General features: G+C 70.8%; 56 protein-coding genes and 1 pseudogene (1 of these 57 only partly in view). 37 read left to right on the top strand and 20 right to left on the bottom strand.

Annotated features, from left to right (window positions below):
• Window positions 1-46: 46 nt before the first annotated feature.
• On the bottom strand, window positions 47-961 hold the full coding sequence (locus ACZ561_RS23530) for an NAD-dependent epimerase/dehydratase family protein (RefSeq protein ID WP_470998319.1): 915 nt from the start codon (window positions 959-961) through the stop codon (window positions 47-49).
• Window positions 962-1,254: 293 nt separating this feature from the next.
• Between ACZ561_RS23530 and ACZ561_RS23535 the strand changes: the two genes are divergently transcribed.
• Window positions 1,255-1,467, top strand: a complete 213-nt coding sequence (locus ACZ561_RS23535) for a DUF397 domain-containing protein (protein WP_329125573.1) — start codon at window positions 1,255-1,257, stop codon at window positions 1,465-1,467.
• A 79-nt stretch (window positions 1,468-1,546) separates the two neighbouring features.
• Here ACZ561_RS23535 and ACZ561_RS23540 read toward each other — a convergent pair whose 3' ends face one another.
• Window positions 1,547-2,050, bottom strand: a complete 504-nt coding sequence (locus ACZ561_RS23540) for an ATP-binding protein (RefSeq protein ID WP_470998322.1) — start codon at window positions 2,048-2,050, stop codon at window positions 1,547-1,549.
• A gap of 290 nt (window positions 2,051-2,340) precedes the next feature.
• On the opposite strand from ACZ561_RS23540, the gene ACZ561_RS23545 reads away from it, so the two are divergent.
• The 7 genes and pseudogenes from ACZ561_RS23545 (at window position 2,341) to ACZ561_RS23575 (ending at window position 8,992) form a co-directional block, all read left to right on the top strand.
• Entirely contained in the window at window positions 2,341-3,213 is an 873-nt protein-coding gene (locus ACZ561_RS23545; protein WP_376431106.1) for a helix-turn-helix domain-containing protein, read from the top strand.
• Between the two features lie 71 nt (window positions 3,214-3,284).
• A complete protein-coding gene (locus ACZ561_RS23550) occupies window positions 3,285-4,742 on the top strand; it encodes an aldehyde dehydrogenase family protein (protein WP_470998325.1) in 1,458 nt (485 codons plus the stop codon).
• A 97-nt stretch (window positions 4,743-4,839) separates the two neighbouring features.
• Window positions 4,840-5,157, top strand: a pseudogene (locus ACZ561_RS23555) (mycothiol transferase).
• Between the two features lie 44 nt (window positions 5,158-5,201).
• Window positions 5,202-5,843 (top strand): PadR family transcriptional regulator, encoded by a 642-nt coding sequence (locus ACZ561_RS23560; RefSeq protein WP_470998328.1) that lies wholly within the window; start codon window positions 5,202-5,204, stop codon window positions 5,841-5,843.
• An 89-nt stretch (window positions 5,844-5,932) separates the two neighbouring features.
• A complete protein-coding gene (locus ACZ561_RS23565) occupies window positions 5,933-6,892 on the top strand; it encodes an ATP-binding cassette domain-containing protein (RefSeq protein WP_470998331.1) in 960 nt (319 codons plus the stop codon).
• A complete protein-coding gene (locus ACZ561_RS23570; protein ID WP_470998334.1) occupies window positions 6,889-7,653 on the top strand; it encodes an ABC transporter permease in 765 nt (254 codons plus the stop codon). Before ACZ561_RS23565 ends, ACZ561_RS23570 begins: the two co-directional genes overlap by 4 nt.
• A gap of 361 nt (window positions 7,654-8,014) precedes the next feature.
• Window positions 8,015-8,992, top strand: coding sequence for a beta propeller repeat protein (locus ACZ561_RS23575; protein ID WP_470998337.1), 978 nt, complete (start codon window positions 8,015-8,017; stop codon window positions 8,990-8,992).
• A 16-nt stretch (window positions 8,993-9,008) separates the two neighbouring features.
• On the opposite strand, the gene ACZ561_RS23580 is transcribed toward ACZ561_RS23575, so the two are convergent.
• The 3 genes from ACZ561_RS23580 to ACZ561_RS23590 form a co-directional block, all read right to left on the bottom strand.
• Window positions 9,009-10,421 (bottom strand): glutamate decarboxylase, encoded by a 1,413-nt coding sequence (locus ACZ561_RS23580; RefSeq protein ID WP_470998339.1) that lies wholly within the window; start codon window positions 10,419-10,421, stop codon window positions 9,009-9,011.
• 41 nt (window positions 10,422-10,462) lie between these two features.
• Complete coding sequence (locus tag ACZ561_RS23585) at window positions 10,463-11,755, bottom strand: ion channel protein (protein WP_470998342.1); 1,293 nt, start codon at window positions 11,753-11,755, stop codon at window positions 10,463-10,465.
• Between the two features lie 99 nt (window positions 11,756-11,854).
• On the bottom strand, window positions 11,855-12,223 hold the full coding sequence (locus ACZ561_RS23590; protein ID WP_376431090.1) for a YbjQ family protein: 369 nt from the start codon (window positions 12,221-12,223) through the stop codon (window positions 11,855-11,857).
• Between the two features lie 158 nt (window positions 12,224-12,381).
• On the opposite strand from ACZ561_RS23590, the gene ACZ561_RS23595 reads away from it, so the two are divergent.
• Window positions 12,382-13,074, top strand: coding sequence for a DedA family protein (locus ACZ561_RS23595; RefSeq protein ID WP_470998345.1), 693 nt, complete (start codon window positions 12,382-12,384; stop codon window positions 13,072-13,074).
• 60 nt (window positions 13,075-13,134) lie between these two features.
• Here the strand turns inward: ACZ561_RS23595 and ACZ561_RS23600 are convergent, their stop codons facing one another.
• The gene (locus tag ACZ561_RS23600; RefSeq protein WP_470998590.1) at window positions 13,135-14,787 is read right to left on the bottom strand and encodes a threonine/serine exporter family protein; all 1,653 of its coding nucleotides are present in this window, start codon (window positions 14,785-14,787) and stop codon (window positions 13,135-13,137) included.
• Between the two features lie 123 nt (window positions 14,788-14,910).
• Window positions 14,911-15,405 (bottom strand): inorganic diphosphatase, encoded by a 495-nt coding sequence (locus ACZ561_RS23605; RefSeq protein ID WP_003968257.1) that lies wholly within the window; start codon window positions 15,403-15,405, stop codon window positions 14,911-14,913.
• Between the two features lie 102 nt (window positions 15,406-15,507).
• Here ACZ561_RS23605 and dacB point away from each other — a divergent pair, with 102 nt between their 5' ends.
• From dacB to ACZ561_RS23640, 7 genes are all read left to right on the top strand, one after another.
• Window positions 15,508-16,929 carry a D-alanyl-D-alanine carboxypeptidase/D-alanyl-D-alanine endopeptidase gene (gene dacB / locus ACZ561_RS23610; RefSeq protein ID WP_470998348.1) on the top strand — a complete coding sequence of 474 codons (1,422 nt, stop codon included), beginning with the start codon at window positions 15,508-15,510 and terminating at the stop codon, window positions 16,927-16,929.
• 49 nt (window positions 16,930-16,978) lie between these two features.
• Window positions 16,979-18,109 (top strand): zinc-dependent metalloprotease, encoded by a 1,131-nt coding sequence (locus ACZ561_RS23615; protein WP_470998351.1) that lies wholly within the window; start codon window positions 16,979-16,981, stop codon window positions 18,107-18,109.
• A 196-nt stretch (window positions 18,110-18,305) separates the two neighbouring features.
• Entirely contained in the window at window positions 18,306-19,322 is a 1,017-nt protein-coding gene (tilS, locus tag ACZ561_RS23620; protein WP_470998353.1) for a tRNA lysidine(34) synthetase TilS, read from the top strand.
• A 41-nt stretch (window positions 19,323-19,363) separates the two neighbouring features.
• A complete protein-coding gene (hpt, locus tag ACZ561_RS23625) occupies window positions 19,364-19,903 on the top strand; it encodes a hypoxanthine phosphoribosyltransferase (protein WP_132917781.1) in 540 nt (179 codons plus the stop codon).
• A gap of 162 nt (window positions 19,904-20,065) precedes the next feature.
• A complete protein-coding gene (ftsH, locus tag ACZ561_RS23630; RefSeq protein ID WP_470998356.1) occupies window positions 20,066-22,087 on the top strand; it encodes an ATP-dependent zinc metalloprotease FtsH in 2,022 nt (673 codons plus the stop codon).
• Window positions 22,088-22,185: 98 nt separating this feature from the next.
• On the top strand, window positions 22,186-22,794 hold the full coding sequence (gene folE, locus ACZ561_RS23635) for a GTP cyclohydrolase I FolE (RefSeq protein ID WP_470998359.1): 609 nt from the start codon (window positions 22,186-22,188) through the stop codon (window positions 22,792-22,794).
• Window positions 22,795-22,861: 67 nt separating this feature from the next.
• A complete protein-coding gene (locus tag ACZ561_RS23640) occupies window positions 22,862-23,851 on the top strand; it encodes a hypothetical protein (protein ID WP_470998362.1) in 990 nt (329 codons plus the stop codon).
• Between the two features lie 110 nt (window positions 23,852-23,961).
• On the opposite strand, the gene ACZ561_RS23645 is transcribed toward ACZ561_RS23640, so the two are convergent.
• The 6 genes from ACZ561_RS23645 to ACZ561_RS23670 all read right to left on the bottom strand — a co-directional run bounded on the left by ACZ561_RS23645 (window position 23,962) and on the right by ACZ561_RS23670 (window position 28,885).
• On the bottom strand, window positions 23,962-24,450 hold the full coding sequence (locus tag ACZ561_RS23645) for a DUF3180 domain-containing protein (protein ID WP_470998364.1): 489 nt from the start codon (window positions 24,448-24,450) through the stop codon (window positions 23,962-23,964).
• A gap of 49 nt (window positions 24,451-24,499) precedes the next feature.
• Window positions 24,500-25,099, bottom strand: a complete 600-nt coding sequence (folK, locus tag ACZ561_RS23650; protein ID WP_470998367.1) for a 2-amino-4-hydroxy-6-hydroxymethyldihydropteridine diphosphokinase — start codon at window positions 25,097-25,099, stop codon at window positions 24,500-24,502.
• Window positions 25,096-25,455, bottom strand: a complete 360-nt coding sequence (gene folB, locus ACZ561_RS23655) for a dihydroneopterin aldolase (protein ID WP_158988273.1) — start codon at window positions 25,453-25,455, stop codon at window positions 25,096-25,098. The genes folK and folB overlap by 4 nt, the downstream gene beginning before the upstream one ends.
• 203 nt (window positions 25,456-25,658) lie before the next feature.
• Window positions 25,659-26,117, bottom strand: a complete 459-nt coding sequence (locus tag ACZ561_RS23660; RefSeq protein ID WP_470998371.1) for a nuclear transport factor 2 family protein — start codon at window positions 26,115-26,117, stop codon at window positions 25,659-25,661.
• Complete coding sequence (gene folP, locus ACZ561_RS23665; protein ID WP_470998374.1) at window positions 26,114-26,974, bottom strand: dihydropteroate synthase; 861 nt, start codon at window positions 26,972-26,974, stop codon at window positions 26,114-26,116. The genes ACZ561_RS23660 and folP overlap by 4 nt, the downstream gene beginning before the upstream one ends.
• Window positions 26,975-27,052: 78 nt before the next feature.
• A complete protein-coding gene (locus ACZ561_RS23670) occupies window positions 27,053-28,885 on the bottom strand; it encodes a phosphatidylglycerol lysyltransferase domain-containing protein (protein WP_470998377.1) in 1,833 nt (610 codons plus the stop codon).
• A gap of 175 nt (window positions 28,886-29,060) precedes the next feature.
• Here ACZ561_RS23670 and ACZ561_RS23675 point away from each other — a divergent pair, with 175 nt between their 5' ends.
• Window positions 29,061-30,173 (top strand): alpha/beta hydrolase, encoded by a 1,113-nt coding sequence (locus ACZ561_RS23675; RefSeq protein ID WP_470998594.1) that lies wholly within the window; start codon window positions 29,061-29,063, stop codon window positions 30,171-30,173.
• Here ACZ561_RS23675 and ACZ561_RS23680 read toward each other — a convergent pair.
• Window positions 30,160-31,257, bottom strand: coding sequence for an ABC transporter ATP-binding protein (locus ACZ561_RS23680; RefSeq protein WP_470998380.1), 1,098 nt, complete (start codon window positions 31,255-31,257; stop codon window positions 30,160-30,162). The two genes, ACZ561_RS23675 and ACZ561_RS23680, sit on opposite strands and share 14 nt — an antisense overlap.
• A 141-nt stretch (window positions 31,258-31,398) precedes the next feature.
• On the opposite strand from ACZ561_RS23680, the gene ACZ561_RS23685 reads away from it, so the two are divergent.
• From ACZ561_RS23685 to ACZ561_RS23705, 5 genes are all read left to right on the top strand, one after another.
• Complete coding sequence (locus tag ACZ561_RS23685) at window positions 31,399-32,085, top strand: ABC transporter permease (RefSeq protein ID WP_470998383.1); 687 nt, start codon at window positions 31,399-31,401, stop codon at window positions 32,083-32,085.
• 1 nt (window position 32,086) lies between these two features.
• Window positions 32,087-32,749, top strand: coding sequence for an ABC transporter permease (locus ACZ561_RS23690; protein WP_470998386.1), 663 nt, complete (start codon window positions 32,087-32,089; stop codon window positions 32,747-32,749).
• 26 nt (window positions 32,750-32,775) lie between these two features.
• Complete coding sequence (locus ACZ561_RS23695) at window positions 32,776-33,759, top strand: ABC transporter substrate-binding protein (RefSeq protein WP_470998389.1); 984 nt, start codon at window positions 32,776-32,778, stop codon at window positions 33,757-33,759.
• Window positions 33,760-33,890: 131 nt separating this feature from the next.
• Window positions 33,891-34,892, top strand: a complete 1,002-nt coding sequence (locus tag ACZ561_RS23700) for a hypothetical protein (RefSeq protein WP_470998392.1) — start codon at window positions 33,891-33,893, stop codon at window positions 34,890-34,892.
• Window positions 34,889-35,371, top strand: coding sequence for a GNAT family N-acetyltransferase (locus tag ACZ561_RS23705; protein ID WP_470998395.1), 483 nt, complete (start codon window positions 34,889-34,891; stop codon window positions 35,369-35,371). The genes ACZ561_RS23700 and ACZ561_RS23705 overlap by 4 nt, the downstream gene beginning before the upstream one ends.
• Before the next feature lie 32 nt (window positions 35,372-35,403).
• On the opposite strand, the gene ACZ561_RS23710 is transcribed toward ACZ561_RS23705, so the two are convergent.
• The gene (locus ACZ561_RS23710; protein WP_470998398.1) at window positions 35,404-36,546 is read right to left on the bottom strand and encodes an NADH-quinone oxidoreductase subunit D; all 1,143 of its coding nucleotides are present in this window, start codon (window positions 36,544-36,546) and stop codon (window positions 35,404-35,406) included.
• 150 nt (window positions 36,547-36,696) lie between these two features.
• On the bottom strand, window positions 36,697-37,677 hold the full coding sequence (locus ACZ561_RS23715) for an SAM-dependent methyltransferase (protein ID WP_470998401.1): 981 nt from the start codon (window positions 37,675-37,677) through the stop codon (window positions 36,697-36,699).
• A gap of 97 nt (window positions 37,678-37,774) precedes the next feature.
• Here ACZ561_RS23715 and ACZ561_RS23720 point away from each other — a divergent pair, with 97 nt between their 5' ends.
• The 3 genes from ACZ561_RS23720 to ACZ561_RS23730 are packed head-to-tail and all read left to right on the top strand — an operon-like array spanning window position 37,775 to window position 40,293.
• Window positions 37,775-38,980: a sensor histidine kinase gene (locus ACZ561_RS23720; RefSeq protein ID WP_470998404.1), complete on the top strand. Its 1,206-nt coding sequence runs from the start codon at window positions 37,775-37,777 to the stop codon at window positions 38,978-38,980.
• Between the two features lie 20 nt (window positions 38,981-39,000).
• Entirely contained in the window at window positions 39,001-39,675 is a 675-nt protein-coding gene (locus tag ACZ561_RS23725) for a response regulator (RefSeq protein WP_376431042.1), read from the top strand.
• A gap of 3 nt (window positions 39,676-39,678) precedes the next feature.
• Window positions 39,679-40,293, top strand: coding sequence for an AAA family ATPase (locus ACZ561_RS23730; RefSeq protein ID WP_470998407.1), 615 nt, complete (start codon window positions 39,679-39,681; stop codon window positions 40,291-40,293).
• A 21-nt stretch (window positions 40,294-40,314) separates the two neighbouring features.
• Here the strand turns inward: ACZ561_RS23730 and ACZ561_RS23735 are convergent, their stop codons facing one another.
• On the bottom strand, window positions 40,315-41,403 hold the full coding sequence (locus ACZ561_RS23735) for a DUF5937 family protein (protein WP_470998410.1): 1,089 nt from the start codon (window positions 41,401-41,403) through the stop codon (window positions 40,315-40,317).
• Window positions 41,404-41,502: 99 nt separating this feature from the next.
• Here ACZ561_RS23735 and ACZ561_RS23740 point away from each other — a divergent pair, with 99 nt between their 5' ends.
• Window positions 41,503-41,709 carry a hypothetical protein gene (locus ACZ561_RS23740; protein ID WP_470998413.1) on the top strand — a complete coding sequence of 69 codons (207 nt, stop codon included), beginning with the start codon at window positions 41,503-41,505 and terminating at the stop codon, window positions 41,707-41,709.
• Between the two features lie 194 nt (window positions 41,710-41,903).
• On the opposite strand, the gene ACZ561_RS23745 is transcribed toward ACZ561_RS23740, so the two are convergent.
• A complete protein-coding gene (locus ACZ561_RS23745) occupies window positions 41,904-43,043 on the bottom strand; it encodes a threonine aldolase family protein (RefSeq protein ID WP_470998416.1) in 1,140 nt (379 codons plus the stop codon).
• 124 nt (window positions 43,044-43,167) lie between these two features.
• Here ACZ561_RS23745 and ACZ561_RS23750 point away from each other — a divergent pair, with 124 nt between their 5' ends.
• From ACZ561_RS23750 to ACZ561_RS23795, 10 genes are all read left to right on the top strand, one after another.
• Window positions 43,168-44,079, top strand: a complete 912-nt coding sequence (locus ACZ561_RS23750; protein ID WP_376431032.1) for a Rossmann-like and DUF2520 domain-containing protein — start codon at window positions 43,168-43,170, stop codon at window positions 44,077-44,079.
• Complete coding sequence (gene panC, locus ACZ561_RS23755) at window positions 44,076-45,173, top strand: pantoate--beta-alanine ligase (RefSeq protein ID WP_470998419.1); 1,098 nt, start codon at window positions 44,076-44,078, stop codon at window positions 45,171-45,173. Before ACZ561_RS23750 ends, panC begins: the two co-directional genes overlap by 4 nt.
• Window positions 45,170-46,864 (top strand): L-aspartate oxidase, encoded by a 1,695-nt coding sequence (locus ACZ561_RS23760; protein ID WP_470998422.1) that lies wholly within the window; start codon window positions 45,170-45,172, stop codon window positions 46,862-46,864. Before panC ends, ACZ561_RS23760 begins: the two co-directional genes overlap by 4 nt.
• A complete protein-coding gene (gene nadC, locus ACZ561_RS23765; RefSeq protein ID WP_470998425.1) occupies window positions 46,861-47,889 on the top strand; it encodes a carboxylating nicotinate-nucleotide diphosphorylase in 1,029 nt (342 codons plus the stop codon). Before ACZ561_RS23760 ends, nadC begins: the two co-directional genes overlap by 4 nt.
• Entirely contained in the window at window positions 47,889-48,695 is an 807-nt protein-coding gene (locus ACZ561_RS23770) for a type III pantothenate kinase (protein ID WP_260228101.1), read from the top strand. The genes nadC and ACZ561_RS23770 overlap by 1 nt, the downstream gene beginning before the upstream one ends.
• Window positions 48,696-49,515: 820 nt before the next feature.
• Window positions 49,516-50,082 (top strand): hypothetical protein, encoded by a 567-nt coding sequence (locus ACZ561_RS23775; RefSeq protein WP_470998597.1) that lies wholly within the window; start codon window positions 49,516-49,518, stop codon window positions 50,080-50,082.
• A gap of 14 nt (window positions 50,083-50,096) precedes the next feature.
• Window positions 50,097-50,276 (top strand): hypothetical protein, encoded by a 180-nt coding sequence (locus tag ACZ561_RS23780; RefSeq protein ID WP_470998428.1) that lies wholly within the window; start codon window positions 50,097-50,099, stop codon window positions 50,274-50,276.
• A gap of 110 nt (window positions 50,277-50,386) precedes the next feature.
• Window positions 50,387-50,836, top strand: coding sequence for a BlaI/MecI/CopY family transcriptional regulator (locus ACZ561_RS23785; RefSeq protein WP_376431021.1), 450 nt, complete (start codon window positions 50,387-50,389; stop codon window positions 50,834-50,836).
• A 9-nt stretch (window positions 50,837-50,845) separates the two neighbouring features.
• Complete coding sequence (locus tag ACZ561_RS23790; protein ID WP_376431020.1) at window positions 50,846-51,373, top strand: amino-acid N-acetyltransferase; 528 nt, start codon at window positions 50,846-50,848, stop codon at window positions 51,371-51,373.
• 145 nt (window positions 51,374-51,518) lie between these two features.
• Window positions 51,519-51,854, top strand: a complete 336-nt coding sequence (locus ACZ561_RS23795; protein ID WP_376431019.1) for a histone-like nucleoid-structuring protein Lsr2 — start codon at window positions 51,519-51,521, stop codon at window positions 51,852-51,854.
• Here ACZ561_RS23795 and ACZ561_RS23800 read toward each other — a convergent pair.
• A complete protein-coding gene (locus ACZ561_RS23800; RefSeq protein ID WP_470998433.1) occupies window positions 51,833-52,426 on the bottom strand; it encodes an SCO3374 family protein in 594 nt (197 codons plus the stop codon). The genes ACZ561_RS23795 and ACZ561_RS23800 overlap by 22 nt on opposite strands.
• A 462-nt stretch (window positions 52,427-52,888) precedes the next feature.
• Here ACZ561_RS23800 and ACZ561_RS23805 point away from each other — a divergent pair, with 462 nt between their 5' ends.
• On the top strand, window positions 52,889-55,414 hold the full coding sequence (locus tag ACZ561_RS23805) for an ATP-dependent Clp protease ATP-binding subunit (RefSeq protein WP_376431017.1): 2,526 nt from the start codon (window positions 52,889-52,891) through the stop codon (window positions 55,412-55,414).
• A 110-nt stretch (window positions 55,415-55,524) separates the two neighbouring features.
• On the opposite strand, the gene ACZ561_RS23810 is transcribed toward ACZ561_RS23805, so the two are convergent.
• A protein-coding gene (locus tag ACZ561_RS23810; RefSeq protein ID WP_470998437.1) for an NACHT domain-containing protein crosses the window boundary here: on the bottom strand, window positions 55,525-56,061 show its final stretch. Its footprint extends 2,388 nt past the window's final position; the window shows 537 of its 2,925 coding nt (coding positions 2,389-2,925); its start codon lies beyond the right edge, outside the window — the gene reads right to left on this strand; it ends in the stop codon at window positions 55,525-55,527.

Raw genomic sequence — 56,061 nt, forward strand, 5'->3', positions numbered from 1 at the left:
TTCGCCCGCCTCCGACCGGTCCGGCCCGGCACCTCGGGCCGGCCGCTCACCACTCGGTCAGTGCGGCGAGACCCGCCGCGCAGTCCCGGTACCGTGGTGTCCAGCCGAGCTCGGCCTCCGCCCTGGCGTTGGAGACCCGCAGGTTCGTCGTCGAGATCGTGTGCGCGTACGACATCGGGCGGGTCAGCCAGGCCGGCACCGTCATCGGCCTCGGGGTGCCGAACACCGCGGCGACCGCGCGCACATGCGCGCCGAAGCCCATCGGGGCGTCGTCCACGATGTTGTACGCCTCCCCCGGCCGTCCGCCCCCGACCGCCAGCGCCACCGCGCGCGCCGCGTCCTGCAGGTGGACCCAGGGCAGCACCCTTCCCCGGTCGGCGACCGCCGGCAGCTTCCGCTTCCGCAGCAGGTCCACGATGGTCTCGGTGCCCCCGGGGCCGTAGAACACGCCGAACCGCAGCGCGACGCCCTCGATCCCCTCGGTCCCGAGCATCAGCTCCTCCTTGGTCCGCATGGCGTCCACATGCCGCTGGGACGGCGCGTCCAGGCCGGTCGGTCCGAAGACGTCGTCCTCCGTGATCACCCGCTCCCCGAAGTCCCGGTACCCGTACCCGAAGACCATCGACTCGGCGATCATCCGCCGCGCCCCCACCGCGCGCGCCGCCTCGACCAGATGGGTGGTCCCGGCGACCCGCAGCGCGTCGGTCGTGGCCATGTCCCGGTGCCTCAGCGGAGGCTCGCGCAGCGCGGTCGCCGCGTGCACGACGGTGTCCACCTCCAACCCGTCCACCGCCCGGAGCAGCGCGTCCCGGTCCATGAGGTCGGCGACGACGTCGTTCTCCGCCCCGCGCCCCAGCCCCAGCACGGTGTGTCCGGCCGCGGTGAGTTCCTCGGCGACGTGGCGGCCGAAGACCCCGCTCGCCCCTGCCAGCAGCACATTCCTGGTGTCAGTCATGCTCATGGGACGAGCATGGGCTCCCGGACGTGACATCCCCGGAAGCGACCCGGGGGCAGAGGGCGGGTGGAGGAAATGGGGCGAGTTGTCGCAGGCCCTGCCGGAGGAGGGCGGGGACCGGCCATGACTCATACTCGTCGGTAGCACGCTGAGTGGCGTAGTCGATACGCCACCCCTCGTGCACGTGCATCTGCTCATGCATTGGCATATGAACACAGCTATGATCCGAGGAAGTTGACACCTGCATCAAGCATCTCGGGGAGCTACCAGTGCATCATGCGCATCACGCGTACAACGGCATGGCGGCCACGGAACTTGACGGTGTCGTATGGCAGAAGAGCCGGCACAGCAACTCCCAGGGATCCTGTGTGGAGTTCGCCAAGCTGCCCGGTGGCAACGTTGCCGTTCGCAACTCGCGCCACCCCGACGGGCCCGCTCTCGTCTACACGCCCGCCGAGATAGAGGCGCTGCTGCTCGGGGTCAAGGACGGGGAGTTCGACCACCTGGTGTGAGCGGCCGCGGCGGGCGGTCGCGACGAGAAGGGCCCCGGCAGCCGCCGGGGCCCTTCTCGTGTGCGTCATGTACGGCCCGTCACTCCGGGCCGAGCCGGAACAGCGCCCAGACGACCTTGCCCTGGAGCGTCCCGGCCAGCGGGTGCCATCCCCAGCCGTCGCTGAAGGAGTCCACCAGGAACAGCCCCCGGCCGGATTCCGCCGCGAAGTCCTCGTCGGCCTCACGCGTCTCCGGGCTGCGGTGGCTCGGATCGCGTACGGCACACACCAGACGGCTCGTCCAGCGCATCAGGTGCAGGCGGACCGGGGGAGTGTGCCGGCCGCCCTCGTCCTGGGGCGCGTCCGACGGCAGCGCGTGCCGCAGGGCGTTGGTGACGAGTTCGGAGACGACCAGAGCGACATCGTCGAAACGCTCGGTCAACTCCCACTGCGCGAGCGTCGCCTGTGTGAACTTCCGTGCACCGCGCACCGCTTCGTAGCGGGGTGGCAGCGCGCAGGAGGCGGAGGTGGAGACGGCCGCGGGATCGATCGGCGGAAGCCCCTGCCGTAACGGCTCGAGCATGGTCGATCCATTCGTCCCCATGCGAGGCACTCCCGGGAATCGCGACTGTGGTGCGACAACACGAACGAGTACGCAGCTGCGCGGGGTCCATGGTTCCGAATGCGACCAAGGGATGCAAGGGCAGATGCACGTGCACGCGCCGGACCTGTCCATCCCCGTGCCGATTTTGTGCATATCTTCTGCCGACTGATTTCCTCCTGATCAGGAAGTCGCCCTGAACCTGCCGCCTTTCCGTAATCGAATGTGTACGCGCTGAAGCGTTTAGTGGCACAATCCGGGGGCCCGAGACCCGCGAAGGAGAGGCTGGAGCCGTGACCGCAGTCGAATCGAGCGGAGCGAGCGGGAGCGTGGTGCGGCGCATCCTGCTGGGTTCGCAACTGAGGCGGTTGCGCGAGTCGCGCGGCATCACCCGCGAGGCGGCCGGCTACTCGATCCGCGCGTCCGAATCCAAGATCAGCCGTATGGAGTTGGGTAGGGTGAGCTTCAAGGCCAGGGATGTCGAGGACCTGCTCACGCTCTACGGCGTCAGCGACGAGTCCGAGCGCGGCTCACTCCTCGGGCTGGCCCGCGAGGCCAACGTCGCCGGCTGGTGGCACAGCTTCGGTGACGTCCTGCCGGGTTGGTTCCAGACGTACATCGGCCTGGAAGGCGCCGCCTCCCTCATCCGCATCTACGAAGTCCAGTTCGTGCACGGCCTGTTGCAGACCGAGGCGTACGCACACGCCGTCGTCGCCCGCGGCATCCCCGATGCCCCGCGCGCAGAGATCGAGCGCCGCGTCGCGCTCCGCCTGGAGCGCCAGAAGGTCCTCGTCTCCGAGAGTGCCCCGCAGTTCCACGCCGTCCTGGACGAAGCGGCGCTGCGCCGCCCCTACGGCGACCGGGCCGTGATGCAGGGCCAGTTGAGGCATCTCATCGAGATCTCCGAGCACCCCAACGTCACGCTCCAGGTCATGCCCTTCAGTTACGGCGGGCACGCCGGTGAGAGCGGCGCGTTCACCATGCTGAGCTTCCCGGAGTCCGACCTCTCCGACGTCGTCTATCTGGAGCAGCTGACCAGCGCCCTCTACCTCGACAAGCGCGAGGAAGTCGCCCAGTACGCACGCGTGATGGAGCGGCTGCGCGAGGACAGTCCCGATCCGGCCGAAAGTCGCGACCTTCTCAGGGGACTCCTCCAACTCACGTAGCACGTAAGTACGATGACGTGACATCAGCGTTGCCACAGTGTCCGCCACCGCGGGTTAAGGGGTCTCCATACATGTCCTACTTCACCGACCTGGCCCACCAGTACATAGACGGCGAGTGGAAGCCCGGCAGCGGCTCGTGGGACATCATCGACTTCAACCCGTACACCGGTGAGAAGCTCGCCTCGATCACCGTCGCCACCGCCGACGAGGTCGACCACGCCTACCGCGCCGCCGAGCGCGCCCAGCGCGAGTGGGCCGAGACCAACCCGTACACCCGCCGGCTCGTCTTCGAGCGCGCTCTGCGGATCGTCGAGGAACGCGAGCAGGAGCTCTCCGACACGATCATGGCCGAGCTCGGCGGCACGCGCCTGAAGGCGGCCTTCGAGCTGCACCTCGCCAAGGAGTTCCTGCGCGAGGCGATCCAGCTGGCGCTGCGCCCCGAGGGCCGGATCCTGCCCTCTCCGGTCGACGGCAAGGAAAACCGCGTCTACCGCCTCCCGGTCGGTGTCGTCGGCGTCATCTCCCCCTTCAACTTCCCCTTCCTCCTGTCGATCAAGTCGGTCGCCCCGGCGCTCGCCCTCGGCAACGCGGTCGTCCTCAAGCCGCACCAGAACACCCCGATCTGCGGCGGCACGCTCGTCGCCAAGGTCCTGGAGGACGCAGGTCTCCCGGCCGGACTGCTGAACGTGGTCGTGACCGACATCGCCGAGATCGGCGACGCGCTGCTGACCCACCCGGTCCCGAAGGTCATCTCCTTCACCGGCTCCGACAAGGTCGGCCGCCACGTCGCCACCGTCTGCGCGCAGAACTTCAAGCACGCCGTCCTCGAACTCGGTGGCAACAGCGCCCTGATCGTCCTCGAGGACGCCGACGTCGACTACGCGGTGGACGCGGCCGTCTTCAGCCGCTTCGTGCATCAGGGCCAGGTCTGCATGGCCGCCAACCGGATCCTGGTGGACCGCACCCTGGAGGCGGAGTTCACCGAGAAGTTCGTCGCCAAGGTGAAGACGCTGCGCGTCGGCGACCCCGCCGACCCCGCCACCCACATCGGGCCCCTCATCAACTCCCAGCAGGCGGAGTCGGTCTCGGCCGTCGTCGAGCAGGCGGTGGCAGGCGGCGCGACAGCCCTGCTGCACGGCTCGGCGGACGGCAACGTCGTCTCCCCGTCGGTCCTGACCGACCTCCCGGCCGACGCGCCCGTGCTGAGCCAGGAGATCTTCGGCCCGGTGGCCCTCATCCTGCCCTTCGACGGTGAGGAGGAGGCGATCCGCATCGCCAACGACACTCCGTACGGCCTGAGTGGTGCCGTCCACACCGGTGACATCGAGCGGGGTGTACGGGTGGCCCAGCGCATCCACACCGGAATGATCCACATCAACGACGGCACCGTGGCCGACGAGCCGATCGTGCCGTTCGGCGGCGAGAAGCACTCCGGCATCGGCCGGCTGAACGGCGACGCGATGATCGACGCCTTCACGACCCAGAAGTGGATCTCGATCCAGCACGGGCGGAGCCAGTTCCCCTTCTAGGACAGAAGCTGTCCTCAAGGGTTCGTAACGTGGTGGGTGTCGGGAGAGGAGAGCTCCCCGGCACCCACCATCTCTTTCGTGTCAGGAGGGACATCTCATGGTTGCTCTTGTTCCCGCGGACCCAGGGTGACGAGCGCGGGGCGTTCCTCGACTTCGTGGAGGCCCAGCGGGCGGCGATCCGCCGGACGGCCCTCGGCCTCACCGAGGAGCAGGCTGCGAGCCGTCCGAGCGCCGGCACGCGCAGTCTGCCGCCGCCTGCCCCTGGTTCCCGAAGGACGGGTGGGTCTCGATGCGCTGGATGCTGCTCCACCTGGTCCAGGAGAAGGGCCGGCACGCCGGGCACGCGGACATCGTCCGGGAGTCGCTGGACGGCAAGGACTCGTTCACCCTGATCGCGGAGGAGCAGGGCGCGTAAGGGGGTGCGCGTACCCTAGTCAAAATTGACTAGGAGGTACCAGGGTGTCTGCGATCCGGCTTCTCGTCCTCGGGGCGGTCCGCCAGCACGGGCGCGCCCACGGCTACCAGGTCCGCAACGATCTGGAGTTCTGGGGCGCGCACGAGTGGTCCAACGCCAAGCCCGGCTCGATCTACCACGCGCTCAAGCAGATGGCCAAGCAAGGTCTGCTGCATGCGTACGAGATCGCGCCGAGCACGGCGGGTGGCCCGCCGCGGACCGAGTACGAGGTGACGGAGAAGGGTACGGAGGAGTACTTCGCGCTGCTGCGCGAGGCGCTGACCACGTACGACCAGAAGATGGACGTCCTGTCCGCGGGGATCGGGTTCATCGTCGACCTCCCCCGGGCGGAGGTCGTCGAACTGCTGCGCGCGCGGGTGCGGGCGCTCGACGAGTGGCGCGCCGCCGTCACCGAGTACTACACGCCGGAGGGCGGCCCGCAGCAGCTCGGGCACATCGGCGAGATCATGCACCTCTGGGTCCACTCGGCGGACGCCGGCAAGGAGTGGACGCTCGGCCTGATCGGGCGGATCGAGGCGGGTGCGTACTCCTTCGCGGGCGAGGGCGGGGAGCCCTTCGTGGGAGTGCTCGCCGAGGGTGAGGAGAACCCGTACGCGACGGGTCACCCGGACGAACAGCAAGACTAATCAAGTTTGACTAATCGATCCGGCGGGCATATCTTCTGGCGGTGGTCAAATTTGACTACTGGGCCGATCGGCTCGACTGGAGGAGACGGATGACTGACGCGATCGTCGTCGAAGGCGCGCGGAAGCGGTACGGGGACAAGCCGGCGCTCGACGGCCTCGACCTGGTCGTCGGCACCGGCACGGTGCACGGCCTGCTCGGCCCCAACGGCGCGGGCAAGACCACGACGGTACGGATCCTGGCCACGCTGCTGCGGCACGAGGAGGGCCTGGTGCGGGTGGCGGGCTTCGACGTCCGGACCCAGGCGGCCGAGGTGCGTCGAAGGATCGGGCTCCTCGGGCAGCACGCGGCCGTCGACGAGGAGCTGGGCGGCCGGCAGAACCTGGAGATGTTCGGGCGGCTGTACCACCTGGGCGCCCGACGGGCCGGCGCGCGGGCCGACGAACTCCTGGAGCGGTTCGGGCTCGCGGACACCGGACGCAAGCCCGTCAAGCAGTTCAGCGGCGGCATGCGTCGCCGTCTCGACCTCGCGGCCTCGCTGATCACGGAGCCGGAGGTGCTCTTCCTGGACGAGCCCACGACCGGACTCGACCCGCGCGGCCGCGGCGAGGTGTGGGAGTCGGTGCGCTCCCTGGTGGGCGGGGGGACGACCGTCCTGCTCACCACGCAGTACCTGGAAGAGGCCGACCAGCTCGCCGACCGGATCTCGGTCGTCGACCACGGCCGGGTCGTCGCCGACGGCACGGCCGACGAGCTGAAGGCCAAGGTCGGCGGCGACCGCATCGACGTCGTCCTGCGGGACGGGAGGCGGCTCGCCGAGGCGGCGCGGCTGCTGCCCGCTCCCGGGGCCGAGGTGGCGGTGGACGCCGACCGGCGGCGGATCAGCGCGCCCGTCACGGACCGGATGGCGGCGTTGGCCGAGACCGTACGGGCCCTGGAGGCGGCCGGGATCGAGGCGGAGGACATCGCCCTGCGGCGGCCGACCCTCGACGAGGTCTTCCTCCATCTGACCGGCGACGTGAAGAACGAGGAAGCGGAGGTGGCGGCATGAGCGCGGCGTATGTGATGAGCGACTGCTGGACGATGACCCGGCGGGAACTGGCCCACTGGGCCCGGCAGCCGGTCGTGATGCTGGTCGGCCTCGCCTTCCCGGTCATGATGCTGCTGATGTTCGGCTATCTCGTCGGCGGTGGCCGGGAGATCGAGGGCGCGTACGTCGACTACCTCGTGCCCGGCATGCTCACGCTGACGATGGTCTTCGGCCTCGAAGGCACGATGACCGCCGTCACCCAGGACCTGAACAAGGGTGTGATCGACCGCTTCCGCTCGATGCCCATGGCCGACGGCGCGGTACTCGTCGGACGTTCGGTCGCCGACATGCTCCAGTCCGCGGCCGGTCTTGTGGTGATGGTCGGCGTCGGGTACGCGATCGGCTGGCGGGCGCACGGCGGCTTCGGCGCCTTCCTCGGGGCCATGGGCCTGCTGCTCCTGCTGCGCTTCGCGATGCTGTGGATCGGGATCTACCTCGCGATGGTGGCGGGACGGCCGGAGCTGGTGATGGCCGTGCAGATCCTGGTCTGGCCGATCGGCTTCCTCTCCAACGCGTTCGCCGCGCCGGGGTCCATGCCGGGGTGGCTCGGCACGGTCGTCGAGTGGAACCCGATGTCGGCGACGGCGACGGCGGTACGGGACCTCTTCGGCAACCCGGGCGGTGAGCCTGGGCACGTGATGGCGGCGGTGGTGTGGCCGCTGCTGCTGCTCGCGGTCTTCTTCCCGCTGGCAGTACGGAAGTTCAGGCGGCTGAGCGTGTAGCGGGAACCCGAACCGGTCGAGCGGTGTAACTAGGGCAGACGGTTCACCGCGGACCGGGCGAAGAGACGGGGGACGTGCGATGCGCAGGCTCTTCGGAGTGGCCGGCGCCGTCATGGCGCTGGTGTTGACGGCTTGTACGGGCGCGGGGGGCTCGGGGTCTTCGGGCTCTCCGGGCTCTCCGGGTCCGGGTTCTGCGGGGGCGGGCTCTCCCGGCTCATCGCGTACGGGTGGGACGGGCGCCGGCTCGGGCGCATCGGCCGTCCCGCCGCCGCGGATTCCGTCCGGGCGGCAGCTCCCCGGGTGGTCGCACTCCCTGGGATTCGCCTCCGACGGCAGCGGATTCGCCCTGCTGGCCGACTGTGTGACGGACGAGCGGGTGCCGGAGAACGGCTTCTGCAGGCAGCATGTGGCCGTCCTCGACCGGGGCGCGAAGAGCTGGGTGCTGCGGAGCTCCCCGCTGCCCGAGACACGGGGTACGGACGGCGTCTCGTCCCAATTGCTGGCGCTCGGGCCCGGGCGTGCCCTGATCGAGGAGGGCGGTGCCGAACCCGAGAAGCGGCGGACCTGGTTCACCCGTGACGGCGGTCGCAGCTGGCGCGTCGGCGACCTGAGGAGGGTCGGTACGACCGCGGTGATACCGGCCGGGGCCGTGCTCACCACCGACTGCGCGCAGCCCTCCGGGGCATGGGTGGACGACTGCGTCCGGCAGCGGCTGGTCGTGATCTCCCCGGAGGACGGTCGGCGGCGCGCCCTCGCCGAGGGGCCGCTGCTCGGGGCGCGTCCGAGGCCGGCCGAGGTGGCGGAGCCCGACGGCTCGTGGTGGGCCTCGGGGACCGACCCGCTGTCGGGGCGGGCCGCCGTGGCCGTGTCGCGGGACCAGGGCCGCAGCTGGTCGGTGAGCCGGCTGCCGAGCCCGACCACCGAGCCCGGCCGGTACACGGCGGTCGCGGTCGGCCGGTCCGTCGTCTACGCGGCGGAGATGGGGGAGTTGAAGGGCGGTGACCCCGTCAAGAACCCCATGCGGGCGTTGCACCGCTCGCTGGACGGCGGCCGGACCTGGCGGCGCATGTGGACGACGGGGCCGATGATCGAGCCCCGTACGCTCCTGGGGATCCCCGTGCCGGGCCCTGGTGGCCGGGTGCTGATCGGAGCCGAGGACCGGGAGTACGTGAGCCTCGACGGCGGCAGCAGTTTCCGCCCCTCGGGCGAGGGCACGACCTTCACCCGCCGCACGCCCCTCGGGCTCCTCCGCCACAACACCAGCTGTCTGTACGGCATATCCGTCGAGGGCGAGCGCTGGGCGGAGTTCGGCCTGGGGTGCGAGGGCGAGAGCCCGTGACGGGCGGCCGGTGTGCTCAGTGGTGGAAGGAGGTGGCGGCCGCCTTGCTGTCGGCCGAAGGGCCGGACTGACGTCGCAGGTCGGGAAGGATCCGGTTCAGGTCCTCGATGAACAGCCCCGCGAGGTCGGCCGAGAAGCCGTTGCGGCAGACCACCCGCAGCACGGACAGGTCCTCCCGGTTGGCGGGGAAGGTGTACGCCGGGACGAGCCAGCCGCGCTCCCTCAGCCGGCGCGAGACGTCGAACACGTCGAAGCGGCCGACGTCGGGGGCGGTGGTGAACGCGAAGACCGGGAGTTGGTCGCCGCGGGTGAGGAGGCGGAACTCGCCGATCGCCTCGATCCGTTCGGAGATCGTGCGGGCGATATCCCGGGTGGTCTGCTGGACGGCTCGGTAGCCCTCCCGGCCGAGCCGCAGGAACGTGTAGTACTGCGCGACGACCTGGGCGCCCGGCCGGGAGAAGTTGAGAGCGAAGGTGGGCATGTCGCCGCCGAGGTAGTTGACCCGGAAGACCAGCTCCTCGGGGAGCTCCTCCGGCGAGCGCCACAGCGCCCAGCCCACGCCCGGGTAGACGAGGCCGTACTTGTGACCGGAGGTGTTGATCGAGGCGACCCGGGGCAGCCGGAAGTCCCAGACCAGGTCCTCGTCCACGAACGGCGCGATCATCGCACCCGACGCGCCGTCGACGTGGACGGGGATGTCGAGCCCGGTCCGTTCCTGGAGGGCGTCGAGCGCGGCGCAGATCTCCGCGACCGGCTCGTAGGAGCCGTCGAAGGTCGAGCCGAGCACGGCGACCACGCCGATGGTGTTCTCGTCGCAGAGGGCGGCGGCCGACTCCGCGTCCATGTGGAAGCGGTCGCCCTCCATGGGCACGAGCCGGGCCTCGACCTCCCAGAAGTTGCAGAACTTCTCCCAGCAGACCTGGACGTTGACACCCATCACCAGATTGGGCCGGGCGCTCGCCGGGTAGCGGTCGGGGTTCCGCTTGGCCCAGCGGCGCTTGAGGGCCATGCCGGCGAGCATGCACGCCTCGCTGGAGCCGGTGGTGGAGCAGCCGACGGCGATCGAGGGGTCCGGGGCGTTCCAGAGGTCGGCGAGCATGGCCACGCAGCGCCGCTCCAGTTCGGCGGTGCGCGGGTACTCGTCCTTGTCGATCATGTTCTTGTCGCGGCACTCCGCCATCAGGACCCCGGCCTGGGGCTCCATCCAGGTGGTGACGAAAGTGGCCAGGTTGAGCCGGGAGTTGCCGTCGAGCATCAGCTCGTCGTGGACCACCTGATAGGCGCTCATGGGCGGCAGAGGGCCGTCGGGCAGCCGGTGGATGGGCGGCGCCTCGGTCATGCCGCCGACCGGGTTGGCCAGGCCGTAGAAGGGGTTGAGAGCGAGGTGCCGATCAGGCTCGGGCTCGGCGTGACCCTTGTGCAGTGCCATGGGACTCCTTCGGGGTTGTTCAGTGCAGTCCGGGGTGTTGTTCAGTGAAGGGCTCTGCCTGAGTGGTCCAGTTCGAGCTGGGGGCGGCCGGTGACGACCAGCCAGGCGGGCAGGGAGGCCAGGCAGAGCAGCGGGAGCATCGAGGGCGAGGAGGAGAGGACGGCGGCGACGAAGAGACTCACCCAGCCCTGCCGGGTCGTCGCGAGCAGCACGCCGAGCACGCCGGAGGAGACGGCGACGGCGGGGTGGATCTCGGGGACCAGTGCCTGGGCGAACATGCCGAAGGCGACACCGATGAACACGGCAGGGAAGATCCGGCCGCCGACGAATCCGCACGAGGCGGCGACCAGCAGGGCGGCGAGCTTGACCACGGCCATCTTGGCCAGCTCCCCCGACGAGTAGCTGCCGATGTTCTCGGTGAGCTCCTTCACCTGTTCCAGGCCCTTGAAGAGCGTCAGCGATCCGCCGAACGCGCCCAGCAGGCCGAGGACCAGCCCGCCGACCGGGATCATCAGCATCGGGTGCCGCAGCCGCTGGAAGGCGCGGTGGACGTGGGGGAGGCCGTAGCAGCAGAGGAGGCCGAAGAGGGCGGCGGCGGTGGCGACGACCATCGAGGCGAGTAGATCGCCCCACCCCGGGTCGGTCAGCTCGGGCAGCGACATGTCGAAGGTGGGGTGCGCGAGGAGCAAGGTGGTCATCGACCCGGCTCCGGCGGCGATCAGTGGGGCGAAGAGCCGGTCCCACAGCGAGCTCTTGGCGTCCGGCTGCTGGGTGAGGGCCTCGGAGATGACCAGGGCGGCGGCCACCGGGGTGCCGAAGAGGGCGCCGATGGTGGCGGCCGAGGCGAGCACGACCCAGAACGCGCCGGGCGAGGCGGGCGCCGCCTTTCTGCCGAGCCAGTAGGCGAGTGCGACATTGGCCGCGATGATCGGGTTCTCCGGGCCGAGGCTGACTCCTCCGGCCAGTGTGAGTGTGCCGGCGAGCAGCAGTCCGGGGACGACCGCGGGCGCGAGGGGCGCGCCGCCGAGCCCGGTTTCGGACGGGTCGGGGCCCGCGTGCCCGGGCACCTTCCAGACGACGAGACCCACCGCGATTCCGGTCGCGGTGAGCATGATGATCGTCCAGAAGACGGAGAAGCCGCCGATGCCGAGCGCGTCCGGAAGGGTGTGCCAGAGGACGTGCTCGAACTCCTCGGAGACCCACTCGATGCCGAGGAAGAGCAGACTCGCCAGGACACCCACCAAGAGGGCGGGCAGGACCTGCGGCAACAGCGCTCGTCCGGGCGACCGGTGGGCGGGGGGCGGGGGCCCGGACGACGGGTTATCGATGGCCACCGCCCCACCATAGGGGTACAAAAGCCGCACAACGCCCAGAGAGTTGGGGGTGTCGCCGCCCGTTCAGTCGCGAGTTCAGCCGATAGTTCAGCCGCGAGTTCAGGCGCGAGGAGCGATCACCGCCGCCGTGCCGTACGCGCAGACCTCCGTCCCCACGTCCGCCGCCTCCGTCACATCGAAGCGGAACATCAGCACGGCGTTGGCACCGCGCGCCTTCGCCTGCTCCACCAGCCGCTCCATCGCCTGGTTGCGGGTCTCCACCAGGGTCTTCGTCAGACCCTTCAGCTCCCCGCCGATCATCGACTTCAGCCCCGCGCCGATCTGGCTGCCCAGATGCCGCGAGCGCACGGTCAGACCGAAGACCTCGCCGATCACCTGACGGACCTCGTAGCCGGGAACGTCGTTGGTCGTGACGACCAGCACGTCGGGCTGCGGTCCCTGACCGCCTCCGTACTCCTCGATGCCCATCCGCATCCACCTCCTGGCCCCCAGCCTCGGCCCGGCCGTCCGCCCTCGCATCCCGGAGGAGCCCGGTGGGGGCCGGATGGAACCCGAGGTCGTAAGAAAGCGTTGATACTTTGGGGCAGCCGTCCCATGCCCCCATCAACCGCAGGAGCCCGGAACCCGTGAATACGCTTGCCCTCGGACCGAGCTGGCTGGACCCGGATTATCTGATTCAGACCTTCGGCCTGATCGGTGTCCTCGTCATCGTCTTCGCCGAGTCCGGCCTGCTCATCGGGTTCTTCCTGCCCGGCGACTCGCTGCTCTTCACCACCGGCCTGCTGGTGACCACCGGCAAGCTGGACACGCCGCTCTGGCTCGTCTGCACGCTCATCGTGGCCGCCGCCATCATCGGCGACCAGGTGGGCTACCTCTTCGGCCGCAAGGTCGGCCCGGCCCTCTTCAAGCGCCCCGACTCCAAGCTCTTCAAGCAGGAGAACGTGGAGAAGGCGCACGAGTTCTTCGAAAAGCACGGCCCGAAGTCGCTGATCCTGGCCCGCTTCGTCCCGATCGTGCGCACGTTCACGCCGATCATCGCCGGTGTGAGCCGGATGAACTACCGCTCGTTCATCACGTTCAACATCATCGGCGGCGTGCTGTGGGGCGCGGGCGTGACCCTGCTCGGCGCCTCCCTCGGCAAGATCGACTTCGTCCACGAGCACATCGAGGCGATCCTCATCCTGATCGTCGTGATCTCCGTGATCCCGATCGTGATCGAGTACCTGCGCGCCCGCTCCCAGTCCAAGAAGGCCCGCGCCCAGGGCGACCAGGACGACCACGACACCCCCACCGAGCGCGGCCGCCACGCCAAGCGCTAGTCGTCGCCCCCGGGCCGGACGGTCGTCCGGCCCGGACCCCGCCCAGAAACCACGCCCCGCCTAGAAACCACGCGTCCGCTTCGCGGCGCGGCGGGCCGCCGCCGCACCCGGAGCCTGCATGAAGAGGCGGGCCAGCTCGCCTCCCAGGTTCACCCCGATCGCGATCGCCAGGGCCAGGGCCGCCGCCTTCGCCAGGTTGGCGAAGCCCTGGTCCAGGTTGTTCTGCGCGATCGAGAGCACCCCGAAGTACGTCGCCGAACCCGGCAGCAGCGGCCCGATCGCCGCCGTCACATACGGCAGCGACGACGTGTGCTCGTACCGGGCGATCAGCTGCCCGAACAGACCTACCAGGCCAGCCGCCACCGCCGTCGCCATCACCGCCGAGCCGTCCGCCGTGACCGCGATCGACGCGTAGATCACCCACGCCACCCCGCCGTTCAACGTCGCGAACAGCACCGTCGCCCGCGACTGCTGCAACAGGATCGCGAACGTCGCGCACAGCACCATTGCCGCCAGGATCTGCACCACCGGCCGCTCGACCAGACCGAGCTCCCCCTCCGGGTTCAGCTCCGCGTCGAACTGCACGGCCACGTACAGCACCGACAGCACGCCCACCACGATCGCCACGAAGAAGTACCCGACCTCCAGGAGCCGGGCCGAGGCCGTGATGTAGAAGCCGGTCAGACCGTCCTGCACGGCCGCCACGAGCGCCCGCCCCGGGATCAGGGCGAACAGACCACCCGTGATGACCGCCGAGGGCCGCAGATCGGCGTGCAGCAGCGTCAGCAGCACCCCCATCGCGGCCGGCGGCATCGCCGCCACCAGGAACTGGTAGAACTCCGGCAGCCCACGCCCCGCGCACAGCCACGCCAGCCGGTCGCCCAGCACCGCGCCCAACGCCGCCACGAAGAAGACCGTGAGGTCACCGCCCAGCAGCACCGAGGCCGCGCCCGCCAGCACACCCGCGGCCGAGGTCAGCACCCAGCCCGGGTACGGGTGCCGGTTCCGCCGGATCTCCGCGAGCCGCCGGTACGCCTCCTCCGGCGTGACGTCGTGCTCCTCCGCGTTGATGTCGGCGAGCAGCTGGTAGACCGCCGCCAGCCGGGTGTAGTCCGTGCCCCGGCGCCGAACCGTCCGGTTCGCCGTGATCGGATCGTCCACCAGCGACGGCTGGTACGTGATCGACAGCAGTGTGAACGTGACGGTCGGCTCGCACCGGTCCAGACCGTAACTGCGGCAGATCGCGAACATCGCCGCCTCGACGTCCTCCGCGCCCTCCCCACCCGCGAGCAGCAGCTCACCGATACGCAGGGTCAGGTCCAGCACACGGCCCACCGAGGGCCCCGTCTCGTCCTCCACCTTGCGGGTCTCCGGCACCGGCCGGTCCCCGACCGGAAGCCGCAGCATGGTCCGCATACGGTCCTGCCACGGAGCGTCCTTCGACAGCCGCACCAGCGGAATGCCATGGGCGGGCGTGAACGCCGGCGGCGCGTGCTTCGCGGGGCCCGTCGTACCTGACGGCGGAGCGAACGCCGAACCCTCGGGCTCGGCAGGCGGCTCCGGAGCCAGCCCCTCGGGAACGGCGAACTCGGAGGTCGGATGCTCCTCCTCCGGAACAGCCGGCTGCTCGACCCCCGCCGGCTGTGTGAAAGCGCTGCGCGCCTCGTCCGATTGCGGCTTCCGGTCCTCCGGGCCGTCCGCCTCCGCGACCACTCTCTTCGTCCTCACTCCCATTCGCGCTGTCTGCCCAGTATGGGCACGGGCATACGACAACACGCGAGACGGGCGGCGCACCCACGAGGTGCACCGCCCGTCACAGCTTCAGCAGAGGCCCACTCAGTGGGCGCCGCCCTGCGCCTCCAGGCGCTTGTAGGAGGCCTCGATCTCGGCCTCGGCCTCGGCGCGGCCGACCCAGTCGGCGCCCTCGACCGACTTGCCCGGCTCCAGGTCCTTGTAGACCTCGAAGAAGTGCTGGATCTCCAGGCGGTCGAACTCCGACACGTGGTGGATGTCGCGCAGGTGCTCGACGCGCGGGTCCGACGCGGGGACGCACAGCAGCTTGTCGTCGCCGCCGGCCTCGTCCGTCATACGGAACATGCCGATGGCGCGGCACTTGATCAGGCAGCCGGGGAACGTCGGCTCGTCCAGGATGACCAGCGCGTCCAGCGGGTCGCCGTCCTCGCCGAGGGTGTTCTCGACGAAGCCGTAGTCGGCCGGGTAGCTGGTCGAGGTGAAGAGACGACGGTCCAGGCGGATGCGACCCGTCTCGTGGTCGACCTCGTACTTGTTCCGCGACCCCTTCGGGATCTCGATGGTGACGTCGAACTCCACGGGTGGCTCCTCCTGAATCAACACATGTGAATGCCTGCGACGACGCGCAGTGATTAAGTGTCCCTCACGCCTGTGTGTGATCGCGAAAGGGGCTGGTCAGCAATGCCGGAGCCGAGGACCTGGCAGCTCACGGCGTGCTCCGCCGTACTGGGTCTGGCCCTCGCCGCCGGAGCCGTGACCGCCGCCGGACCGTGGGACAACGGCCAGCGTAAGGCCGAGCGCGCCCGGGCGGCCGCCACGACCCCGACAGGTGGCGCACATCACGCGGCCCCCAGGCCCCCCGCGGGCCCGCAGCACCCCGCCCCCGCCCCCAGCGCCGCCGGAGTGCTCCGCGCCCTCGACGCCCCGGACACCAGCCTCCCGGGCGACCTCGCCACCACCCTCGTACCGCTCCTCGCCGACCCAGGCCTCGGCACGCTGCGCACCGCCTCCGTCGTCGACGTCGCCACCGGGAAGCAGCTCTACGGGGAGGGCGCCACCACCCCCATGACCCCGGCGTCCACGATCAAGATCGCCACGTCGGTCGCCGCCCTCTCCGCCCTCGGCCCCGACCACCGCATCCCCACCACCGTCGTCGCCTCCCCCGACGGCCGCACCGTCACCCTGGTCGGCGGCGGCGACCCCACCCTCGACCGCACCCGACTGAAGGCCCTGGCCGACGGCACCGCCCGCGCCCTCAAGGACCGGGGCATCACCGACGTACGCGTCGCCTACGACACGAGCCTCTACGAGGGCCCCGCGCGTCACCCCATAGGCACCAACGACAACATCGCCCCCGTCGGCGCCCTCATGCTCGACGAGGGCCGCCTGGACGACTCCGACAGCGGACCCGCCCCGCGCACCGCCGACCCCGCCGGAGACACCGCCACCGCCTTCGCCGAGCTTCTCGGCAGGACCGGTACGAACGTCCAGGGCACCCCCACCCCCGCCCGCGCCCCCAAAACCGGCACGGACCCCAAGGCCGCCCCCCTGGCCCGTACCGAATCCGCACCCCTCTCCGCCCTCGTCGAACGCACCCTCACCCACAGCGACAACGACCTCGCCGAAGCCCTCGCCCGCCACACCGCCCTCGCCCACAAGCAGCCCGCGAGCTTCGCCGGCGCCGGCACAGCCGTCCGGGCCGAACTCACCGCACTCGGCCTCCCCACCACAGGCACCCACTTCGCCGACGGCAGCGGCCTCTCCCGCCACGACCGGATCTCCGCCGCCCTGCTCACCGGCCTCCTCACCCGGGCGGCCGACCCCACCCGCCCCGCACTGCGCCCCGTCCTCACCGGCCTGCCCATCGGCGGCTTCAGCGGCACCCTCGAAAGCCGCTACGACACCGCACCCGCCACCAACGGAGCCGGCCTCGTCCGCGCCAAGACCGGCACCCTGACAGGCGTCAACACACTCGCCGGAACCGTCGTCACCGCCGACGGCCGACTCCTCGCCTTCGCCTTCCTCGCCGGACGGACCACCTCGCCCTACACGGCCCAACCCGCCCTCGACCGGCTCTCCGCCGCACTCGCCCCCCAGGGCTGAACAGGTCCGAAGCCTCACCGAACACGCGTCGAGAACGTACGGTTGACGCATGACGAGCATCGGTGGTGCCGAGATGGTCGACTGGAATCTCGCGGTCGCGACCGCGACCCGACTGCTGAGGCCCGGCCCGGAGGTGAGCCGGGACGAGGCCCGCGAGGTCGTCGCGGAACTGCGCCGCCACGCCAAGGCCTCCGAGGAACACGTCAGGGCCTTCACCCGAATGATCCCCGAAGGCCACGAACCACGAGACACACCCGTCCTCGTCGTGGACCGAGCCGGCTGGGTCAGGGCCAACGTCGCCGGCTTCCGCGAACTGCTCTCCCCACTCCTCGACAAAATGCAGGAACGCCGCTCCAACACCCCCGGCGGCACCGTCCTCGGCGCCGTCGGCGGCAAGGTCACCGGCGTCGAACTCGGCATGCTCCTGTCCTTCCTCGCCTCCCGGATCCTCGGCCAGTACGAGACCTTCGCCCCCGCCACCCGCGAACTCCCCGCCGGGGACAACGGCGGCGGCCGACTCCTCCTCGTCGCCCCCAACATCGTCCACGTCGAACGCGAACTCGCCGTCGACCCCCACGACTTCAGGCTCTGGGTCTGCCTCCACGAAGAAACCCACCGCACCCAGTTCACCGCCGTGCCCTGGCTCCGCGACCACCTCCAAGGCGAGATCCAGTCCTTCCTCGGCGCAACCGAGGTCGACCCCTCCACCGTCGTCGAACGACTGCGCGAAGCCGCCCAGGCCCTCGCCGGCGGCCGCCCCGAAGGAGAAGAAGGCGAACCAGGCCCCTCCCTCGTCGAACTCGTACAGACCCCCGAGCAACGCGAGATCCTCGGCCGCCTCACCGCCGTCATGTCCCTCCTCGAAGGCCACGCCGACTACGTGATGGACGGCGTCGGCCCCCAGGTCGTGCCCTCCGTCGCCGAGATCCGCGAGAAGTTCCAGCAGCGCCGCGCCCGCGGCGCCTCCCGCCTCGACCTCGCCCTGCGCAAACTCCTCGGCCTCGACGCCAAACTCCGCCAGTACCGCGACGGCGAACGCTTCGTCCGCGCCGTCGTAGACGAGGTCGGCATGGACGGCTTCAACCGCGTCTGGACCTCCCCGAACACACTCCCCACCAAGGCCGAGATCGCCACACCGGCCGACTGGGTGGCGAGGGTGCACCGTAAGGCAGACTCGTGAGACGGGTGCGTCGTACGACGAAAGAACACACCACCAATCACCCATCCGAGGGACCCTAGGCAAAGGGTGGGGCGTGCAATGCTCGGGTAACGGCCAGGTTCTGTCACCATCGACGCACTCTGAGTGACCGAAACCCCTCTTCCGACCGTTAAGACTCCGACCGAGGCACCCCACCCCATCACGAAGGGCACCGGACATGGGTCCCCATCCTGCGGTCGCGGCGATACGCCTGGCGGTCCGCCGCGTACTCCACGACGTCATCACCGAGCACCGGACAGACCCCGCCGCGACACCCGACAAGCACCCCCTCGTGCTCGTCGCCTGCTCCGGCGGCGCCGACTCCATGGCGCTCGCCTCCGCACTCGCCTTCGAAGCCCGCAAACTCGCCGTCCGCGCCGGCGGCATCACCGTCGACCACGGCCTCCAGGACGGCTCCGCCCAGCGCGCCACCGAGGTCGCCGGACGCATGGCCGCACTCGGCCTCGACCCCGTCGAAGCCGTCACCATCACCGTCGGCCGCGAAGGAGGACCCGAAGCCGCCGCCCGCGACGCCCGCTACGCCGCCCTCGACGACGCCGCCGAACGCCACGGCGCCACCGCCGTCCTGCTCGGCCACACCCGCGACGACCAGGCCGAAACCGTCCTCCTCGGCCTCGCCCGCGGCTCAGGCATCCGCTCCCTCTCCGGCATGGCCGCCGTCTCCGGCGCCGCCGGACGCTACCGCCGCCCCTTCCTCGAGCTCGACCGGCAGACCGTCCGCAAGGCCTGCGTCGCCCAAGAACTCGCCGTCTGGGACGACCCCCACAACGCGGACCCCGCCTACACCCGCTCCCGCCTCCGCCACGAAGGCCTCCCCGCCCTCGAGAAGGCCCTCGGCAAAGGCGTCGTCGAAGCCCTCGCCCGCACGGCCCAACTCTCCCGCGACGACGCCGACGCCCTCGACTCCTGGGCCGCCGACGCGGAGACCTCCGTACGCGACGAAGCCGGCCGACTCGAATGCGCCAAGCTCTACGGACTCCCGCCCGCCGTCCGCCGCCGCATCCTGCGCCGCGCCATGATCGCCGAAGGCGCACCCGCCGGATCCCTCTTCGCCCGCCACATCGAAGAGGTCGACCGGCTCATCACCGGCTGGCGCGGCCAAGGAGCCATCAATCTGCCCGGCCGCGTCGAGGCACGACGCCAGGGTGGCAGACTGGTCATTCGGCAAGGCTGACGCAAGCTGCAACGAAAGTGACCCGGGTGAACGAGAAGGACATGGGCACCGACCTCAAGTCGGTGCTCATCACCAAGGAAGAGATCGACGCGAAGCTGGCCGAGCTGGCCGCGAAGATCGACGCGGAGTACGCGGGCAAGGACCTGCTCATCGTCGGCGTCCTCAAGGGCGCCGTGATGGTGATGGCGGACCTGGCGCGCGCGCTGTCCACCCCCGTCACCATGGACTGGATGGCCGTCTCCTCCTACGGCGCCGGCACCCAGTCCTCCGGCGTCGTCCGCATCCTCAAGGACCTCGACACCGACATCAAGGGCAAGCACGTCCTGATCGTCGAGGACATCATCGACTCCGGCCTGACCCTGTCATGGCTGCTGTCGAACCTCGGCTCGCGCGAACCGGCCTCCCTCGAGGTCTGCACCCTCCTGCGCAAGCCGGACGCCGCCAAGGTCGCCATCGACGTGAAGTGGATCGGCTTCGACATCCCCAACGAGTTCGTCGTCGGCTACGGCCTCGACTACGCGGAGAAGTACCGCAACCTCCCCTTCGTCGGCACACTCGCGCCGCACGTCTACGGGGGCTGAAGCCACGGGAACCCGTACCGCCCTCCCGGCGTTGGAGCAAGGGAAGGCGGTCACGGGCCCCCGTGCTGAGGTACCTTCCGAAGAACAGCTTTTTCTCACAGCAGCTCTCACAGCAGCATTTACCTACGGGCAGGAGGGACGGAGCGTTCTCGCTCCGTATGGATGGACGTGAAGCGATACTTCCGTGGGCCGGTCATGTGGATCGTGCTGGCCGTCCTCGCCGTGGTCGTGCTGATGCAGGTCGTCGGCTCGTCCGAGGGCTACAAGACGGTGGACACCAGCAAGGTCGTCCAGGCGATCAATGACAAGCAGGCCGACCAGGTCAAGCTGACGACCGGCGACGAGCAGGTCATCAAGGTCGAGCTCAAGAAGGGCGCCGACAAGGACAAGTACGGCGGCAGCACCAAGATCCAGGCCAGCTACATCGGTGACCAGGGCGCCAACCTGACCACCACGCTCCAGGACCAGGCCGCCTCCGGCGCCCTGGACAAGGGCTACACCGTCTCCCCGGAGCGACAGAGCCCGTTCCTGTCGGTGCTGCTCTCGCTGCTCCCCTTCGTTCTCATCGTGCTCGTCTTCCTGTTCCTGATGAACCAGATGCAGGGCGGCGGCTCCCGAGTCATGAACTTCGGGAAGTCCAAGGCCAAGCTCATCACCAAGGACACCCCGAAGACCACCTTCGCCGACGTGGCGGGATCCGACGAGGCCGTCGAGGAACTCCACGAGATCAAGGAATTTCTCCAGGAACCGGCGAAGTTCCAGGCCGTCGGCGCCAAGATCCCCAAGGGCGTGCTGCTCTACGGCCCGCCCGGAACCGGCAAGACCCTCCTCGCACGCGCCGTCGCGGGCGAGGCCGGCGTCCCGTTCTACTCGATCTCCGGCTCCGACTTCGTCGAGATGTTCGTCGGCGTCGGCGCCTCCCGTGTCCGCGACCTCTTCGAGCAGGCCAAGGCGAACGCCCCGGCGATCGTCTTCGTCGACGAGATCGACGCCGTCGGCCGTCACCGCGGTGCCGGCCTCGGCGGTGGCCACGACGAGCGCGAGCAGACCCTCAACCAGCTCCTCGTCGAGATGGACGGCTTCGACGTGAAGGGCGGCGTCATCCTGATCGCCGCCACGAACCGACCCGACATCCTCGACCCCGCGCTGCTGCGCCCCGGCCGATTCGACCGGCAGATCGCCGTCGACCGTCCGGACATGCAGGGCCGCCTCGAGATCCTCAAGGTCCACCAGAAGGGCAAGCCGGTCGCCCCGGACGTCGACCTCGGCGCCGTCGCCCGACGCACCCCCGGCTTCACCGGTGCCGATCTCTCCAACGTCCTGAACGAAGCGGCGCTCCTCACCGCCCGCTCGGACAAGAAGCTGATCGACAACCACTCACTGGACGAGGCGATCGACCGTGTGGTCGCGGGCCCGCAGAAGCGGACCCGGATCATGTCGGACAAGGAGAAGAAGATCACCGCGTACCACGAGGGCGGCCACGCCCTCGTCGCAGCGGCCTCGCCGAACTCCGACCCCGTCCACAAGATCACCATCCTCTCCCGCGGCCGCGCCCTGGGCTACACGATGGTGCTCCCGGACGAGGACAAGTACTCGACCACCCGCAACGAGATGCTCGACCAGCTGGCGTACATGCTGGGCGGGCGCGCGGCCGAAGAGCTCGTCTTCCACGACCCCACCACGGGCGCGGCGAACGACATCGAGAAGGCCACGACCACCGCACGCGCGATGGTCACCCAGTACGGCATGACCGAGCGGCTCGGCGCCATCAAGTTCGGCGGCGACAACACCGAACCGTTCCTCGGCCGTGAGATGGCGCACCAGCGCGACTACTCGGAAGAGGTCGCCGCGCTGGTCGACGAAGAGGTCAAGAAGCTCATCGAGACCGCGCACAACGAGGCGTGGGAGATCCTTGTCGAGAACCGCGACGTCCTCGACAACCTGGTCCTGCAGCTCCTGGAAAGGGAGACGCTGGGCAAGGAGGAGATCGCCGAGATCTTCGCCCCCATCGTCAAGCGCCCGGCCCGTCCGGCCTGGACCGGCTCCTCCCGCCGCACGCCCTCGACCCGCCCGCCGGTGCTCTCCCCCAAGGAGCTCGCACTGACGAACGGCGCGAACGGCAGCGCGCCGGTGGAGACCACGAAGGCGATCGAGGTCGCCCCCGAGGAGGCCCCGGAGGCCTGACCTCCACCACCCGGAATGGATGACGCGCCCCCACAGGTTTTAGCCTGTGGGGGCGCGGCACATTTCGCGCCATGAGTTTCGGACGGAACGAGGCACAGATGACCGACCCGGTGACGCTGGACGGCGAGGGCACGATCGGCGAGTTCGACGAGAAGCGCGCCGAGAACGCCGTACGAGAGCTCCTCATCGCGGTCGGCGAGGACCCTGACCGCGAGGGGCTGCGGGAGACGCCGGCGCGGGTTGCGCGGGCGTACAAGGAGCTTTTCGCGGGGCTGTGGCAGGAGCCCGAGGACGTCCTGACGACGACGTTCGACCTGGGACACGACGAGATGGTCCTCGTGAAGGACATCGAGATGATGGCCACCTGTGAGCATCATCTTCTGCCGTTCCATGGCGTAGCCCACATCGGTTACATTCCGGCTGAAACGGGCAAGATTACGGGCCTGTCGAAGCTGGCGCGCCTTGTCGACGTGTTCGCTCGCCGTCCGCAGGTCCAGGAGCGACTGACGACGCAGATCGCCGATTCGTTGATGGAGATCCTCGAGGCGCGTGGCGCGATCGTCGTCATCGAGGCGGAGCACATGTGCATGGCACTTCGTGGTGTCCGCAAGCCGGGCGCGAAGACGACGACCTCGGCGGTACGTGGTCAACTTCGTGACGCTACTACACGAGCCGAGGCTATGTCCCTGATATTGGCCCGCTCGTAGCGGTCTGACTCAAGTGCCCCATACCGTCCCGATCAGTGGATTTGATCACTGGTCGAGGGGGATGGGTATGGGGTACGGGCTTTCCAGCAAGATGCTGGTGAACCTGGTGGCGGGCTGCGCCCAGGCGAAGAACGTGGCGCCTGGCAGTGGGATGTGGACGCTGGACGGCGACCGCACGGTGCAGACCACGGTCGTGGGGGTAACGGCGGCCAAGGCACGTGATGCGGTCGAGGTGGTCACGGACCACATGGCCTTCGTTGCCAGCCCGGATCTTCTGCTGGCCACACCGGACGGCTGGATGCACGCACGGGACGCGACGGGAACGACGGTCGCTTGGACGCAAGCGCGGAAGCTGTGCAGGGAGCGGCTGACGATCAACCCTGGGTACGAGTTCGGCTACTTTGTGGGCGCCACCTGTGCCGACGGGACGGTCGGCAAGAACTATGTGTCGCTGATCGTGAACGAGGAGGACTTCGCAGCCCGGTACGCGACGGCTCTGACGGCCTGCACGGGCCTGCGTGCGCGGCTCGAAGCGGTTACCCGGCCGTCCGGTTACCTTAAGCGAGATCTGCCCGGCTTCCGGGTCCGGGTGGTCTCCTCGTACCTCTCGGATGCTATGCGGCACTACGTGGGCGGGGATGCTCACCACATGCGGCAGCGTTTTCCGCGAGTGGTGCTGCGGGACATCGACACATTCAACGGTTTCCTCGACGGATACATCGATGGTGACGGCTACCCCCTCAAGCAATGGCAAGGGCGTGTGATCGCGAGCGCCAATGTGGCGTTCCTGGCCGAGATCGCTCCCATCATCGGAGGACGGTTCACTCCGGCAACCAAGGGAGCCTCACGGCTCTGTGTTTCGGATCGCTGGGCGAGCCGGGGCACCTTCGCGCCCGAGCATCACCGGATCGACCCGCCCGAGTCCTCCTGGATCAAGGTCCGGGAGGTCCGCCCCCGCCCCGCCCTCGGTGCCAAGCCCTTCACCTTCTACAGCTACCGGCTCGAACCCCACCCCACCTTCCTGGTGAACGGGCACCTCGTGCGCGAAGCCTGGTAGGCCGCTGTGTCAGTGGCGGCCACCACTCCGCGCCGGGGCGCCCGGGGGATCGTCGTCGAGGGCCAGGCCGAGTTCCCGGGCTTCTCCGACGACATCGACGAACTCTGCCGCTAGGCCACCGGCGCCGTGCCCTTGCCGTTGTGGTCCTCGTCCTCCGGGAGTTTGCAGACGCGCTCCAGGAAGAGGGCCGCCGCGATCACGGCGATGCCGGCCAGGACCGAGAAGCCGGCGTAGATCGCCTGGTCGCGGCGGGCCGGGATGTCCAGCGAGCCGAGGAGGAAGACGCCCGTGCCGCCGTACATGCCGGCGACCAGGGCGGCGACCAGGGCGCTCGCCTGGCCGAAGACGACCGCGCGGGCCGCCATGAGTGGCTCGACGCCCTTTGCGCCGGGGCGGCGCTCGCGCTGGGCCTTCAGGCGGGAGCGGATGGAGAGGGCCGTCGCGGTCAGGACGACCGCGATGGCCGCGAGGACGATCGGTGCGGCGAGCGGCACGCTGGGCAGGGTGCCCACCGCGTCCCAGAGGCGTGCTGCGCCCCAGGACAGGATTCCGGCCACGATGAACAGTCCGGCGAGAACCTTGAGCCGCAGTTGTTTCACCGGGTGTCCTTCGTGTCGTCGTGGGGGCGATGCTCCACGAGCGTAACGACTACTCGGGCAGACGGAGTTCCAGGTCGACGCGCGGCACGACGCCCTCGTCGCCGATGGCGGTGAGGAGGGCGGCGACGGGGCCGTGTCCGGGCAGCTTGGCTTCGGGGTCCACGTCGTGCCAGGGGGCGAGGACGAAGGCGCGCTGGTGGGCGCGAGGGTGGGGGAGTGTGAGGACGGGGTCGTCGGAGATCACGTCGGCGTAGGCCACGATGTCGACGTCGATGGTGCGTGCGCCCCAGCGCTCCTCGCGGACGCGGTGGAAGGCCTCCTCGACGGCGTGGGCGCGCTCCAGGAGGGAGCTGGGCGGCAGTGTCGTCTTCACGAGGGCGACCGCGTTGAGGTAGGAGGGCTGGGAGCCGGGCTCGACGCCCCAGGGCTCCGTCTCGTAGACGGGGGAGACGGCCTTGACCCGGAGACCGGGGGTGTCTTCGAGGGCGTCGACGGCGCCCTGGAGGGTCTCCAGGCGGTTGCCGAGGTTGGCGCCGAGGGCGATGACGGCCCACTTGGGGTTGGAGAGCGTCACGTCGGCGGCGTCGACCGCTTCCACGACGGAGGCGGGTACGGGCTGCACGGTGGGGTCGCTGTGCGTGCTTTTCATACTCGGCTCCGGGTGATGGTGATGGTCACGTCGTCGAAGGGGACCGTGATCGGCGCGTCCGGCTTGTGGACGACGACTTCGACCTCCTGGACGCCTGCGTGCTTGAGGCACTGCTGGGCGATGCGTTCGGCGAGCGTCTCGATCAGGTCGACGGGCTCGCCCTGGACGACATCGACGACTTCCTCTGCGACGACGCCGTAGTGCACGGTCTTCGTCAGGTCGTCGTCGGCTGCCGCGGGTCGGGTGTCCAGGCCCAGGACGAGGTCCACGATGAAGGTCTGGCCTTCTTCGCGTTCCTTGGGGAAGACGCCGTGGTGTCCTCGGGCCTTGAGGCCGCGCAGCGCGACACGATCCACGCGAATCACTCCTGCTGTCGTAGTTCTTGTGGCCACGCAGCCGGGTGCGGACGGCCGGGTGTCCAGCATCGAATCTACCTGCGGGCACCGACAGCGCTTGCCCACGGGGGGCTGCGGCGAGGGCCACAGGGGCTGGGTGCGGCCCCTACCCAGAGTGTTGGATTCCAATCCCCGGGGTCACCCGAAAGGACCGGGGAACCCTGTCAGGGGCCGGGTTCCTCGTCCTCTTCGTCGTCCGTTTCGGTGAGGACGGGGGAGCCGTGGTGGGACCAGATCCGCCAGCCGTCGAATGTGCGGCGGAACACATTGGTGGCGACGACGAGCTGGCCCACGAGGGGTCCGAGTTCGGCGCCGTCCTCGGCGGGTCCGCCGCTGAGGATGTTCTCGGTGCAGGTGACGACGGCCACATCGCCGGCGAGGGAGACCTTGGTGTCGGTCAGGAAGAACTGGATGTATTCGGTGTTCGCCATGATCAGGGCGTACGAGCGGAGTACCTCGCCGCGGCCGGAGAGCACGGGCCAGCCGGGGTGGACGCAGCTGATGGGGGTGGCGCCGTCGTCGAGCCAGAGCTCGGAGATCTCCTCGAAGTCGCCGCGTTCCATCGCTTCGTAGAAGGCGGTGTTGGCGGCTTCGACCGCTTCGGTGTCGGTCTGGTGGGTCACGCGGCTCCCTCGACGGCTCTGGCGACCCGGACGGCGTCGGCGGTGGCTCTGACCTCGTGGACGCGGACGGCCCAGGCGCCTTCGTGGGCGGCGATGGCGGAGACGGCGGCGGTGGCGGCGTCGCGTTCGCGGGCGGGGGGTGGGGTGGCGCCTTCGCGGGTGAGGACGTGGCCGAGGAAGCGCTTGCGGGAGGCGGCGACGAGCAGGGGCCTGCCGAGGGCGCGGAGTTCGGGGAGGTGGGCGACGAGGGTCAGGTCGTGGGGGGCGAGTTTGGCGAAGCCGAGGCCGGGGTCGATGACGATCCGTTCGGGGGTGACGCCGCCTTCGACGACGGCTTCCATGCGCTGTCGGAGTTCGGTGACGACTTCGTGGACGACGTCGTCGTAGACGGCGAGGCTGTTCATGTCCTGGCTGAAGCCGCGCCAGTGCATGACGACGAAGGGGACTTCGGCGGCCGCGACGGCGGGGACCATGTCGGGGTCGGCGAGGCCGCCGCTGACGTCGTTGACGAGGGCGGCGCCCGCGGCGACGGCCGCGTGGGCGACGGAGGCGCGCATGGTGTCGACGGAGACGGTGACGCCTTCGGCGGCGAGGCCGCGGACGACGGGGACGACCCGGCGGAGTTCTTCTTCCTCGTCGACGCGGCTGGCGCCGGGGCGGGTGGATTCGCCGCCGACGTCGACGAGGTCGGCGCCTTCGGCGACGAGGTGGAGCCCGTGTTTGACGGCGGCCGTGGTGTCGAACCAGCGGCCGCCGTCGGAGAAGGAGTCCGGGGTCACGTTCACGACGCCCATGACCGCGCAGCGGTCCCACTCCGGCAGGCCTTGGGCCGTGCCCCGACCGATCAACGTACTCATATGTCCAGACTAGGGGCTGCTCGCGTCGCGGGTGCCGGGTCGGGGGGCGCGTCCCGGTCGGGGGCGTGCGGGTCGGGGTCAGGCCGCCCGGGCCTCGCGGTCGGGCTGGGGGGTGATGATGTGGGCGCAGGGGCGGGGTTCGGCGGCGGGGCGGCGGCGGGCGAAGGGGCGGGGCAGTGCGAGGTCCACGAAGCCTTCGGCCTGCATGGCGGCGAAGCCGATGCGGGGCAGGTCGCGGCTCTTGCGGTAGACGACGAAGCGGGGTTCCCAGCGGGGCTGGAACTTCGCGTTGAACTTGTACAGGGATTCGATCTGGAACCAGCGGGAGAGGAAGACGAGGAGTCCGCGCCAGAGCCTGAGGACGGGTCCGGCGCCGATCTTCTCGCCGCGGGCGAGTGCGGAGCGGAACATGGCGAAGTTGAGTGAGACGCGTTCGATGCCGAGGCGGGGGGAGTCCTGGAGGGCGGCGACGATGAGCAGTTCGTTCATGCCGGGGTCGGCGGAGCGGTCGCGGCGCATGAGTTCGAGGGACATGCCGTCGGTGCCCCAGGGCACGAAGTGGATGATCGCTTTGAGGTCGCCGTAGGCGGAGTCGGGGTCGTCCTTGTGGGCGGTGGCTATGACGGCGTCTCCGTCGCCGGGGTCGCCGATCCGGCCGAGTGCCATGGAGAAGCCGCGTTCGGTGTCGGTGCCGCGCCAGTCGGCGGCGGCGCGGCGGACGCGGGCGAGTTCGCCGTCGGACAGGTCACGGACTCGGCGGACCTTGGTGGTGTAGCCGTTGCGCTCGATCCGCTTGACCATCTGGCGCACGTTGCGCATGGCGCGCCCTGAGAGGGAGAAATCCGCGACGTCCACCACCGCCTCGTCGCCGAGTTCGAGGGCGTCGAGGCCGGTCTCGCGGGTCCAGACCTCGCCGCCGGTCTCGGAGCAGCCCATGACGGCGGGGGTCCAGGAGTGGGCCTTGGCCTCGTCCATGAAGCGGTCGATGGCGCCGGGCCAGGCTTCGACGTCGCCGATGGGGTCGCCGCTGGCGAGCATGACGCCGGAGACGACGCGGTAGCAGACGGCGGCTTTGCCGCTGGGGGAGAAGACGACGCCCTTGTCGCGGCGGAGGGCGAAGTGGCCGAGGGAGTCGCGGCGGCCGTGCTTGTCGAGGAGGGCGCGCAGCCTGGTCTCGTCGTCCTCGGTGAGCCGGGCGGCGGGGTGTTCGGGGCGGAAGGCCAGGTAGATGGTGGTGAGGGCGGTCAGCATGCCGAGGGCGCCGAGGGAGTAGCCGACGGTCCAGTCGACGTCGTTGGTGTAGCCGACGGGGCCCTCGAAGCCGAAGAGTCCGTACAGGACGTGTTCGAGGCGGTCGGTGAGGCTGGGGCTGCCGATGACGCGGCGTGGGTGGGCGCTGACGATGACGAGGCCGAGGGCGATGGAGCCGGCGCCCATGAGGACGAAGTTGGCGAGGGCCTTCCAGCGGCTGCGGGGGTCGGGCAGGGCGGCGAACTGGCTTCGGTGGCGCAGCAGCAGGGTGAGCAGCGCGAGGGAGAGCAGGGCGCCGAGGATCGAGTGGCGCCAGACGAATTGGGCGGTGGCGCCGAGCGGCAGCAGGACGACGGCGGCTCGCCAGGCGCGGCGCTTGTGGCGCTTGAGGCCGTGGGCGAGCAGGAGGAGCAGCACGCCGGCGCTGAGGGAGAGTGCTGCGGAGAGTGGTCCGAGGGTGCCGGGCAGGACCTCGGCGATGGCGTGCATCCGGCTGGCCCGGAAGCGCGGGAAGACGCCCGCGGCGATGTCGATCAGGCCGATGAGGGTGCAGGCCGTACCGACGAGGGCGGGGACCTTCTCGGGGCGTGGTCCGCGCAGAATCCGGCGCACCCGATCCGGAACCGATCCTGATTTGTCCCCATCTACCGTGACAGACATCGCTTCCCGTGCTTCCCGTGGCTCCGCGAAAGATTGGATCCGGCGGCCGCGCGGTGGTCAGGGGCGGGCCGTGCCGGAGGTTTTGCGCCTTCTAGGACGGCGTCGCGGGGGAGCGGGTTCATTCGGGCACAGGAATTTCTCAGTAAGCGTGATCAGGAAGAGGGCGCGGGCGCTCATGGGTCTCACCAGCAACAAGGTTCTGGCGCTGGCCGTCGTGGTGGCGGTGGTGCTGTTCGTGGCCACGATCTGGCTGTGGCCGCGGCTGTCGCGCGGCGGTTTCCGGTCGGTCCTTGGCCGGATCGGGCTGCTGCTCGCCACTCAGCTCGCGCTGTTCGCCTCGGTGGGTCTGGCGGCGAACAACTCGTTCCTGTTCTACGGCTCCTGGGCCGATCTGTTCGGTCAGGAGCAGGATCTGGGGGTGGTCGTCGACCACTCGGCCGGTTCCAAGGACATCAAGGTCGTCGGCACGCAGGCGGTGGATGTGCCGGGTGGTGGCCGCCCGGCGGTGGGCGGTCAGATCCAGAAGATCGTCGTCGCAGGTGAGAAGTCGAAGATCGACTCCCCGGCCTATGTGTATCTGCCGCCGGAGTACTTCCAGAAGGAGTACGCGAAGAGCACGTTCCCGGCCGCGGTGGTGCTGACGGGTTACCCGGGCACGGCCGAGAACCTTCTCAAGGGGCTGAAGTACCCGAAGACGGCCTTCCTCCAGGTCAAGGAGAAGAAGATGCGGCCGATGATCCTGGTGATGCTGCGGCCGACCGTGGCGCCGCCCCGGGACACCGAGTGCGTGAACATCCCCGGCGGGCCGCAGACCGAGACCTTCTTCGCCGAGGACCTGCCGAAGGCGGTCTCGGAGACGTATCGGGTGGGGACGAAGGCGCGGAACTGGGGCTTCATGGGGAACTCGACCGGCGGGTACTGCGCCCTGAAGATCGCGCTGCACCATCCGGACCGGTTCGCGGCGGGCGCCGGTTTCTCGGCGTACTACAAGGCGGCGGAGGATGTGACGACCGGCGATCTCTTCCACGGCGACGGTGCGGCGCGCAAGCGGGCCGACCTGCTGTGGAGCCTGGACCACGCGCGGCAGGGGAAGTCGTCGTTCCTGGTGACCACGTCGAAGGAGGGCGAGGGGAACCGTCGGGCGACTCTCGACTTCGTCAAGAAGGTGAAGGCCCCGGCGCGGGTCTCTTCGATCACGCTCGACAGCGGTGGGCACAACTTCAACACCTGGAACCGAGAGATCCCGCCGGGTCTCGTCTGGATGAGCGGGCGGCTCAGCGCGAACTGACCGAGGTCTCCTCGGTGTCTTCGGTCGCTTCGGTCGCCGCGCGCAGTGCCCGGTGGATGCCCGCGGGGGTGAGGACGCCGGCGAACCGGCCGCCGTCGGCCGGGTCGGTGACGGGGAGCCAGCCGGTGTCGTGCTGGAGGAGCGCGGCCAGTGCCTCCCGGAGGGAGGCGCCGAGCGGGACCGGCTGGGGCGTGGGGCGGATGCGGGCGGGCTCGTCCGCCGACACCCAGCCCTCCGGCCGGCCGTCGGCGTCGAGGACGAGGGACCAGGGCGCGTCGGTCGGGGTCTCGCCCGGCCGCAGGACCGGTGCCTTCTCCAGGGCGGCGGGGTCGACGGGGGTGACGGAGAGCCGCTTGAGGCCGCGGTCGGCGCCGACGAATTCGGCGACGTACGGGGTGGCGGGGGCGCCGAGGACCCGGGCCGGGGTGTCGAACTGCTCGATCGTGCCCTGTCCGTAGACGGCGATCCGGTCGCCGAGGCGGACGGCCTCCTCCAGGTCGTGGGTGACCAGCAGGACGGTCTTGCGGACCTGCGACTGAAGCTTGAGGAACTCGCTCTGCAGACGTTCGCGGACGACGGGGTCGACCGCGCCGAAGGGCTCGTCCATCAGGAGCACGGGCGGGTCGGCGGCGAGTGCGCGGGCCACGCCGACGCGCTGGCGCTGTCCGCCGGAGAGCTGTTCCGGGTAGCGGTCGCCGTACGTCCTGGGGTCGAGGCCGACCAGGTCGAGGAGTTCGGCGGCGCGGGCGCGGGCCCGGGCGCGGGGGGCGCCGAGCAGGTGGGGGACGGTCGCGGTGTTGTCGAGGACGGTGCGGTGCGGGAAGAGCCCGACCTGCTGGATGACGTAGCCGATGCGGCGGCGCAGCCGGACCGGGTCGATCGCGGATATGTCCTCGCCGCCGAGGAGTATGCGCCCCTCGGTCGGTTCGATGAGCCGGTTCACCATCTTCATGGTGGTGGTCTTGCCGCAGCCGGACGGGCCGACGAGCGTGACCAGTTCCCCCTCGGCGACCTCGAAGGAGAGGCCGTCGACGGCCGTCGTGCCGTCCGCGTACCGCTTGGTCACCTGCTCGAACCGGATCATGGTTCCCCATTCTGACGTCTGGTGGACGGGTGTGTGTGAAGGGGGTGTTGCCGCCTTGTGGCGGTCCTCGGCGATTGTCGGTGGCGGGGGTTAGGGTCGCTGGACATACGTTCGGCAAGGCGAGCGACGGGGGGAGGGCACATGAGCGCGTCGAATTGTCTGGTGACGAACGACTGGATCTGCGGGGAGTATCTGCGCACCCGCAGCGAGGAGTTGACGAGTGCGTTGCTCCAGCATGTGGGGATCACGGTCGTGTCCGTCCTGATCGGGCTCGCCGTCGCTTTTCCGCTGGCGCTGCTCGTGCGGGCCCGTCCGCGCCTCGCCGGGCCGGTCCTCGGGCTCACGACGCTGCTGTACACGATCCCTTCGCTGGCGATGTTCTCGCTGCTGCTCCCGTTCCTGGGGCTCTCCGAGGCCCTGGTGGTGACCGGACTCGTGCTGTATTCGCTGACGATTCTCGTTCGGAACATCCTGGCGGGCCTGGAGGCGGTGCCGGCCGAGACGCGAGAGGCCGCGCGCGGCATGGGGTACGGCTCGGGCCGGCTGCTGTGGGAGGTCGAACTGCCCCTCGCCCTCCCGGCCCTGATGGCCGGCGTACGCATGGCGACGGTCTCCACGGTCGCGCTGACGACGGTCGGTTCGATCGTCGGCCGTGGCGGGCTGGGCAATCTCATCGAGGACGCTCTGCCGACGTTCTTCAAGGCGCAGGTGCTCGCCGCCTCCGTGTTGTGCGTGCTTCTGGCGGTGACCGCGGACCTGCTGCTCCTCGGCGTGCAGCGGCTGCTCACGCCGTGGACCCGCATACGCGCCACGGCGGGGGGCGAGTGACATGCAGGTCATGGCGGACGCCTGGAGCTGGCTGTCCACGGGCGCCAACTGGGCCGGCGACGGCGGGGTGTGGCACCGGCTCGGTGAGCATGTGTACGTGAGCGGGCTCGCGCTCCTGCTGGCCTGCGCCGTCGCCCTGCCGCTCGGGCTCGGGCTCGGACACCTCGGCAGGGGCGGTGCGATCGCCGTCAACGTCTCCAACGCGGGCCGGGCGATCCCGGTCTTCGCGGTGCTCGCCCTGTTCATGGTGTCGCCGCTGCGCAACGCGGGCTACGTCCCGACGGTGATCGCGCTGGTGCTGTTCGCGGTTCCCCCGCTGCTGACCAACGCGTACGTGGGGATGCGGGAGGTGGACCGGGCGGTGGTCGAGGCGGCCCGGGGGATGGGCATGTCGGGCGGACAGGTCTTCCGGAAGGTCGAACTGCCCCTCGCCCGCCCGCTGGTCATGACCGGCCTGCGGTCGGCCGCGGTGCAGGTGGTCGCCACCGCGACCATCGCGGCGATGGTCGGCCAGGGCGGCCTGGGCCGGATCATCACCGCCGGCTTCAACACGTACAACACCCCGCAGGTGGTCGCGGGCGCGCTGCTCGTGGCGGTGCTCGCCCTCCTGGTGGAGGCCGTGCTGGTGGGGGCGGACCGGCTGCTCGGCCGCAGGACGCCGTGACGACGGAACGGTGAACAACGAATGGAATGGGTGATCTCGTGAGCAGGATCTCGCGCACCGCGGGTGCGGTGCTGGGCGTGGCGGCGCTGACCGCCGGGCTCGCCGCGTGCGGCGGCGACAGCCTGGAGAAGAGCAACGCGCCGGCGACGGGTTCGGGCAAGGGCAAGGGCTCGCTCGTCGTGGGCGCCGCCGCGTTCACCGAGTCCAAGGTGCTCGCCGAGCTGTACGCCCAGGTGCTGAACGACGCCGGATACTCCGCGAGCGTCACCACGGTGAAGAACCGTGAGCTGTACGAACCCTCGCTGGAGAAGGGTGAGATCGACGTCGTACCGGAATACGCGGCGACGATCGCGGAATTCCTCAATGCCAAGGTGAACGGTCCGAAGGCGCCCGAGGAGAAGCCGGTCGCGTCCGGTGACGCGGCGGCCACGGTGGAGGCGCTGAAGAAGCTCGCGGAGCCGCGCGGACTGAAGGTCCTCGCGTTCGGTGAGGCGGTCGACCAGAACGCCTTCGCGGTGTCCAGGGAATTTGCCGAGAAGAACAAGCTGACGACGCTTTCGGATCTCGGCGCGGCCAAGCTGAAGGTGAAGATCGCGGCCGGTGACGAATGCGAGATTCGGCCGTTCTGCGCACCGGGTCTGAAGACGACGTACGGCATCGACGTGACCGGGATCGACCCCAAGGGTGTGGGTACGCCGCAGTCCAAGCAGGCAGTCAAGGACGGCGTGGACCAGCTGGTGCTGACCACCACGACGGACGCGACGATCGACAGTTTCGGTCTGGTCTTCCTGACCGACGACAAGAAGCTGCAGAACGCCGACAACGTGCTGCCCGTCGTCAATGCCAAGGACGCCGGATCGCCGGAGATCGCCGCCGCCCTCGACAAGATCACAAAGGTCCTCACGACGGCCGATCTCGCCGAACTGAACCGCAAGGTGGACGCGGAGCGCGCCAAGCCCGAAGACGTCGCGAAGGCCTATCTGGAGTCGAAGGGGCTGGTCAAGAAGTAGGGGCCGGCTAAGGGGAGTCGGCCCGGTCCGGTGGGGGTGTGGGCCCGGCGGTGAGTACGACGGCGAGAAGTGGCCAAGAGATTGCCGGGCCGACACCCCATACAGCGCCTACGCACGGTAAATTTCAGGCCATGCCACGTGGACGCCACCGCCATTCACCTCCTCTGCACAAGCTCCTGCCGCCCTCGGCGGTCGCCGGAGCGTCGGTCGTCTGTGCCGCGGGCGCCTGGCTGCTCGCCGATCCCATGGCGCTGCGGCTGCTCGTGGCGGCCGCCGCGGCGGCCGCGGTCACCGGTGGCGTCATCATGCGCAGTTGGGACCGGAGCGCAGGCAGGCAGGTCGCCGAGCTGACCCGGGCCCGGACCGCCGACGAGTGGAAGACCGAGGAGCGGATAGCCGAGCTCGAGGCCGACCTCGACGAGTCCCGCGAGCTGCGCGCCAAGCTCGACGCGAAGCTGCGCGCCAAGCGGGTCGAGCTCGCCGGGCTGCGCGGTGAGCACGCGTCGCTGCTGCGCCGGTACGCCACCGCCGAGACCGAGCGTGCCAGCGCCCTGGAGGGCCGTCGGCAGCTCGCCCTGGAGTCGGCCGCCCCGGCCAAGGAGCTCCCGGTCTCCGGTTCCACGCCGACCCCGGCCGCGTACCGCGAGGCCGCCGAGGCCCTGCGCAACCTGGCGCGCAACGCCGCCGCCCAGGAGGCCCGACGTACGGCCGAGGCCGCCCGCAGCCGCGATCTCGCCGAGCGCGCCCGGGAGACGGAGGAGCCGCAGGGGAAGCACGCGGCGGCCGCCGGCACCGAGCAGCACGCTCGCCCGTCGACCGCCGTGGTCCCCGCGCCCTCCGCCCTGCCCGCCGTCCGGCCCGTCCCGGCCGCGTCCGCGATCGTCCCCTACGCGGCCCGCCGCGCCCCGCGCCCCGAGGGAGGCTTCGACTTCTTCGGTATGCAGAAGGCGGCCGCCGCCATCGAGGCCGTGCAGGACGCCGACCTCGCGGACGTGGTGGGCGAGGAGGTCCTGGCGACCGTCGCCCGGCGCACCCCCGAGCAGCGCGCGATCGGCCAGGTCATCGACCTGACCGCGCACGACGAGACCGAGCAGATCGACGTGGCTGAGCTGCGCGGAGCCGTCAACTCGTGACGCTCCGGGCGCTCGCCGCCGAGGAAGTGACCGCGCTGCGGGACGAGTTGATCGCCCTGTGCGCGCAGGCCTTCTGCGGACCGCCCTGGCACGAAGCGCCGCGCGGGGCGCTGCGGACGGTGGAGCGGCTGCTCGGCCGGGCGGCCGGACCGGAGCCCGGCTTCCGCTGCGTCGCCTCGTTCGACCCCGAAGGCGCCCTGACCGGGTTCGCCGCCGGCTGGCTCGACAACGCACTCTCCGGGGCGGACGAGAGCTTCGAACTCGCCGAACTCGTCGTCGCCCCCGCCCACCAGGGCCACGGTCTGGGCCGCGCCCTGCACGACACCCTCCTCGCGAAGACCTCCGGCCCCCGTCTGCTGATGACGCTCGACGTCCCCGAGCTGCGCGAACGCTATGAACGCTGGGGCTGGAGCGTGGTGGAGCGGCGGCGCCCGGAGCAGGACCCGAAGGACTTCGTGGTCATGCGCGGCAACGACTGACCAGGCGGAGAGGACCGGCGCCCGGTGCCCGACTACTTGTCGATGTCGCCGACGACGAAGAAGAGCGACCCCAGGATCGCCACCATGTCGGCGACCAGCGTGCCCGGCAGCAGCTCGGTGAGCGCCTGGATGTTGTTGAACGACGCCGAGCGCAGCTTGAGGCGGTACGGCGTCTTCTCGCCCTTGGAGACCAGGTAGTAGCCGTTGATGCCGAGTGGGTTCTCGGTCCAGGCGTACGTGTGGCCCTCCGGCGCCTTGAGCACCTTCGGCAGCCGCTGGTTGATCGGCCCCGGCGGGAGGTGGTCGATCCGGTCGAGGCAGGCGTCGGCGAGGTCCAGGGAGTTATGGGTCTGCTCCAGGAGGCACTCGAAGCGGGCGAGGCAGTCGCCCTCCTTGCGGGTGACGACCTTCAGCGTGTCCTGAATCTCCCCGTAGGCCAGGTACGGCTCGTCGCGGCGCAGGTCGAAGTCGACGCCGGAGGCGCGGGCGATGGGCCCGGAGACGCCGTACGCGTGCGCCGTCTCCGGCGTCAGGACGCCGACGCCCCGGGTGCGGCCGCGGAAGATCTCATTGCCGAGGACCAGCTTGTCGTACACGTCCATGCGCGACCGCACGTCGGCGACGGCCGCGCGGGCCCGGCCGAGCCATCCGGCCGGAAGGTCCTCCTTGAGGCCGCCGACCCGGTTGAACATGTAGTGCATCCGGCCGCCGGAGACCTCCTCCATCACGGCCTGGAGCTCCTCGCGCTCCCGGAACGCGTGGAAGACCGGGGTGATACCGCCCAGTTCGAGGGGGTACGACCCCAGGAACATCAGGTGGTTGAGTACCCGGTTCAGCTCGGCGAGCAGGGTGCGGGTCCAGACGGCCCGCTCGGGGACCTCCATGCCGAGCATTCGCTCGACGGCCATGACGACACCGAGCTCGTTGGAGAACGCCGACAGCCAGTCGTGGCGGTTGGCGAGCATGATGATCTGCCGGTAGTCGCGCGCCTCGAAGAGCTTCTCCGCGCCGCGGTGCATGTACCCGATGACCGGCTCGGCGTGCTGGATGACCTCGCCGTCGAGTACGAGGCGGAGGCGGAGCACACCATGGGTCGAGGGATGCTGCGGCCCGATGTTCAGCACCATGTCGGTGCTCTCCGCCGCCCCGCCGATTCCGACCGTCGTCTCCGTCATGGGGCCAGTATCCCTGCCGGGCCACCCGCCGTGGGAACCCGTCCCACAGGCCGGGCCCTCGTCCACCGCGGTCCTCACCCCCGCCGTTGTGGGCATCCGTTCCGCCGGGCCGGGGGTCCCCCCCCGGACGGGTCCGGGGGCGGTGCCCTGTCAGGTCCGTCCGCCCGGAGCGCCCGGCACCCTCCGCGTGAGCCACAGGAAGTCCCCCAGCCCACCGCGCGCGGTCAGCTCGGCCGCCTCCCCCGCGCCGGCGAGCGCCCGCACGTACGCGGCCGGGTCGCTGGTGGCCAACGCCAGCGGAGGCCGCTCGCCACGGAGGCCCAGGCGCCGCAACGCCTCCCTCTGAGTCGTCAGCTCCCCGCCGTCCGAGGCGCACGCGTCCATCGCCACATGCGCCGTCACGTCACAGGACCCGTCCGGCACCGCCGTCACCTCCCGCCCCGCCCGGAACCCCGTCAGCGTCCCGAACGGCGGCCTGGACTCCCGTACATGCCCGTAGTCCACCGCCACCGCCGTCCCCGCCGCCAGCGCCCCGACCGCCGCCGCCCACGCCTCGTCCCGCGACCGCCCGATCTCCGCCCGCTCGCCGGGCTCCGCCAGCGGCCACCACCGCTCCAGCCACTCCGCGTCCGGGCCCTCGACGACCTTCCCCAGCCGCTCCGCCCCGTCCGCCGCCCGCACCTCGACGTACCGGACCGTCCCCGCCTCGTCGACGGCCGCGACCTCCACCGGCACGTTGTCGAGCCACTCGTTCGCGAAGAGCAGCCCGCGGACCCCCTCCGGCACCCGGTTCGTCCACTCCACCCGGGGATCGAGCCCCGTCGGCCGGTCCGCGCGCTCCACGCCGTACGCCCGTACCGAGAGCCCCGAAGGCACGGCGGCCAGCACGCCCGTCAGCAGCTCCCCCCGCCCCGCGCCGACATCCACGAACGCGAGCTCGTCCGTCCCCAGCTCCTCGGCCACCTCCGCCAGCAGCCGGGCGACGGCCCCCGCGAAGAGCGGCGAGGCGTGCACGGAGGTGCGGAAGTGACCGGCCGGGCCCTCGGGGCGCCGGAAGAAGCCCTCCGGGCCGTACAGCGCCCGCTCCGTGGCCTCACGCCACCCCTGCCACTGACACGTCTCATCCGTCACGCGGTCCAGTCTCCACCTTGCGGAGTACGGTCTTCCCACCAAGGATCGACCCCACGGTTGACCCCTGCACCTATCTGCTTTCCCTACGCTGGGTCACGTGCAGCGCCTCTACGACTTCATCCGCAGACACCCGACGGGCGTCGACACCTTCTGGGCCGTCGTCCTCCTCGGGTTCTCCGTGCTGTGGGTGGGCACCTCCTACCCGGCGGTCGACAACGCCGCCGCGTACGGCGTGGTCGGCGCGCTGTTCTCCCTCGTCGTCGCGCTGCGCCGCCGCGCACCCGAGAAGATGCTGCTGCTCGCCGTCGCGCTGGGCCTCGTCCAGCTCGGCTTCGGGCTCCAGCCCTTCTTCGCGGACTTCGCCATGCTGGTGATCATCTACACGGTGGCCGCGCACGACGGACCGCGCTGGGCGTCACGTCTCGCGCTCGCCGGCGGTCTCAGCGCCGCCACGCTCTCCATGCTGAGATGGCCGTCCGAGACCAGCCCCGGCTCGACCCTCGCGCATGTCTTCTTCACGGTGATCATGACCGTGCCGTTCGCCCTCGCCTGGGTGCTCGGTGACTCCCTGCGGACCCGCCGTGCCTACTTCGCACAGCTGGAGGAGCGCGCCTCCCGCCTGGAGCAGGAGCGCGAGGCACAGGCCAAGGTCGCCGTCGCCGCCGAGCGCGCCCGGATCGCCCGCGAGCTGCACGACGTCGTCGCGCACAACGTCTCGGTGATGGTGGTCCAGGCCGACGGCGCCGCCTACGTCCTGGACTCCTCCCCGGAGACGGCCAAGCAGGCCCTGGAGACGATCTCCTCCACCGGCCGCCAGGCGCTCGCCGAGATGCGCCGGCTGCTCGGCATCCTGCGCACCGGCGAGCACAAGGAGGCGGGGGAGTACGTTCCCCAGCCCGACGTCGAGCAGATCGAGGACCTCGTCGAGCAGGTCCGCGGGGCCGGACTGACCGTCGACTTCCGGATCGAGGGGACGCCACGGCCGCTGCCCAGCGGCGTCGAGCTCACCGCGTACCGGATCGTGCAGGAGGCCCTCACCAACACGCGCAAGCACGGCGGCCCGGACGTGGGGGCCAGCGTCCGCCTGGTGTACTTCGACGACGGCCTCGGGCTGCTCGTCGAGGACGACGGGCGGGGCGCGACGCACGAGATGTACGAGGACGGGGGCGCCGACGGCCGGGGCCACGGCCTGATCGGTATGCGAGAGCGGGTCGGCATGGTCGGCGGCACCCTGGACGCGGGACCGCGTCCGGGTGGCGGCTTCCGTATCAGCGCCCTGCTCCCCCTGAAGCCCGCCCACTGACGACCCGAAGGAACCCCCACATGTCCATCCGCGTGATGCTCGTCGACGATCAGATGCTGCTGCGCACCGGCTTCCGCATGGTGCTCGCCGCCCAGCCGGACATGGATGTCGTCGCCGAGGCGGGCGACGGCGTGGAGGCGCTGGAGGTGCTGCGCTCCACGGCCGTCGACGTGGTCCTGATGGACGTACGGATGCCCAAGCTCGACGGGGTCGAGACGACCCGGCGGATCTGCTCGGAGCCCGACGCCCCCAAGGTGCTGATCCTGACCACGTTCGACCTGGACGAGTACGCCTTCTCCGGGCTGAAGGCGGGCGCGAGCGGTTTCATGCTGAAGGACGTGCCGCCGAGCGAGCTGCTCGGCGCGATCCGTTCCGTGCACAGCGGGGACGCGGTCGTGGCCCCGTCGACCACGCGCCGGCTGCTCGACCGCTTCTCGCCGATGCTTCCGTCGTCGGGGAAGGAGCCGCAGCACAAGGAGCTGGACCGGCTCACCGACCGGGAGCGCGAGGTGATGATGCTGGTCGCGCAGGGCCTGTCGAACGGCGAGATCGCCGCCCGGCTGGTGCTGTCGGAGGCGACGGTGAAGACGCACGTCGGCCGGATCCTGACCAAGCTGGACCTGCGCGACCGGGTGCAGGTGGTGGTCCTCGCGTACGAGACGGGCCTGGTGCGGGCGGGCGGCGGAGCGGTCTGAGCCGTGCCGCTGCTCTGGATCAACGGACCTTTCGGGGGCGGCAAGACACAGACGGCGTACGAGCTCCGGCGCCGGCTGCCCGGCAGTGTGGTGTGCGATCCGGAGCATGTCGGCTTCGGGCTTCATCGCACCCTGCCGCCGGCCCTTCGAGGTGACTTCCAGGACCTGCCTGCCTGGCGGCGGGGCGTGTACGAGGTCCTCGACCTGGCGCTGCGGGGGCACACGGACGGCCCGGTGATCGTGCCGATGACGCTGGTGGAACCGGCGTACTTCGAGGAGGTCGTCGGCAGGCTGCGCGCGGCGCACGGCGCGGACCGGGTGCACCACTTCGCGCTGCTCGCCCGGCGGGAGACGGTCCTGGAGCGGCTGACGGAGCGGGGTCTCGGCCGCGGCCTGAAGCGCGAGAGCTTCGCGGTGAGCAAGCTGGACGGATGCCTGGAGCGGCTGAACGGACCCGAGTTCGCGCACCACATCCGTACGGACCCGCTGACGGTCCCGCAGGTCGCGGACGAGGTGGCGCGCATCGCCGGGCTGCGGCTCGCACCGAACACGGACGGGCCGTTGCGGCACCGGCTGCGCCGGATGCGGGTGGGTCTCGCCCACATCCGCTTCGACTGAGGGCCGGCGCCTCTCGAGCCGCTAGCGCAGGAGGGCCTCGAGGAAGTCGCTGCCCAGGCGGGCGACGACGGTCACGTCCAGCTGGTGCAGGACGTAGCGGCCGCGGCGCTGGGTAGTGAGCAGCCCGGCCTTCTTCAGGACGGCGAGGTGACGCGAGACCTCCGGGGCGGTGATGCCGTACGCGTCGGCCAGCTCGCTCGTCGTGTACGAGGCGCGGGCGAGGTTGCGGCACATCCGCATCCGCATCGGGTGGGCGACGGCCTCCAGGCGGAGTTTGACCGTCTCCACGGGGGCGGTGCCGGCGAGTTCGCGGGTGGAGACGGGGTACTGGATCACCGGTTGCCAGCCGCGCGCGTGCACCGCGATGAGATGCGGCCGCCCGAAGGCGGTCGGCAGGAAGGTGAGCGCCGAGCCCTGGGTGGTCGTGCGGCCGAGGACCAGCTTGTCGACGGCTATCCGGGAGCCGCGCTCGTCCTCCTCCAAACTCATCGCCGGGGAGACGGCGGCGACGGCCTCGGCGAGGCCTTTACGCCGCAGCAGTTCGGTCTTGTGCCGGGCGTCGGCCGCGAGCTGGACGCGGACCCGGCGCCAGGTGTCGGCGAAGAACGCGTCGTCGCAGTCCTCCAGGAGTCGGCGGACCCACGCGCGCGTGCCGGTCGGATCGGCGAGCATGCGCTCCACGAACGCGGCCTGCCGCGGGCCGCGCGCGGCGGCCAGGTCGAGGGCGCGGCGGCGGGAGTGGGCGTCGACGAGCGGTGAGGGCAGGCCGTCCGCGTACTGGGTGCTGCAGGAGATCTCCAGCGCCGCCCCCACATAGGTCTCGTCGTCCATCCGGTCGAGGTCGTCGAGCTCCTCGGCGAGGGTCTCGCGCGGCTGGGCGGGCAGCAGGAAGTCGGAGCGCGTGGATCTCCACATGAAGTCGGCCTCGTGCATCCGGTCGGCGAGCGCGGGCTCGAGTCCGGCGGCGGTGGTCGTGGCCCAGCCGTGCAGCCCGGGGTGGTGCCCGGGCTCGGAGAGCACGTGCATCGCGGCGCCGAGTTCGGCCAGCGGCGAGGGGCAGAAGGAGATCCGCTGGTGCGGCAGTCCGGTGATGTCGATGGTCACGCTCACCCCCCTATGGTGCGGGTCGAGCCGGACTCCCTGGCGCCCGTTTGACGGCGGCCGTCAAACGGCGCGACCGCGGACCCCGCCCGGCGCATCGTGAAGGGCATGAACGCACTGCACCAGTACCTCCTCGACAGCTACCGGGCCGAGCAGCGTGGGGAGCGGATGCCGCCGATGCCCGGGACCCACGACATCGCGACCCTCCGCGCGGTCCGCGACAGCCGCCGCTTCGAGGCCGTCGTCGCCGGCCGCCCGGCCCGTGGGCGGCTGCGCACGGCGCTCGGCCGCCTGCTGCATCCACGGGCGTGCTGAGGGCCGCCTGCTGCATCCACGGGCGTGCTGGGGGCCTCCCGCTCCCACCACGGGCGTGCTGGGGGCCTCCCGCTCCCACCACGGGCGTGCTGGGGGCCTCCCGCTCCCACCACGGGCGTGCTGGGACGGGGAGTCGGGCGGACGGGAGCGGGCGGCCCGCCCGCTCCCGGGACGCGTCGCGCCGTGCGGAGGGATCACGCCACGTGCGAGAGGAACTCCCGCACCGCCTCCCGCACGTCGTCCGCCGTCCATGCCAGCCCCGGCTCGGTCACCGTCACCTCGGTCACCGCCACCCCCGGCGGGCCGCCCGCGCCGGGGCCGCTCCAGCGGCGGAAGAGGACCGTGTCCCTCTCCTCCGCCAGCGCCACCGAGGCCGCGGTCAGGATCTCGGGGTCGTACGGCAGCCACACCTGGAACTGGTGGGTGTGCGGGGTCTCGGGGTGGATCCGGAACCACGGCACCCCCGCCTCCCCGAAGCCGGTCCGCAGCCCGTCGGCCACCACGCGCGCGTGCGCCACGTACGAGGGCAGCCGCGGCAGCTCCCGCTCCAGACCCCGCAGCGCCGACACCGCGGCCGGAAACTGCTGGAAGAGCAGCCCTCCGTACCGGTGCCGCCACACCCGCGCCTCCTCCATCACGTCCTCGGGGCCCGCCAGAGCCGCCCCCGAAAGGCCGCCCAGGGACTTGTAGAAGGACACGTACACGCTGTCCGCGAGCCCCGCGATCTCCCGCAGGTCGCGCCCGAAGTGAGGGGCGCACTCCCACAGCCGTGCGCCGTCGAAGTGCACCACTGCCTCACGTTCGCGCGCCGCCTCCACCACGGCCACGAGCTCCTCCCAGGACGGCAGCACGAACCCCGCGTCCCGCAGCGGCAGCTCCAGCATCAGCGTCCCGAACGGCTCCGGGTGGTCCCGTACCTCCTCGGCCGTCGGCAGCCGTGGTTCGTCCGTCGGATGAACCGTGCGCAGCCCGCTCACCGCACCCAGCGCACCGCCCTCGTGGACCTCCGGATGCGCGAGCGGATGCAGGGCGACGACCGGGCTGCCCGTCCGCCCCGACCAGCAGCGCAGCGCCACCTGCTGGGCCATCGTCCCGGTCGGGAAGAACACCGCGGCCGGGAGACCGAGCGCGTCGGCGACCCGCCGCTCGACCTCCTCGACGAGACCGTCGCCGTACACGTCGGGCCGGCCCCCGTCGTCCTCCGTGCCCGCAGGCCAGTCGGCCAGCTCCCGCAGGCGCTCCCCGACCGTGCCCTCCACCGGCGAGTGCCACAGCTTGCGCTGTGCACCGCCCCACGCCTTCGCCTGGATCAGCCGCGCTTCCGTTTCGTCCATGGGCCGATCATCACACCACCACCCACACCCTGTGGACAGCCACGGAGGAGCGCGAAACGCTGGCGTAGCATGACCAGAAATCGTCCGGTACCCCCCGCGGACTGGAACGGAAGGCCGTTGCCGCGTGAACCAACCAGCAGAACCCCGAGCGGAAGACCGACCCGCGCGACTCACCGTAGGAGTCGTCGGAGCCGGCCGCGTGGGACCCGCCCTCGCCGCCGCTCTCCAGCTCGCGGGACACCGCCCCGTCGCGGTCTCCGCGGTCTCCGACGCGTCCGTGCGCCGCGCCGCCACCCTGCTCCCCGACGTGCCGATCATGTCGCCCGCCCAGGTGCTCGCCCACGCCGATCTGGTGCTCCTGACCGTCCCCGACGACGCCCTGCCCGGCCTGGTCGAGGGTCTCGCGGAGACCGGGGCCGTACGGTCCGGGCAGCTGCTCGTGCACACCTCCGGGCGGTACGGAGTGCAGGTCCTGGACCCCGCGCGGCGGGCCGGCGCGCTGCCGCTCGCCCTGCACCCCGCCATGACCTTCACCGGGTCCTCCGTCGACGTCCAGCGGCTGGCCGGCTGTTCCTTCGGGGTGACCGCGCCCGTGGAGCTGCGGCTCGCCGCCGAGGCCCTGGTCATCGAGATGGGCGGCGAGCCCGAGTGGATCGAGGAGGAGGCCCGCCCGCTCTACCACGCGGCCCTCGCCCTCGGCGCGAACCATCTGGTCACCCTGGTCGCCCAGTCGATGGAGCTGCTCCGGACGGCCGGGGTCGCCGCCCCGGACCGGATGCTCGGCCCCCTCCTGGGCGCCGCCCTGGACAACGCCCTGCGCTCGGGCGACGCCGCGCTCACCGGCCCCGTCGCGCGCGGTGACGCCGGCACGGTCGCCGCCCACGTCGCCGAGCTGCGCAAGCACGCGCCCGGCACCGTCGCCGGCTATCTGGCGATGGCCCGTACGACCGCGGACCGGGCGCTCGCGCACGGCCTGCTCAAGCCCGAGCTGGCCGAGGATCTGCTGGGCGTGCTCGCAGAGGGGGAGACCCGATGAGGTCCACGTCGTCCACGTCGCCGACGACGTCGTTCGCACTGGTCCGCACGGCGGACGAACTGCACACGCTGGTGGCACGCCGGGCCTCCGCCGCCCGGGCCGCCGCTTCCTCCGCGGCACGTCCCCACGCGGCCGAAAACAGCCGTACCGCCGTCGTCATGACGATGGGCGCCCTCCATGAGGGCCACGCCACCCTCGTGCGCACCGCCCGCGAGTACGTGGGACCCGACGGGTTCGTCGTCGTCACCGTCTTCGTCAACCCGCTCCAGTTCGGTGCGGGCGAGGACCTCGACCGCTACCCCCGCACGCTGGACGCCGACCTCACGACCGCCGAGGCGGCCGGCGCCGACACGGTCTTCGCACCCGCCGTCGACGAGGTCTATCCCGGCGGGGAGCCCCAGGTCCGCATCAGCGCGGGACCCATGGGTGAGCGCCTCGAAGGCGCCTCCCGGCCCGGCCACTTCGACGGGATGCTCACCGTCGTCGCCAAGCTGCTCCACCTCACCCGCCCGGACCTGGCGCTGTTCGGCCAGAAGGACGCGCAGCAGCTGGCCCTGATCCGCCGGATGGCCCGCGACCTGAACTTCCCGGTCGAGATCGTCGGCGTGCCGACCGTCCGCGAGGGCGACGGGCTCGCCCTGTCCAGCCGTAACCGGTACCTCTCCGCCGGTGAGCGCCGCACCGCCCTCGCCCTTTCCGGGGCCCTGTTCGCCGCCGGCGACCGGCTCGCCGCCCAGCACGCGCTGCGCGCGCGTGCCGACTCGCTGCCCGGCGCGCAGAACCGGGCCGAGACCCGCGCCGAGGCGCTCTCCCGGCTCGGGGAGGCCCGCGCCGCGGCCGACGCCCACGCGGTGGCCCAGGCGACCGAGGGCAACGGAGCCGAAGCCGTACGGGCCGCGGCCCGCGCCGTCCTCGACGAGGCGGCGAAGGCCGAGCCGCCGCTCACCCTCGACTACCTGGCCCTGGTCGACCCGGCCGACTTCACCGAGGTCGCCGACGACCACGAGGGCGAGGCGATCCTCGCCGTCGCCGCGCGCGTGGGCAGGACGCGGCTGATCGACAACATCCCGCTGACGTTCGGAGCCACCAAGTGACCGGAATACGGCTGCAGGCGCCCGCGCCGGGCTGGTCCATCGACGCCGATGTCGTCGTGGTCGGATCCGGCGTCGCGGGGCTGACCGCGGCCCTGCGCTGCACCGCCGCCGGACTGCGCACGGTCGTCGTCACCAAGGCCCGCCTGGACGACGGCTCCACCCGCTGGGCGCAGGGCGGCATCGCCGCCGCGCTCGGCGACGGCGACACCCCCGAGCAGCACCTCGACGACACCCTGGTGGCAGGCGCCGGGCTCTGCGACGCCGAGGCCGTACGGCTCCTCGTCACCGAGGGCCCGGACGCCGTCCGCCGGCTGATCGCCACCGGCGCCGACTTCGACAAGACCGCCGACGGCAAGATCGCGCTGACCCGCGAGGGCGGCCACCACCGCCGCCGGATCGCTCACGCCGGCGGCGACGCCACAGGCCTCGAGATCTCCCGCGCCCTCGTCGAGGCGATACGGGACCGGGGTCTGCGCACCATCGAGCACGCCCTCGTCCTGGACCTCCTCACCGACGACGAGGGCCGCACGGCGGGCGTCACCCTGCACGTCATGGGCGAGGGCCAGCACGACGGCGTCGGCGCCGTCCACGCCCCCGCCGTCGTCCTCGCCACCGGCGGCATGGGCCAGGTCTTCTCGGCCACCACCAACCCGGCCGTCTCCACCGGCGACGGTGTCGCGCTCGCCCTGCGCGCCGGGGCCGAGGTGTCCGACCTCGAGTTCGTCCAGTTCCACCCCACCGTGCTCTTCCTCGGCGCCGGCTCCGAGGGCCAGCAGCCGCTGGTCTCCGAGGCGGTACGGGGCGAGGGCGCCCATCTCGTCGACGCCGACGGGGTCCGGTTCATGCTCGGGCAGCACGAGCTGGCCGAGCTCGCCCCCCGCGACATCGTCGCCAAGGCGATCATGCGCCGGATGCAGGAGCAGGGCGCCGAGCACATGTACCTGGACGCCCGCCACTTCGGCGCCGAGATGTGGGAGAACCGGTTCCCCACCATCCTGGCCGCCTGCCGGGCCCACGGCATCGACCCGGTCACCGAGCCGATCCCGGTCGCCCCGGCGGCCCACTACGCCTCCGGCGGCGTCCGCACCGACCTGACGGGCCGGACCACCGTCCCGGGCCTCTACGCGTGCGGTGAGGTGGCCTGCACGGGCGTCCACGGCGCCAACCGGCTCGCCTCGAACTCGCTCCTTGAGGGCCTGGTCTTCGCCGAGCGCATCGCCGAGGACATCGCCACGCTCGGCCCGCACCGCGACGGCCTGCCGGTCGTGTCCACCACCTCGTCCGTGCTGCCGCTGCTCGCCCCCGAGACCCGGACCCGCGTCCAGCGGACCATGAGCGCGAACGCCGGAGTGCTGCGGTCCGCCGCGAGCCTCGCGGACGCCGCCGACGCCCTGGAGGCGTTGAGCCTCACGGCGACCGACGACCACCCGGGCAAGGCGGCCGAGCCGGGCGTCGAGTCCTGGGAGACGACGAACCTCCTGTGCGTCGCCCGCGTGCTGGTCACCGCCGCCCGGGAGCGCGAGGAGACCCGCGGCTGCCACTGGCGCGAGGACCACCCCGAGCGCGACGAGGACTGGCAGCGCCATCTGATCGTGCGCCTCACCTCGGACCGGCGGCTCGTGGTCCGCCGTACCGCCACCGCAGACTTTCCCTCCGTCACCCCCGAAGCCCCCAGGGAGCCGCAACCGTGAGCACGCCAGAGGAACACCGTCCCGAGCCCGTGGACGTACCCCTGATCCAGATCAGCGCCCCCGCCGAGAGCGCGGGCGGCTGCGGTGACGGCTGCGGCTGCGCCGAGGGCGACGAGGTGTACGAGTGCGGCCTCGACCCCGCGCTCGCCCAGCTGCTCGCCGACGCCGGGCTCGACCCGGTCCAGGTCGAGGACATCGCCCACCTGGCGATCGAGGAGGACCTCGACGGCGGTGTGGACGTGACGACCGTCGCGACCGTCCCCGAGGACGCCATCGCCACCGCCGACTTCACCGCCCGCGAGGCGGGCGTCGTGGCCGGTCTGCGGGTCGCCGAGGCGGTGCTGTCCATCGTCTGCACGGAGACCTTCGAGGTCGAGCGGCACGTCGAGGACGGCGAGCGCGTCGAGGCCGGCCAGAAGCTGCTCTCGGTCACCACCCGCACGCGCGACCTGCTCACCGGCGAGCGCAGCGCGCTGAACATCCTGTGCCGCCTCTCCGGCATCGCCACCGCCACGCGCGCGTGGGCCGACGTCCTGGAGGGCACCGAGGCCCGGGTCCGCGACACCCGCAAGACCACGCCGGGCCTGCGCGCGCTGGAGAAGTACGCGGTGCGCTGCGGCGGCGGCGTCAACCACCGGATGTCGCTGTCGGACGCGGCGCTGGTGAAGGACAACCATGTGGTCGCCGCCGGCGGTGTGGCGCAGGCGTTCAAGGCCGTACGGGAGCAGTTCCCGGACGTGCCGATCGAGGTCGAGGTCGACACGCTGCACCAGGTCCGCGAGGTCCTGGACGCGGGCGCCGACCTGATCCTGCTCGACAACTTCACCCCCCTGGAGACCGAGGAGGCCGTCGCCCTGGTCGCCGGCCGCGCCGTCCTGGAGTCCTCCGGCCGTCTCACGCTCGAGAACGCGGCGGCGTACGCGGCGACCGGCGTGGACTACCTCGCGGTCGGCGGGCTCACCCACTCGTCCCCGATCCTCGACATCGGCCTCGACCTGCGCGACGCCTTCGAGGCGGCGGTCTGATGCTCCTCACCATCGACGTCGGCAACACGCAGACGGTCCTCGGCCTCTTCGACGGCGAGGAGATCGTCGAGCACTGGCGCATCTCCACGGACCCGCGCCGCACCGCCGACGAGCTGGCGGTCCTGCTCCAGGGCCTGATGGGCATGCACCCGCTGCTGGGGGTGGAGCTCGGTGACGGCATCGGCGGCATCGCGATCTGCTCGACCGTCCCGTCGGTGCTGCACGAGCTGCGCGAGGTGACGCGGCGGTACTACGGCGACGTCCCGGCGGTCCTGGTGGAGCCCGGCATCAAGACGGGCGTCCCGGTCCTGACGGACAACCCCAAGGAGGTCGGCGCGGACCGCATCGTCAACTCGGCGGCGGCGGTCGAGCTCTACGGGGGCCCGGCGATCGTGGTCGACTTCGGCACGGCGACGACGTACGACGCGGTCACGGCGCGCGGCGAGTACGCGGGCGGGGCGATCGCGCCGGGCATCGAGATCTCGGTGGACGCGCTGGGCGTGAAGGGCGCGATGCTCCGCAAGATCGAGCTGGCCCGTCCGCGCAGCGTGATCGGCAAGAACACGGTCGAGGCGATGCAGTCGGGCATCGTCTACGGGTACGCGGGCCAGGTCGACGGCGTGGTGTCCCGGATGAAGCGCGAACTGGTCGGCGCGGACGGCGACCCGTCCGACGTCACGGTGATCGCGACGGGCGGCCTGGCCCCGATGGTCCTCGCCGACTCCAAGGAGATCGACGAGCACGAGCCCTGGCTGACGCTGATCGGCCTCCGGCTGGTCTACGAACGCAACGTCTCCCGCATGTAACCGGCTCCCGGCCGGGGCCCGAGCGCCCCGGCCCGCGGCCTCGCGGCGTCCACCCACCGGCGACGAGGCCGGCCCCGGCGCGCCGGGCACACTCGCCCACGAGAACCGCAACGGCCACCACCCGCGCCCCCGGACCCACGGCTCCGCACCCGTGCGACGAGCCCCCGCCGCCCACCGCCGCGGTCTCTCGCACCACCAAGCCCGCGCCACCGGCCCCGGCACCGGCCCGCACCCGTGCGACGGGCCCCGCCGCCCCCGCCCGGTCCACCGACGAGCCCGCGCCGTCCCAAGGGCCGGCCGCCCACCGACCGGGCTTCACCCGTGCGATGGACCCGCGCCGCCCCAAGGGCCGGCCGCCCACCGACCGGGCTTCACCCGTGCGATGGACCCGCGCCGCCCCAAGGGCCGGCCGCCCACCGACCGGGCTTCACCCGTGCGATGGACCCGCGCCGTCCCAAGGGCCGGCCGCCCCCACCCACCGGGCCGCACCGTTGCGACGGACCCGCGCCGTCCCAAGGGCCGGCCGCCCACCGACCGGGCTTCACCCGTGCGATGGACCCGCGCCGCCCCCAGGGCCGGCCGCCCCACCCACCGGCCCGCACCGTTGCGACGGACCCGCGCCGCCCCCAGGGCCGGCCGCCCCACCCACCGGCCCGTACCCGTGCGACGAGCCCCACCGAGCCCCACCGAGCCCCACCACCCCCGCCCCGGTCCGCCGCCCGCCCAAGGGCAACGCGCCGGGGGATGATCGGTAAACGAAATTTGTCCGATTAGCGCGTATCGTCACCGCATGCCCACGCCATACGGATCCCGCGGCGGCATGGCGTTCAGTGCGGACGAGCTGCGTGTGCTCCGACGCGCCCTTGCCACCGCCCTCAACCCTGCCCCCCTTCAGGACGAGGACGTCCAGGACTGCCTGCGCCTCGCCGAATCCGTGGACGACGCCGTCCGCGAGGCCGGCCGGCTGCGCGCCTTCCTCCTCGCCGACCTGACCCGCTACCGCGAGGCCCTGCCCGGCTCGCTCCCGGGCTATCTGGAGCTCCTCCAGGACGCCCTCGCCGCCGGCTACGACCCCGCCGCCGACGACCTCTCCGCCCTGCGCACCCTCCGGTCCCATCCCCGGGCCGCCGGCCTCCTGGAGCGCTGCCAGGTCCTCGCCGAACGTTCCGTGCGTGCCCGCCTCGCCCGCGTCTCCCAGGCCGTGGCCTCCGCGCCCCGCACCCGACTGCTCGCCCTCCCCGGCGGCCGCGCCGCCGACGAGCCCAAACCGTCCACCCCGAAGCCGCCCGCCCCGATCAAGCGCCCGGCCCCCAAGCCCTCCGAGGTGTTCCCGCCGCGCCGGCGCCCCGTACCGCCGCCCCCGCCCGAGGAACGCGTCGCCGGATAGCTACCCTGGTCGGCATGGACTACGTATCCGCGCTCCTGCCCCCCATCGTGATGGCCACGTTCTTCATCTGCCTCGTCGTCACGATCGTGAAGAGCCAGGGCGGTCCCAACAAGGCCAAGGAGGACGCGGCCGTGGACGCCGCCCTCGCCCGCGCCGAGGCCGCCCGTCAGGCGGACGGCAGCAGCGCCTCCTAGTCCCACCCGCATCGAGGACGTACGACAGTTTTCCTGTCGTACGTCCTTTTTGTTGCGTTTCCTCCGCCAATAACCAGCCATTCCCGGTTCGCTTGACTAAGGTGGCAGTTGTGCCCCGCCAATTGGGAGAGCTCGAAGACGCCGTCATGACACGCGTCTGGCAATGGAACCGCCCGGTGACCGTCCGGGAAGTCCTGGAGGATCTCCAGCAGGAACGGTCCATCGCCTACACCACCGTCATGACGGTAATGGACAATCTCCATCAGAAGGGCTGGGTACGCAGGGAAGTCGACGGCCGTGCCTATCGATATACCGCGGTCTCCACCCGCGCCGCCTACTCGGCCGCACTGATGAACGAAGCCTGGTCCCAGAGCGACAACCCCGCCTCCGCGCTCGTCGCCTTCTTCGGCATGATGTCGAGCGAGCAGCGGGAGGCCCTCAGCGACGCGATCCGCATCGTCGGGCACAACGTCCCCGAGGCCCCCGCCCCACCGGCGGAGAGCGCCGGGGAGCGGACCACCGGCGAGGGCGACGGCGGTACGGCCGACGAGGGGCGATAACGTCCCCCCATGTCGTCGTCCTCCACCGCTTCAAAAGCCGTCACCGTTCGCCGTGCCCGCACCAGTGATGTCGCCGCGGTCCGCCGCCTTGTCGACCCGTACGTCGGCCGCGGCATCCTGCTCGACAAAGCGACGGTGACGCTTTACGAGGACATCCAGGAGTTCTGGGTGGCCGAACGCGACGAGGACGCCGAGGTGGTCGGCTGCGGCGCACTCCACGTGATGTGGGAAGACCTCGCGGAAGTACGTACTCTCGCGGTCGATCCGGAGTTCAAGGGCGCGGGCGTCGGACATCACGTGCTCGACAAGTTGCTGCACACCGCCCGATGGCTCGGTGTGCGCCGGGTATTCTGCCTGACCTTCGAAGTCGACTTCTTCGCGAAGCACGGCTTCGTCGAGATCGGTGAGACTCCGGTCGACGGAGATGTCTACAGCGAGCTCCTGCGTTCCTATGACGAGGGCGTCGCCGAGTTCCTCGGTCTCGAACGAGTGAAGCCGAACACCTTGGGCAACAGCCGGATGCTTCTGCATCTGTGATCGTGCCGAGCGTACGGGAGCCCTATGTCCGAATCGCGCACGTTTCCCGCGTTGCCGGGCTTCTGAACCTCTGCCAGGGGTTTGTGTTTTTCCGGGAAAAGCGGTTTCCTTTCCGCGTACTGCATTTTCGATGAAAGGAAATCCGGTGGCACAGAAGGTTCAGGTCCTTCTTGTCGATGACCTCGACGGTGTCGAGGCGGACGAGACCGTGACGTTCGCGCTGGACGGCAAGACCTACGAGATCGACCTCACCACCGCCAACGCGGACAAGCTCCGCGGCCTGCTCGAGCCGTACACCAAGAGCGGCCGTCGCACCGGTGGCCGCAGCGCCGGTACGCGTGGCAAGGGTCGCGTCGCCGCCGGTGGCAGCCCGGACACCGCGAAGATCCGCGCGTGGGCCAAGGAGAACGGATACAGCGTGAACGACCGCGGCCGTGTTCCCGCGGAGATCAAGGCGGCCTACGAGGACGCGAACCGCTGAGGCGCCAGCTGCTGAGGCGCCGATCCGCGAGGGCGCGCACTCAGCAGCCGCACCCGATGGCACTCCGCGGCCGCGGTGGCCACGAGCCGTGCGAGACAGGGGGCGCCCGCATCGCCCCGCATGGCGGCCCGCAGCGCGGGCAGCGAGCCGCCGCCCCCGGCCCGACCGGGCTCGGGAGCCCGCAGCCACACCGCGGCGCCCGGCGCGCCGGAACCGCTCCGTCCTGGGGGAATGGGAGCGGTCATCCGGCCGCCCGCGCCCAGGGCGACGAGATCCAGTGAGATCCCGCCCCATTCGAGCCAGTCGAGCAGCCCCGGCAGCTCCTCCGCGCTCCCCGCGGCCGTCAGCAGCCGCATTCTGCGCCCCATGAGGGCCACCGGCCCGGTCGCCGGGCCCATCCTGCGCAGGACCGCCCGGCCGGCCGCGACGGGCAGCTCCAGGACGTCGAAGCGCACCCCTGTGACCAGCTGCACCGGCGGGCCTTCCACGGCCGCCCAGCCGAGTTCGCGTTCGTACCACCGCATCAGGCCGCCGTCGATCGGCGAGCGGGGCAGCGGGACGGTGAGGGCCATGTCCGGGGAACTCCCGCGAGTGCCGGTTGGTTACGCCCGTGATGACTCAGCGTCCTTGATCCAGTGCACAGAGTGTCCATGATGGGGGCGTACGGGTGCATTCGAGAGCGCAAGGATGTTCGCCCGTAGCGGAGGGAACGGGGGTGTGCTGCATGGAGTGTCAGTGCTTACGGGTAAGACATTCCTAGTGAGGAGGGACGACTTGCGGGCTTTGGCGTCTCACGTTCGCCATCGGCGTACAGATGGCGGGGGTAACTGCTTGGCCTGCGGGAACATCGTCTCGCACCATCGGGTTGGAGCATTTGTCGGCTGTTCGGCAGCAGGTCTCCCCGCTTGAGAGGGGGTGATCCGGACGGATGTCGGCAGTTGGAATGAGCGGTCCCCGCTTGCGGGACTAAGCTGCGGAAGGACAGGGAGGGGATCGACCCCTAACTGACTGACCGCTCTGAGGAGCGATTAACGATGTTCGAGAGGTTCACCGACCGCGCGCGGCGGGTTGTCGTCCTGGCTCAGGAAGAAGCCCGGATGCTCAACCACAACTACATCGGCACCGAGCACATCCTCCTGGGCCTTATCCACGAGGGTGAGGGTGTCGCCGCTAAGGCCCTGGAGAGCCTCGGGATTTCGCTCGAGGCGGTCCGCCAGCAGGTTGAGGAGATCATCGGACAGGGGCAGCAGGCCCCGTCCGGCCACATCCCCTTCACCCCGCGTGCCAAGAAGGTCCTGGAGCTGTCGCTCCGCGAGGCCCTCCAGCTCGGCCACAACTACATCGGCACCGAGCACATCCTGCTCGGCCTGATCCGCGAGGGCGAGGGCGTCGCCGCCCAGGTCCTCGTGAAGCTGGGCGCCGATCTCAACCGGGTGCGGCAGCAGGTCATCCAGCTGCTCTCCGGATACCAGGGCAAGGAAGCCGCCACGGCCGGCGGTCCTGCCGAGGGCACCCCCTCGACGTCCCTGGTCCTCGACCAGTTCGGCCGCAACCTCACCCAGGCGGCCCGCGAATCCAAGCTCGACCCGGTCATCGGGCGCGAGAAGGAGATCGAGCGGGTCATGCAGGTGCTGTCCCGCCGTACGAAGAACAACCCGGTTCTCATCGGCGAGCCCGGCGTCGGCAAGACCGCCGTCGTCGAGGGCCTGGCGCAGGCCATCGTCAAGGGCGAGGTGCCCGAGACCCTCAAGGACAAGCACCTCTACACCCTGGACCTCGGCGCGCTGGTCGCCGGCTCCCGCTACCGCGGTGACTTCGAGGAGCGCCTGAAGAAGGTCCTCAAGGAGATCCGCACCCGCGGCGACATCATCCTGTTCATCGACGAGCTCCACACCCTGGTGGGTGCGGGTGCCGCCGAGGGCGCGATCGACGCCGCCAGCATCCTCAAGCCGATGCTGGCCCGTGGTGAGCTCCAGACCATCGGTGCGACCACGCTGGACGAGTACCGCAAGTACCTGGAGAAGGACGCGGCCCTCGAGCGCCGCTTCCAGCCCATCCAGGTCGCGGAGCCGTCGCTGCCGCACACGATCGAGATCCTCAAGGGTCTGCGCGACCGGTACGAGGCCCACCACCGGGTCTCCATCACGGACGAGGCCCTCGTCCAGGCCGCGACCCTGGCCGACCGGTACATCTCGGACCGCTTCCTGCCGGACAAGGCGATCGACCTGATCGACGAGGCCGGTTCCCGGATGCGTATCCGCCGGATGACCGCGCCGCCGGACCTCCGCGAGTTCGACGAGAAGATCGCCGGTGTCCGCCGGGACAAGGAGTCCGCGATCGACTCCCAGGACTTCGAGAAGGCGGCGTCTCTCCGTGACAAGGAGAAGCAGCTGCTGGCGGCGAAGACCAAGCGGGAGAAGGAGTGGAAGGCCGGCGACATGGACGTCGTCGCCGAGGTCGACGGCGAGCTGATCGCCGAGGTCCTCGCGACCGCCACCGGCATCCCGGTCTTCAAGCTGACCGAGGAGGAGTCCTCGCGTCTGCTCCGCATGGAGGACGAGCTCCACAAGCGCGTCATCGGTCAGAAGGACGCCGTCATCGGCCTCTCGCGGGCGATCCGTCGTACGCGAGCCGGTCTGAAGGACCCGAAGCGTCCCGGTGGCTCGTTCATCTTCGCCGGCCCGTCCGGTGTCGGTAAGACCGAGCTGTCCAAGGCTCTCGCCGAATTCCTCTTCGGCGACGAGGACGCGATGATCTCCCTCGACATGTCGGAGTTCAGCGAGAAGCACACGGTTTCGCGTCTCTTCGGTTCTCCCCCCGGATACGTGGGCTACGAAGAGGGCGGCCAGCTCACCGAGAAGGTGCGCCGTAAGCCGTTCTCCGTCGTCCTCTTCGACGAGGTCGAGAAGGCCCACCCCGATATCTTCAATTCCCTTCTCCAGATCCTGGAGGACGGTCGACTGACCGACTCCCAGGGCCGGGTCGTGGACTTCAAGAACACGGTCATCATCATGACGACCAACCTCGGGACCCGGGACATCTCGAAGGGCTTCAACCTGGGCTTCGCGGCCCAGGGCGACACGAAGTCCAACTACGAGCGGATGAAGGCGAAGGTCAGCGACGAGCTGAAGCAGCACTTCCGCCCGGAGTTCCTGAACCGTGTGGACGACATCATCGTCTTCCCGCAGCTCACCGAGGCCGACATCCTGCAGATCGTCGACCTGATGATCAGCCGGGTGGACGAGCGCCTGAAGGACCGGGACATGGGCATCGAGCTCTCCCAGTCCGCGAAGGAGCTGCTCGCCAAGAAGGGTTACGACCCGGTCATGGGCGCCCGGCCGCTGCGCCGGACGATTCAGCGCGAGGTCGAGGACTCGCTCTCCGAGAAGATCCTCTTCGGCGAGCTGCGTCCCGGTCACATCGTGGTCGTGGACACCGAGGGCGAGGGTGAGGAGAAGAAGTTCACCTTCCGCGGCGAGGAGAAGTCGGCCCTGCCGGACGTCCCGCCGATCGAGCAGGCGACGGGCGGAGCGGGCCCCAACCTCTCGAAGGACGCGTAGGCGTTCGATCGCGTGACAGGGGCGGCCCCGGACTCGGAAGAGTCCGGGGCCGCCCCTTTTGGCGTGGGCACGGGCCAGGACGAGCGGGCAGCCAGGCTCGGGAACGGACGTCAGGGCTTCAGGGTGAGGCGGTTCAGGGTGAGCCGGTCACCGAAGGGGGTACGGCCGAGGACCTGGCGTTTGGCGAGGCCCTCGATCTTCACTTCGAGCTCGGTGAGGGAGTGCAGCGGGGCCAGGTTCAGCCGGGTCACGTCCGGGAGGGGCCGTAGCGTGAGGTGGCGCAGGAGTGGCAGCCTGGCGATCACCTTCAGCTCGGTGGCGCCCAGCGGGACGCCGTCGAGCAGCAGGGTGTGCACACGGTCGAGACCCTCCAGGGCCGTGAGGTCCGTCAGCCCCGCGCACCGCTGCACCGCCAGGGCGTCGAGTGTGGTTGCGAAGCGCGCGAGCAGCGAGAGGTCCGTCAGCCGGGGGTTGTCGGCGAGGGTGAGCCCGCGCAGGGCGTGGCCGTGGAGAGCGGCCGTGAGCTCCTCCGGGGCGAGTTCGCCCTGGAGGATCAGGTCGGGTGCGTGCCGCAGCAGCGGGATCTGCGCGAGCTGGTCCCGGTCCGAGACGAAGAGGCTGTACCTGTCGAGCGGGAGGCGGGCCAG

The sequence above is a fragment of the Streptomyces sp. NPDC039609 genome (assembly GCF_055596705.1).

What these genes read in the sequence shown, in the direction of transcription:
- ACZ561_RS23530 (WP_470998319.1), bottom strand. Translation starts at nt 961, where the DNA reads ATGAGCATGACTGACACCAGGAATGTGCTGCTGGCAGGGGCGAGCGGG.
- ACZ561_RS23535 (WP_329125573.1), top strand. Translation starts at nt 1,255, where the DNA reads ATGGCGGCCACGGAACTTGACGGTGTCGTATGGCAGAAGAGCCGGCAC.
- ACZ561_RS23540 (WP_470998322.1), bottom strand. Translation starts at nt 2,050, where the DNA reads ATGGGGACGAATGGATCGACCATGCTCGAGCCGTTACGGCAGGGGCTT.
- ACZ561_RS23550 (WP_470998325.1), top strand. Translation starts at nt 3,285, where the DNA reads ATGTCCTACTTCACCGACCTGGCCCACCAGTACATAGACGGCGAGTGG.
- ACZ561_RS23565 (WP_470998331.1), top strand. Translation starts at nt 5,933, where the DNA reads ATGACTGACGCGATCGTCGTCGAAGGCGCGCGGAAGCGGTACGGGGAC.
- ACZ561_RS23570 (WP_470998334.1), top strand. Translation starts at nt 6,889, where the DNA reads ATGAGCGCGGCGTATGTGATGAGCGACTGCTGGACGATGACCCGGCGG.
- ACZ561_RS23580 (WP_470998339.1), bottom strand. Translation starts at nt 10,421, where the DNA reads ATGGCACTGCACAAGGGTCACGCCGAGCCCGAGCCTGATCGGCACCTC.
- ACZ561_RS23590 (WP_376431090.1), bottom strand. Translation starts at nt 12,223, where the DNA reads ATGGGCATCGAGGAGTACGGAGGCGGTCAGGGACCGCAGCCCGACGTG.
- dacB (WP_470998348.1), top strand. Translation starts at nt 15,508, where the DNA reads ATGCCGGAGCCGAGGACCTGGCAGCTCACGGCGTGCTCCGCCGTACTG.
- ACZ561_RS23615 (WP_470998351.1), top strand. Translation starts at nt 16,979, where the DNA reads ATGACGAGCATCGGTGGTGCCGAGATGGTCGACTGGAATCTCGCGGTC.
- tilS (WP_470998353.1), top strand. Translation starts at nt 18,306, where the DNA reads ATGGGTCCCCATCCTGCGGTCGCGGCGATACGCCTGGCGGTCCGCCGC.
- hpt (WP_132917781.1), top strand. Translation starts at nt 19,364, where the DNA reads ATGGGCACCGACCTCAAGTCGGTGCTCATCACCAAGGAAGAGATCGAC.
- ftsH (WP_470998356.1), top strand. Translation starts at nt 20,066, where the DNA reads ATGGACGTGAAGCGATACTTCCGTGGGCCGGTCATGTGGATCGTGCTG.
- folE (WP_470998359.1), top strand. Translation starts at nt 22,186, where the DNA reads ATGACCGACCCGGTGACGCTGGACGGCGAGGGCACGATCGGCGAGTTC.
- ACZ561_RS23640 (WP_470998362.1), top strand. Translation starts at nt 22,862, where the DNA reads ATGGGGTACGGGCTTTCCAGCAAGATGCTGGTGAACCTGGTGGCGGGC.
- folK (WP_470998367.1), bottom strand. Translation starts at nt 25,099, where the DNA reads ATGAAAAGCACGCACAGCGACCCCACCGTGCAGCCCGTACCCGCCTCC.
- folP (WP_470998374.1), bottom strand. Translation starts at nt 26,974, where the DNA reads ATGAGTACGTTGATCGGTCGGGGCACGGCCCAAGGCCTGCCGGAGTGG.
- ACZ561_RS23670 (WP_470998377.1), bottom strand. Translation starts at nt 28,885, where the DNA reads ATGTCTGTCACGGTAGATGGGGACAAATCAGGATCGGTTCCGGATCGG.
- ACZ561_RS23675 (WP_470998594.1), top strand. Translation starts at nt 29,061, where the DNA reads ATGGGTCTCACCAGCAACAAGGTTCTGGCGCTGGCCGTCGTGGTGGCG.
- ACZ561_RS23680 (WP_470998380.1), bottom strand. Translation starts at nt 31,257, where the DNA reads ATGATCCGGTTCGAGCAGGTGACCAAGCGGTACGCGGACGGCACGACG.
- ACZ561_RS23685 (WP_470998383.1), top strand. Translation starts at nt 31,399, where the DNA reads ATGAGCGCGTCGAATTGTCTGGTGACGAACGACTGGATCTGCGGGGAG.
- ACZ561_RS23690 (WP_470998386.1), top strand. Translation starts at nt 32,087, where the DNA reads ATGCAGGTCATGGCGGACGCCTGGAGCTGGCTGTCCACGGGCGCCAAC.
- ACZ561_RS23695 (WP_470998389.1), top strand. Translation starts at nt 32,776, where the DNA reads ATGGGTGATCTCGTGAGCAGGATCTCGCGCACCGCGGGTGCGGTGCTG.
- ACZ561_RS23700 (WP_470998392.1), top strand. Translation starts at nt 33,891, where the DNA reads ATGCCACGTGGACGCCACCGCCATTCACCTCCTCTGCACAAGCTCCTG.
- ACZ561_RS23710 (WP_470998398.1), bottom strand. Translation starts at nt 36,546, where the DNA reads ATGACGGAGACGACGGTCGGAATCGGCGGGGCGGCGGAGAGCACCGAC.
- ACZ561_RS23725 (WP_376431042.1), top strand. Translation starts at nt 39,001, where the DNA reads ATGTCCATCCGCGTGATGCTCGTCGACGATCAGATGCTGCTGCGCACC.
- ACZ561_RS23740 (WP_470998413.1), top strand. Translation starts at nt 41,503, where the DNA reads ATGAACGCACTGCACCAGTACCTCCTCGACAGCTACCGGGCCGAGCAG.
- ACZ561_RS23745 (WP_470998416.1), bottom strand. Translation starts at nt 43,043, where the DNA reads ATGGACGAAACGGAAGCGCGGCTGATCCAGGCGAAGGCGTGGGGCGGT.
- panC (WP_470998419.1), top strand. Translation starts at nt 44,076, where the DNA reads ATGAGGTCCACGTCGTCCACGTCGCCGACGACGTCGTTCGCACTGGTC.
- ACZ561_RS23770 (WP_260228101.1), top strand. Translation starts at nt 47,889, where the DNA reads ATGCTCCTCACCATCGACGTCGGCAACACGCAGACGGTCCTCGGCCTC.
- ACZ561_RS23775 (WP_470998597.1), top strand. Translation starts at nt 49,516, where the DNA reads ATGGCGTTCAGTGCGGACGAGCTGCGTGTGCTCCGACGCGCCCTTGCC.
- ACZ561_RS23780 (WP_470998428.1), top strand. Translation starts at nt 50,097, where the DNA reads ATGGACTACGTATCCGCGCTCCTGCCCCCCATCGTGATGGCCACGTTC.
- ACZ561_RS23790 (WP_376431020.1), top strand. Translation starts at nt 50,846, where the DNA reads ATGTCGTCGTCCTCCACCGCTTCAAAAGCCGTCACCGTTCGCCGTGCC.
- ACZ561_RS23800 (WP_470998433.1), bottom strand. Translation starts at nt 52,426, where the DNA reads ATGGCCCTCACCGTCCCGCTGCCCCGCTCGCCGATCGACGGCGGCCTG.
- ACZ561_RS23805 (WP_376431017.1), top strand. Translation starts at nt 52,889, where the DNA reads ATGTTCGAGAGGTTCACCGACCGCGCGCGGCGGGTTGTCGTCCTGGCT.